The organism is Flavobacterium sp. LAR06 (assembly GCF_041946075.1).
GTDB lineage: Bacteria > Bacteroidota > Bacteroidia > Flavobacteriales > Flavobacteriaceae > Flavobacterium.
Genome location: NZ_JAUTYT010000016.1, coordinates 57,672 through 109,878, shown reverse-complemented (window position 1 = coordinate 109,878; position 52,207 = coordinate 57,672). Strand labels below are relative to the sequence as shown.

General features: G+C 35.6%; 26 protein-coding genes (1 of these 26 running past the window's edge). 5 read left to right on the top strand and 21 right to left on the bottom strand.

Annotated elements, in window-relative coordinates; genetic code table 11:
* The coding region (locus Q7C23_RS20290; protein ID WP_375034209.1) for a hypothetical protein at positions 1-292 on the top strand (292 nt) is incomplete at its 5' end.
* 224 nt (positions 293-516) lie between these two features.
* On the opposite strand, the gene Q7C23_RS20285 is transcribed toward Q7C23_RS20290, so the two are convergent.
* The 10 genes from Q7C23_RS20285 to Q7C23_RS20240 form a co-directional block, all read right to left on the bottom strand.
* A complete protein-coding gene (locus tag Q7C23_RS20285) occupies positions 517-1,422 on the bottom strand; it encodes a carbohydrate kinase family protein (protein WP_375034208.1) in 906 nt (301 codons plus the stop codon).
* 23 nt (positions 1,423-1,445) lie between these two features.
* Positions 1,446-3,002 carry a glycoside hydrolase domain-containing protein gene (locus tag Q7C23_RS20280; protein WP_375034207.1) on the bottom strand — a complete coding sequence of 519 codons (1,557 nt, stop codon included), beginning with the start codon at positions 3,000-3,002 and terminating at the stop codon, positions 1,446-1,448.
* A gap of 21 nt (positions 3,003-3,023) precedes the next feature.
* Complete coding sequence (locus Q7C23_RS20275) at positions 3,024-4,421, bottom strand: DUF4960 domain-containing protein (RefSeq protein WP_375034206.1); 1,398 nt, start codon at positions 4,419-4,421, stop codon at positions 3,024-3,026.
* Positions 4,422-4,441: 20 nt separating this feature from the next.
* Positions 4,442-6,133 carry a RagB/SusD family nutrient uptake outer membrane protein gene (locus tag Q7C23_RS20270; RefSeq protein ID WP_375034205.1) on the bottom strand — a complete coding sequence of 564 codons (1,692 nt, stop codon included), beginning with the start codon at positions 6,131-6,133 and terminating at the stop codon, positions 4,442-4,444.
* 21 nt (positions 6,134-6,154) lie between these two features.
* A complete protein-coding gene (locus tag Q7C23_RS20265) occupies positions 6,155-9,268 on the bottom strand; it encodes a SusC/RagA family TonB-linked outer membrane protein (protein ID WP_375034204.1) in 3,114 nt (1,037 codons plus the stop codon).
* A gap of 18 nt (positions 9,269-9,286) precedes the next feature.
* On the bottom strand, positions 9,287-10,894 hold the full coding sequence (locus Q7C23_RS20260; protein WP_375034203.1) for a glycoside hydrolase family 32 protein: 1,608 nt from the start codon (positions 10,892-10,894) through the stop codon (positions 9,287-9,289).
* Positions 10,857-12,215: a sugar porter family MFS transporter gene (locus Q7C23_RS20255; protein ID WP_375034202.1), complete on the bottom strand. Its 1,359-nt coding sequence runs from the start codon at positions 12,213-12,215 to the stop codon at positions 10,857-10,859. The genes Q7C23_RS20260 and Q7C23_RS20255 overlap by 38 nt, the downstream gene beginning before the upstream one ends.
* 227 nt (positions 12,216-12,442) lie before the next feature.
* Complete coding sequence (locus Q7C23_RS20250; protein WP_375034201.1) at positions 12,443-15,184, bottom strand: substrate-binding domain-containing protein; 2,742 nt, start codon at positions 15,182-15,184, stop codon at positions 12,443-12,445.
* Between the two features lie 405 nt (positions 15,185-15,589).
* Positions 15,590-17,518 (bottom strand): glycoside hydrolase family 97 catalytic domain-containing protein, encoded by a 1,929-nt coding sequence (locus tag Q7C23_RS20245; RefSeq protein ID WP_375034200.1) that lies wholly within the window; start codon positions 17,516-17,518, stop codon positions 15,590-15,592.
* Between the two features lie 24 nt (positions 17,519-17,542).
* Positions 17,543-18,568 carry an aldose epimerase family protein gene (locus tag Q7C23_RS20240; RefSeq protein ID WP_375034199.1) on the bottom strand — a complete coding sequence of 342 codons (1,026 nt, stop codon included), beginning with the start codon at positions 18,566-18,568 and terminating at the stop codon, positions 17,543-17,545.
* Positions 18,569-18,704: 136 nt separating this feature from the next.
* Between Q7C23_RS20240 and Q7C23_RS20235 the strand changes: the two genes are divergently transcribed.
* The 3 genes from Q7C23_RS20235 to Q7C23_RS20225 all read left to right on the top strand — a co-directional run bounded on the left by Q7C23_RS20235 (position 18,705) and on the right by Q7C23_RS20225 (position 24,481).
* Complete coding sequence (locus Q7C23_RS20235) at positions 18,705-19,613, top strand: AraC family transcriptional regulator (RefSeq protein WP_375034198.1); 909 nt, start codon at positions 18,705-18,707, stop codon at positions 19,611-19,613.
* Positions 19,614-19,741: 128 nt separating this feature from the next.
* On the top strand, positions 19,742-21,151 hold the full coding sequence (locus Q7C23_RS20230; protein WP_375034197.1) for a sugar porter family MFS transporter: 1,410 nt from the start codon (positions 19,742-19,744) through the stop codon (positions 21,149-21,151).
* 18 nt (positions 21,152-21,169) lie between these two features.
* The gene (locus Q7C23_RS20225; protein WP_375034196.1) at positions 21,170-24,481 is read left to right on the top strand and encodes a DUF5107 domain-containing protein; all 3,312 of its coding nucleotides are present in this window, start codon (positions 21,170-21,172) and stop codon (positions 24,479-24,481) included.
* A 239-nt stretch (positions 24,482-24,720) separates the two neighbouring features.
* On the opposite strand, the gene Q7C23_RS20220 is transcribed toward Q7C23_RS20225, so the two are convergent.
* From Q7C23_RS20220 to Q7C23_RS20185, 8 genes are all read right to left on the bottom strand, one after another.
* Positions 24,721-27,060 carry a glycoside hydrolase N-terminal domain-containing protein gene (locus tag Q7C23_RS20220; RefSeq protein WP_375034195.1) on the bottom strand — a complete coding sequence of 780 codons (2,340 nt, stop codon included), beginning with the start codon at positions 27,058-27,060 and terminating at the stop codon, positions 24,721-24,723.
* 397 nt (positions 27,061-27,457) lie between these two features.
* Positions 27,458-28,990, bottom strand: coding sequence for a RagB/SusD family nutrient uptake outer membrane protein (locus Q7C23_RS20215; RefSeq protein WP_375034194.1), 1,533 nt, complete (start codon positions 28,988-28,990; stop codon positions 27,458-27,460).
* 26 nt (positions 28,991-29,016) lie between these two features.
* Complete coding sequence (locus Q7C23_RS20210; protein ID WP_375034193.1) at positions 29,017-32,043, bottom strand: SusC/RagA family TonB-linked outer membrane protein; 3,027 nt, start codon at positions 32,041-32,043, stop codon at positions 29,017-29,019.
* 558 nt (positions 32,044-32,601) lie between these two features.
* On the bottom strand, positions 32,602-34,194 hold the full coding sequence (locus Q7C23_RS20205) for a solute:sodium symporter family transporter (protein ID WP_375034192.1): 1,593 nt from the start codon (positions 34,192-34,194) through the stop codon (positions 32,602-32,604).
* 3 nt (positions 34,195-34,197) lie between these two features.
* On the bottom strand, positions 34,198-35,214 hold the full coding sequence (locus Q7C23_RS20200) for a GntR family transcriptional regulator (RefSeq protein ID WP_375034191.1): 1,017 nt from the start codon (positions 35,212-35,214) through the stop codon (positions 34,198-34,200).
* Positions 35,215-35,285: 71 nt separating this feature from the next.
* Positions 35,286-37,490: an alpha-galactosidase gene (locus Q7C23_RS20195; protein WP_375034190.1), complete on the bottom strand. Its 2,205-nt coding sequence runs from the start codon at positions 37,488-37,490 to the stop codon at positions 35,286-35,288.
* Positions 37,491-37,510: 20 nt separating this feature from the next.
* Positions 37,511-39,463 (bottom strand): sialate O-acetylesterase, encoded by a 1,953-nt coding sequence (locus Q7C23_RS20190; RefSeq protein WP_375034189.1) that lies wholly within the window; start codon positions 39,461-39,463, stop codon positions 37,511-37,513.
* Between the two features lie 29 nt (positions 39,464-39,492).
* Positions 39,493-41,544: an alpha-galactosidase gene (locus Q7C23_RS20185; protein WP_375034188.1), complete on the bottom strand. Its 2,052-nt coding sequence runs from the start codon at positions 41,542-41,544 to the stop codon at positions 39,493-39,495.
* 487 nt (positions 41,545-42,031) lie between these two features.
* Here Q7C23_RS20185 and Q7C23_RS20180 point away from each other — a divergent pair, with 487 nt between their 5' ends.
* Positions 42,032-44,713: a T9SS type A sorting domain-containing protein gene (locus Q7C23_RS20180; protein WP_375034187.1), complete on the top strand. Its 2,682-nt coding sequence runs from the start codon at positions 42,032-42,034 to the stop codon at positions 44,711-44,713.
* Positions 44,714-44,794: 81 nt separating this feature from the next.
* On the opposite strand, the gene Q7C23_RS20175 is transcribed toward Q7C23_RS20180, so the two are convergent.
* From Q7C23_RS20175 to Q7C23_RS20165, 3 genes are all read right to left on the bottom strand, one after another.
* The gene (locus tag Q7C23_RS20175) at positions 44,795-47,746 is read right to left on the bottom strand and encodes an FAD-binding and (Fe-S)-binding domain-containing protein (protein ID WP_375034186.1); all 2,952 of its coding nucleotides are present in this window, start codon (positions 47,744-47,746) and stop codon (positions 44,795-44,797) included.
* Positions 47,747-47,837: 91 nt separating this feature from the next.
* The gene (locus tag Q7C23_RS20170; RefSeq protein WP_375034185.1) at positions 47,838-50,135 is read right to left on the bottom strand and encodes an aminotransferase class III-fold pyridoxal phosphate-dependent enzyme; all 2,298 of its coding nucleotides are present in this window, start codon (positions 50,133-50,135) and stop codon (positions 47,838-47,840) included.
* Positions 50,136-50,169: 34 nt separating this feature from the next.
* Positions 50,170-52,207, bottom strand: the 3' portion of a protein-coding gene (locus Q7C23_RS20165; RefSeq protein ID WP_375034184.1) for a beta-galactosidase. It continues 98 nt past the right edge of the window; only the last 2,038 of its 2,136 coding nucleotides appear in the window; the start codon falls outside the window, past its right edge; its stop codon occupies positions 50,170-50,172.

The window sequence follows — 52,207 nt, the reverse complement described above, 5'->3', positions numbered from 1 at the left end:
GCCGTCTTTATGGACTTCACATCACAATACATTCTTTCCTGAGAACTTTACAACAGATCGAATTATGCTCTTTTCTGGGATTTTGATTCTTCTACACCCCTTTTTCCTCTTTATCACAAACGCACCAGGATACAAAAATTGCTTTTTCCTGCTTTTTCTTATACTATATAGTAGTAACAATTCTTTTGAAAACGACTCTCTAGGAAAAATCCTTTTTGGTGGGGTTCAACTACAAAAGATTGGAAGGAACAGCGAGAAACAGCTTCTGATTAAAAAACTAATTCTTCTCTAAAGAATCCTTCTTATATATTATAGTAGAAATTCACACTTATTAATACATATACAATAAATTTCAGCTGAAGTTTAGTTTTTCCTGTTCATCATAATTGGGAACTAGAAAAGTTAGCTCTCTAAAATAGATCAGACGTTAATCTATACTAGATTAAGATAATAAAAAAATAACCCTTAAACATTCTCAGTTCAAGGGCATAATTTTAAAACATTTTTAAAGAAAGACTATACTTTTACATTTAACATTAAATTTTCAATCTTAGAATACGGTATTTCTGGATTAGCTCCTGGTGCTTCAGCAACTAATGCTCCAACTGCACAAGCAAAATTAATAGCGTATTGAGGTTCTTTACCTGTAAGTAAGGAAGTAATTAAAGCGGCCAAAAATGAATCGCCTGCTCCTACTGTATCAGCAACTTCAACAGGATAACCACCGTTTTCGTAAATTTGCCCATCCCACATTAGCAAAGCACCGTGCTTACCTCTGGTGACACACATTGCGGTAACTTTAGTTCTTTCTGAAATAAAACGCATATTTTCTTCTAAACTGATAGATGACGACTTCATTGTTGCTGTAATCTCTAATAACTCTTCATCATTGAACTTAATAAAATCGGAAGCATGCATTAATTGTTCCAGCATTTCATAAGAATAATGAGGTTTTCTTAAATTAACATCAAAAACCTTATAAGCATGGGTTTGCAACAATTCTTCCAAAGACGCTCTTGATATCTTATCTCTACAAACTAAACTTCCGTAAATTAAGACATCAGCGTCGGAAGCTATCTTTTTAGCGAAATCGTTCAATTCAATTTTATCCCAAGCTGAAGGATAAGCGATTTCATAACTTGCCGAACCACGTTCATTCAATGTTACATTTACTAAACCAGTAGGAAAATCTTCTGATTTAACAATAGTATCTGTTTCCAGTCCTAAGCTTTTTACCTGATTGATAATTGCTTCTCCGTCTTCATCATTTCCTACGCAGCTAATCATAGCGACCTCACAACCGAATGTTTTCATACGTAATGCTACATTTAGAGGTGCACCACCAATCTTTTTCTCTTTGTCGAAAACATCCCAAAGCACCTCTCCGTAGGCCACTGCCTTAAGGTTTTTTCCGTTATTCATTCTAAAATTATTTTATATTAATGTTATTCTGGTTGTGTAATTTGCAGATTAGAAAAGGTACTATTTTGTCCTTCAGCAATTAATCCCCATTTGTTTTGTTCTCTACCGTAAACACGATTCGTCAAAGCTGCTTTGCCGTTAATGTAAAGTACTACAACGCTTCCTTCTGTAATTATTTCAACATCATACTTCGTATTTGTCTGAAATTGAAATGGCATGCGGGTTACCTCTTGTGAAATAGAATTATAACCTATTATTTTACCTTTTGCTATATCGAAAACAATCTTATAATAACTTCCGCTATCATTGGTATGAAAAACAAATCCTGTTGTTCCGGCATTATTTGATAAAGTGACTTCTGCTTTTATTCTGGCTTTCTTACCTGCGGATTTAAAAGTTACCATTGCTTTTTCTGCTTCACCCGATAAACTATAACTTCCATTATTTGTTGTCACATTTGCCGTGATTATATCAACCTCAGCTGTACGGCTCTTTTTAGAAAATAAATCTTTAACTGATTGCGGTGCATGTGCCCCCAGAGTTCCATCACCATTTTGAACCAATTCATGGATGACCATATTGCCTGCCCAATCTTTATTTCCAAGATCATTTTCAGGGGTTTTACGGGCATTCCATCCAAAAACATATCTTTTATTTCCGTCAGAAGCTGTTTTACCGGCATAAAAATATTCTCCGTCGATCATGTCATTTTCTGGTGTTGTCCAAGGTCCGTTGATAGAGGTTGCCATTCTGTAATGTGTTCCTCTATTACCACTCCAATTTTCAGAGAAAAACAAATACCAATAATTGCCCATTTTAAAGATATCAGCACATTCCATCATTAAATAATTCTCCTGAGGTGTTGTCGTATAAATGGGAGCCTGAACATCCCATTTTCCTGACGCAGGATCCGCACTTGTAAAATGCAATAAAACTGCTTTTCTTCCCGGCTCCGTTTGTGTGCTCACCAACATTGAATACTTTTTTAACTCATCATTATAAAACACATGCGGATCCCTGAAATCATAATTATAATATCCGGCCGGTGCTGTAATTTTAAAAGAAGGGACTTTTGTCCAATTTTTCAAATCAGAACTTGTGGCGCATAAAACGCTTTCTCTGGCATTGGATTGTATAAAAGCCGGAGTTTCATTGTGTCCTGTATAATAAAAGTAATAAAGATTACCCACTTTTACAACTGATCCTGTGCCAATGGCAAAATCAGGATCTGTTGTTTTTCCGTATGGAATCATTTGTCCTTCGTAGGTAAAATGAGCCAAATCGGTGCTTAAGTATTCATGAATATCGTGGAAACCTTTTCCTGCAGGTTTATTTTGCGCATCATGAAGGAAATAAATGTGAAATTTTCCATTATCAAAAAATGGCATAATATCACCTGTATAACCCGCACTGTAATATGGGTCATTTGCGCCCATCCATTGTGATGGCGGAACAGGAAAAATGCTTGTTATCTCAGAATTTCCTCCTGAAATAGAACCTCCCACATACGTATCGTCCTGACTGCACGAAACAAGCGAAAAGAAAATGGAAGCGATTGTTATTATATTTCTATATTTCATTTTTGTTGATTTCAAGATAGATTACTTTTTAGCTAAATAATTGATACTGTTTTGTGTCAAAATCTTGATATTGTTTATAAATTCGTTAGCCTGACTTGGTACACCGCTGCTATTGGCTTCATTGTACCAATCATAAGCACCCATCGAAATTACGACCACATTTTTATTAGTTGCAGTATTTGGAAACTCTGCTATAGTTACTCTTCCGTCAAGATTATTGTCCCAGGCCTCACTCGCTAAATTGGTTCCTCCTGTTTGGCTTCTCCAGCCTTCACCATTACCATAACCTCCCCATTCTGGCAAAAACCACCAAGCTGTATGATTTAAACGGAAAGTTCCGCCTTGGAGTAGATTGGCTTTCCCTGTTTCATAAGTTGCTAATCCCTCGAAAATTGGATGGCCCTCATGACCAACAAATGACATTCCCCAGGAATTTGCATCTACAAATCCGTTTGGAGGAAAATCTCCAAAAACATTATTCGGTCCTTTTCCTGAAGGAACAATTCCCAAAGCATCTACATATTGAGAGGCAAAAGAGGTCAAAAGTAAATTCCCTCCGTTAGATCTGAAGTTCTTTAAAGCTGTTGTGACAGCAGGTTTGTAGACAATTGCTGGTAAATTGGCTGCTGAATCAAAATGCCACCAGATTACATCAACATCGCTTAAATCCGCACCGCTTTCAACGCTGTTAAATGAAATATATTTCGCTCCGCTAAAAGTAGAAAAGAACCAATCGGCAGCCGCAATTTCATCCATATTTGTAATTTCAGCTCTCGTTGCAGCGGTTCCTAAGAAAGCAACAACTAAACCAGTTACCGGAACTCCCACATTAGCAGTATAATTCACGCTTTTTCCATTAGAGGTTATTACAAAAGTCACTGGGTTTGTAAAATCAATTGTCTGACCAGATGCAGGCGAAATGGAAACACCTTCTGTTAATTCAATAATTGGCTTCAAGGCCGTCAAATTGGTTCCTTCTGGCAGCGTCATGGTAATGGTTTTGCTAACATCGTTTACAGTCGCCGCAGTTCCATTTATGGTAAAACTTTTAATTGGACTTAAAACTACCGTCGTTACGGTATAGTCTTTAAATAAATTACCATTTACAACTCTAAACTTTACCGGATTTGTAAAATTGACTGGCGCTGTTACATCAAGATTTGATGTTGCTCCGGCTTGTAGGACTATTTCAGGTTTTACCGCTGTAATGTCAGATCCATAAGGCATCGTAAGATTAATATTTCCTGTTTTCTGATCAATTTTACCAGCTACTCCATTTATTTTAAAAGAAGTAACATTAGAAGGTGAATTGACATCAAAACCGCCACTCTCAAAACTGTTTTCGCAGGCAGTAATTGTAAAAACTACTGCCAGAAAGAAAGACACTTTTGTCCAATTTTTATATATAAATTTTCTCATGTGAATGTTCTTAAAATAGATTAATAACCAGGATTTTGTTTGTATAATCCCTGACTGAAATTAATTTGTTTCAACGGGATTGGGCAATACTCTTCTTTACCTTCATCAAAAAAGGCATCCTGATAATAGGTACGTTTTGTTTTTTCTCCTGCATAAAAATCATTCAATACCTGATCTGTCACTCCCCAACGAACTAAATCAAAGAAACGGCTTCCTTCCATAGCCAATTCTAAACGACGTTCAAAGCGCATAGCCTTACGGGCAAAATCCTGTGTCCAGTTGCAATTCACTCCGTCAACATAAGTATTGATTTTAAAGTTGTTCACATACGGAAGTCTTCCCGTACTTTGAGCAGCTCTTTCTCTAATTTGATTGATTAATGGTAGAGCTTCTGCTTGTCTTCCTAATTCAATCAAAGCTTCGGCACGCATTAAAATCACATCAGCATAACGAATCTGGATTCTGTTTTTTGAATTCCCGTAAAAAGGATCAATATTCACTACACAACTGCAGCTTGGCGCCACGTTTTCTTTTAATGAAGCAAAATAGCCATACGTGCCAGGAGATCTTACCCAAGCCTCAACGTATAAAAATTCAGGATCATACTTATAAGGTAAACCAGGCATCGCAACGGTGTGATACAATCTTGGATCAACTGTATTTGCATCGATATTTTTATAATCAAAATCCTGATTGTTATAGGTGTCAAATTCTGGTAAACCATTTGTACCCGTTTTAAAGGCATTTACTAAATTTTGACTTGGTTTATGAAAATCGCAGCATCCCAATCCTTGAGGAGTTGACAGGACATCTGAAAAATTTAATCTCCCATATAAAGTTCCGTCATTGTCTGAAAATTGAATTGAGAAAATAGATTCCGCTCCGTTTTCATATGTTCCCGGTAAAAAGTTATTTGCAAAATCAGGCTCTAAGCTTGCTTTTCCTATTACATTGTCTGTTGCTGCAATTACTTCCTGTAAATGCTGTGCATTGGTTCCTGTAACTTTATAAGTTTCGTCTTGTGTGTATGCCTGATACAGACGGGTTTTTGCCAAATAAGCGTAGGCTGCTTTTTTAGTAGCGCGACCCACTTGTGGCTGCGTTTCTGGCAAACCATCAGCGGCAGTCTGAAAATCTTCAGCAATTTTATTCCAAAGTTCTTCGTTTGAAAGTGCTTTGTTCGAAATCGTTTTATAATCTTCTACCGGAATATCCTCTGTGATATAAGGAACATTTCGGAACATAATTTTCAGCATAAAATAGAAATGCCCTCTTAAAAAACGCATCTCGGCCATACGGGTTTTCTTTAGCGGATAATCTGCTTCAGAAATTTGTTCTAATGCTTTCAAAGCTTTATTAGCTCTGGAAACCCCAACATAACTGATGTACCAAAAAGAATCTAATTCACCAAAATCTGGTCTGATATTATTCGAAACTTCAAAAAAGTGAAAATCCTGAATATCATTAGTTCCACTTCCGCCTTTGTAAGCATCATCAGAACGTACATTTCCAAATGGCCATAAACTATAAGGCGAATCATAATGATCATTTCCTAACTGCGCATAAGCTGCATTCATAAATCCTTCTACTGATTCCGGAGTTACAATATCTTCTTCAGACAACACGCCACGGGGATCATTTTCCAGAAAATCGGAGCAGGAAGCAAATAGCCCCAGTACTAAAAACCCTGTTATATATAGTAATTTTTTCATGTTTTTTTATTTAATCTTTTATTATAAAGTAAAATTAAGCCCCACTGTAAAAGTCGTTGGCTGCGGGTATCCAGATACTGCATTTGCAGCATTTTCAGGGTCTACACCAGTAAAACTTTTAGCATCAATAATCAGTAAATTTTGTCCACTGACATACAATCTGAAACTTTCAAAATTCATTTTTTTCAATAAATCTTTTGGTAGGCTGTATCCAAATTGCAGAACACGCAGTTTAAGATAGTTTCCGTTTTCTACATAATAAGTTGAAAATCTCGATTCTGCATTTCTATCAACTGTGGTTAAAGCCGGAATAGTAGAATTTGGATTATCCAAAGACCAGGCGTTAAGCAAGCGGGTTCCTTTGTTTGAACCTACATCATCCACACTCCAGAAATCAGTCTGGTATTTGGAATTATTAATTACATCAACATCACTTGCTCCTTCCCAGAAAGTGGTAAAATCCCAATTTTTATATCCTAGTCCTAAATTAAATCCATACAATAGACCCGGGTTTGGATTTCCAATCCAGGTACGATCTTTATCTGTTATGGTTCCGTCTCCGTTTAAATCTTTATAACGAATTCTCCCCAGGCCTTTTCCTTCCTGATTGGCCGAGTTATCAACTTCGTCCTGACTTTTAAATAATCCATCGGTAACATAACCATACATAGAGTTAATCGGGCGACCTAAAATATTATCATTTAATCCGTCTCCTCCATAATTATTTTTTACCTCATCAGGTAATTGTGTGATTTTATTTTTGTTTGCCGAAATATTTCCAGAGATATCATATTTCAATCCAAATGATGTTTCATCGTGATATCCTAAAGAAACTTCCCATCCTTCGTTTTCCATTGATGCTCCATTTACCCAACGATTTCCACCTTCACCAATTACTCCTAAATAAGGAGGTAAAACCAGGATGTCTTCGGTTTTCTTGATATAATAATCAACAGAACCGCTTAATTTTTGTTTGAATAATCCGAAATCTAAACCAATGTTGGTTTGCGTAGTGGTTTCCCATTTTAAATCATCATTTCCAGATTGCGTTGCGATAAAACCAGAAGGAAGTAATCCGTTTCCGTTTCCTGCAATGTCATAAGCAGTTCCGTAAGAAGTTGCCCAGGTTGGACTTCCACCTGCATAACTAGCCAAATACAAACTGTAAACGGCAGTATTACTGATTTCCTGATTTCCGGTCTGCCCCCAGCCTGCACGTAATTTTAAGTCAGAAAAGACAGGTGCATTATTTTTAATGAAGTTTTCATTGCTAATTCTCCATCCTGCAGAAACGGCTGGAAAAGTTCCGAACTGATTGTTTTTACCAAAACGCGAAGAACCATCACGACGAATTGTAGCTGAAAGCAAATAACGATTGTCAAACTCATAGTCCGCTTTTCCAAAATACGAAAGCAATGAATATACTGTTGAAGTTCCGCTTGTAAATGATTCTCCTGTTCCTGCATCTGGATACATATAATCAGGAGTTTCAATCAAAAAGTCATTTTTACGCAAAGTTGTGTTGTCAAAAACGTCTTTATACATCTCAGTTCCTGCCATTAAATTCAGATTGCTTTTTCCGAAATTCAGGCTGTAAATTGCTGTATTGGTCCATGTCCATTTATCACTTACTGACTCATCAATAGTCACAGATGTCTGATCGTTTTGTAAATACCCAGACTTATAACTTCTTTGAAGAGTACGTTTTTTATAAAATCCATAATCAATACCAAAACTGCTTTTAATATGAAGATTTTTGATAATTTCTAAATCGGCATACATATTTCCGAAAAGACGTAAATAATCATAGTTATTGTCTTTATTATATTCTAAAAGACGAACAGGGTTTTGTCTGTCATTCATTCCGCCCACTGGTCCGCCCCAGCCTTTTCCGTCAACCGTATGTACCGGAATAATCGGCAATGCACGGAGTGCCGGATCTAAAACTCCAGGATCAGTAACTTCATTGGTACGATTGAAACTAAAGTTTTCTCCAATAACCAGTTTACCATCAAAATATTTATAGGAACCATTCATTCTGGCAGAGATTCTTTCAAAGTCGGTTGTTTTCACAACACCTTCACTTCCATAATATCCCAAAGAAAAAACATAGTTCCCTCTTTCTGATGCATTTGAAACAGATAAATCATAAGATTCAGCAATTCCTGTTTGCGAAATGGCATCGTACCAATCTGTATTGGATGCTTTCAGGGTTTGATCTGCATCTAAATATTCAGGAACCAAAACTTTGTTTAACTGTGGTTTATTATTGTTCACTTCCCAATCAAATTGGTAACGCAGGTTATTGTTGTTAGGATTTAATCCATCATTGATATTCGCCTGCCATAAAGCCTGACCAAATTGATTTGCATTTAGCACTTCCAGCTTTCTTGAATAATCAGAAGTAGAAGTGTATGTACTAAAATTGATTCTCATTTTACCTTCTTTCCCTTTCTTGGTAGTGATGATAATTACTCCATTTGAAGCGCGGGAACCATAAATACTTGCCGAAGAAGCATCTTTTAAAACCTGAATAGTTTCAATATCATTTGGATTTAATTCGTGCATTCCTGATTTAGTCGGCATTCCGTCAATTACATAAAGAGGATCGGTGTTGTTTAACGTTCCTACACCACGAATTACCACTTTTGTATTTCCTCCACTCGGAGATCCGTCAGAGGAAACTTTCACCCCTGCCACTCTTCCCTGTAACGCTTTAATTGGGTTTGGTTCTGGTTGTTTCATGACTTCCTTCATGTTTACAACCGCAACTGCTCCGGTAATATCTGTTTTCTTTTGTTTTGAATATCCAGTTACAACCACTTCATTTAGTTGATTGTTGTCTACTTTTAATATTACATTTAGTGTTTTTTGTCCTTTTACGGGAATTGATTGTGGTGCGTATCCGATAAAAGAAATAACAATTACGGCATCTGAATTAATATTTCCGAAAGAAAAATTTCCATCAAAATCAGTAACTGTACTGGTTTTTGTACCCGAAATAAGTACAGTAGCTCCCGGAAGCGGCATTCCGTCGTCGGACGAAATTACGGTTCCTTTAATTCCGCTTTCCTGTGCTGTCAAAATCAGCATTGGAAAGAAGAAAAATAGAAAATAAATAATTTTACTTTTCATGAGGTTAGTGGTTTTTAGTTAGTTTATATTTAATTGGTTAATTACGAGGTTGCTCAATTCAACTCCTTCATTTGAAGAAACCGACAGGGAAGTAAATGGCTGGTTTGTGAAAAAGATTTCAGTAATTACTTTTTCGCCATTGTTGTAAAATATCTCAATGGATGTTTTGTCTAAAATGATTTTAAAAGCACCTTCTTTTTGATTTCCATCTAAAGCCGCTTTGGTAATTGTGGAAGCGAATTTGTCTGAGAAATCGTTTTTCCCTGCCTTCGAACGATCCAGAAATAAATAATGATCTGAATTATTTAATCCGAAAGTCAACACTTCTCCCGCTGCGTTTGAAAGCGAAATCGTATAAGTATCCTGTTTTAAGTTTTTTAAATTAAAATTGACAATGGCCTGGGTTAAATCAATTTTTCCTGGTTCTAAAATTGAAAGCTTTCCTTTTCCATTTAGATTTTTTCCTTTAATTGTTTTAGAAACATATTTATTGATTTCTTTTACCGGATTGCTAATCAGACTATAGTCAGTTCCATTTTTAATTAACTGAATTTCTCGGGCAATTGTAGTAGCACTTCTCCATGTATTAGTTGGTACTTGTTGTGCATAATCCCAGTTGGACATCCATCCAATAAACAATCGTCTCCCGTCAGCGCTCGGAACATTATTCCAGGTTACACCGGCATAATTATCTTTTCCGTAATCAATCCAAACGGCTTTTTCTTTTTCTACTCTTTTTGCAAAATTGGAATCTAGCGTAAAGGTTGTCCCATCAAAATCTCCAATAAAATATTGTGTTCCGGAACCTCCGTTGGCTCCGCCCGGATTTAAACTCTGAATTAAAACCCATTTGGTTTCACTTGTGCCTTGCACTTTTATCTCAAAGAAATCGGGGCATTCCCAAACACCTCCGTGAGCTCCGATATTTTTTCCAAAATCAGACAAGTACTCCCAATTTTTTAAATCTCTTGATTTGTAAAACTGAGATCGATCCTGAGCAGCTAAAACCAATATCCATTGTTTATGCGTTTCATCCCAGGTCGCTTTTGGGTCACGAAAATCACGAATTCCAGGATTTTTCACGACAGGATTTCCTTCCTTAAATTTCTGCCATGTAAAACCATTGTCATTCGAATACGCAATATCCTGCTGTTCAACATCTATTTTATTTTCTTTTTCTTTGGTCATATCATGCAGCGTATAAATCGCCACAATAGGAGCCGTTTTACCAGTGCCTAAACCTGAAGAATTTTTTGTATCTACAACAGCACTTCCCGAAAAAATATACTTATCGTTGTCGGGATAAATAGCAATAGGCTGCTCTTCCCATTTAACCAAGTCTTTACTAATTGCGTGTCCCCAATGCATTGGTCCCCATTTATTTCCATCAGGATAATGCTGATAGAATAAATGATAATAACCGTTTGCGTAGAACATTCCGTTAGGATCATTCATCCACCCTTCTTTTGGCGTAAAATGAAAATTGGGACGGTACATTTTTTCTTCTGAAGGAGTTGAAACTGAAACAGAAGTATTTTGTGCAACAGCTGAATATGGTTTACAGCCTGCTATAGATATTAGTATAGCACTATAAAATGCCAGCGGTAGATGTTTCTTTGATTTCATTTTTTTTGATATTTTTCTTGGTTAGATTTTCACTTAAAACTTCTAAGGATATTCCTTTAGTTTCTGGCATTATAAAAATTACAAACAGTAACTGCAGCACCATCATTAATGTAAAAATTAAGAATACGACTTCTGGACCTATTTCTGAAAACAACATCGGGATTAAAGAGGGAATAATGGCCGCTAAAACCCAGTGTACTGAACTTCCAAAAGCCTGACCCGAGGCACGAATATGATTTGGAAAGATTTCTGAGATAAAAACCCAGATAACGGCGCCCTGCCCAATGGCGTGAGAGGCGATAAATAAGAAAAGAAAAATAGGTACTGATAATCCTCCCCAATTGAAATAAAACGAAGCAGAGACCAATCCTAAAGAAATAATATATCCAATAGAACCAATGTACATTAACAACTTTCTTCCTAATTTGTCAATTAATGCTACTCCGATTAAAGTAAAGATAAGATTTGTAATCCCGATTCCGATACTGCTTAATAAGGCTGTGTTTTGCCCTAAACCTGCCTCTTCAAAAATTCTTGGTGCGTAATATAAAAAGGCATTAATCCCCGAAAACTGATTGAAAAATGCGATTAAAAAAGCCAGTATTAAAGGAAAACGGTATTTTTTCATGAAGATGTTTTCGTGTTTGGTCACACCATTTTCTCTTGAATCATCCATAATATCTTTAAGATTTGCAGACGGATCTATTTGAAACAACACTTTACGTGCCTCTTCGTCACGGTTTTTAGATAATAACCATCTTGGGCTTTCTGGAATTGTAAGTATAAAAAGAATATAAATAAAGGATGGAATTGCCTGCACTCCTACCATCCAACGCCAGGCATTTTCTCCAATATCTTTTAAAAAGTAGTTAGATATAAAGGCAACTAGAATTCCCAGTACAATATTAAACTGATATAAAGCTACTAAGCGTCCGCGTTTGTCAGCAGGAGCAATTTCAGAAACATAGGCAGGAGCAGCAATAGTTGAAGCACCAACGCCTAAACCTCCAATAAATCTGAAAGCAGCAAATACAAATGGATCATTTGCAAAAGCAGCACCTACAGCTGAAATGAAATATAAAATCCCGATCCAGAATAGTGTTTTTTTACGCCCTATCTTATTGGTTGGAATTCCTCCAAAAATAGCACCTACAACAGTTCCCCAAAGTGCCATTGCCATAACAACAGATCCGTGAAAAGCATCGGACGAATGCCAAAGAAGCTGTAATTGTTTATCAGCTCCAGAAATAACTACGGTATCAAAACCGAATAGAAAACCTGCCAGTGCAGCAGTAACAGACCAAATCAATATCTTATTCATTGTAGATGTATTAAAAACTTGTTGCTAAGATATCCGCAAAAAAAACAACTTATTTTTAATGATGTTACAATTTAATTCTACAAATACTGATGTATTGACATTTAAACAGAAAAAGCTTTATTTACAAGGGTTTACAAAGTTTAAAATTTATTCACGAAAACCGTGTAGTTTCGATTTTGTTACATTAGGTTTAAAATTGATACCTAATTTGTATCAATTTTAAAACATTATCCATTGGAAGATTTGTATTCCTTTGGTGAAATTCCAAATTTATTCTTAAAAGCTGTAGAAAAATAATTTGGTGAAGAGAATCCAAGTGAGTACGCAATTTCAGAAATATTCATATTATTAGACTTTAAAAGTTCTGCAGCTTTCTCTAATTTTACATTATTAATATGATCACTGATATTAATTCCGATAATCGCTTTTACCTTTCGATACAACTGAACCCTTGAAACCCCAAGTTTATCAGCTAAATCCTCAACAGAAAATTTAGAATTTTCGACATTCACCTTAATAATATCATTCATTTTTGTAATAAAGGACTGTTCCTGATTACCAAATTTAGACTCAGGCTCAATGCGATAAATATTATTGGTATAATAATATCGAAGTTTTTCCCTGTTGAAAAGTAAACCCGAAATGGATTGTTTTAAAATAGAAAGACTAAAAGGCTTTGTAAGATATTGATCTACGCCACTTTGCAGTCCTTTCAAAACAGATTCCTTATTGCTTTGAGCTGTTAAAATAATGATTGGAATATGTGACGAACGCAAATCCTTTTTCAATTCTTTGCTAATTTCATAACCGTCTTTGTCTACCAGGTTAATGTCACAAATGATAATATCCGGAACAATTTCCATTGCTTTTTCAATAGCATCGCTTCCGTCTGAAGTATGGACTATATATTCACCGGATAATTTAGCTTTTAAAAATGTGACTAAATCGACATTGTCTTCTATAACTAAAAGCGTATGCTTTTCTGATTCAGAAACTACATTTGCTTCATTTAAATCGGTTTCTATATCTAAATTATCTGTTATTAAATTTGGAGTTATGTTTAGATTTTCGGCTTTATTAATCATTTCAGAAGGCTGTAAATGACTATTTCCTTTTAGTAGAGTAATCGCAAATTCACTTCCCTGTTTTGATTTAAGTTCGATTGTTCCCTGATGTAACAGCACAAATTCTTTGGAGAGATGAAGCCCAATTCCTGAACTGTTTTTATTATTGTTTGAGGCCCTGAAAAAGGGATTAAAAACATTCGACAATTCATTTTCCGGTATTCCAATTCCGGAATCTTTAAAACTAATTTTAACTGTATTATCCTGATTTTCTATAATCGAAATACTAATTTTTCCGTTATCGGGAGTAAATTTAAAAGCATTGGAAAGCAAATTGAAATACACTTTATCCATGAGTCCTCTGTCGATAAAGAGTTCCATGTTTTTGTTTTTGCAAATAAGCTGAAAATCGATATTTCTACGGGCAGCTTCACCTTTAAAATTAGTCATTACTTCATTGGAAAAATCATAGATTTTAGTATTTGAAGCTCTTAAGGTAAATTTTTGCTCTTCAATTTTTCTAAAATCCAATAATTGATTTATCAATCTAAGTAATCGATTTGAATTTTTATGTATTAGTTTTACTTCATCAATAAGTGCAGTACCTTTAATTTTTTCGTTTTCAATTAATGACTCTACATAACTCATAATAAGCGTTATGGGCGTCTTAAATTCATGCGAAAGTCCGGTAAAGAAATTCAATTTTGCTTCATTGCTTCTTTGGGCAATTTTAGCCATTTCCTGAATTTCATTATTCTGATCAATTACGGTTTGATTAATTCTCTCGAGTTGTTTTTTCTTTCTTGAAATGGAAATAGTTGAGTAAATACTATAGATGGTTAAACTCAAAATAATCACTAAGAAAAAACTAAGTAAACGAACCAGGTTATTCTGTGAGGCATATTCTCTTTCCTGTACATTTATTGCTCCTTGTTGTGATTCGATAACGGCTTGCTGCTGATCAACCTTATCCATTTGATTCTCGATAATTTCAGCGTTATTGTTATCTATAACAATTGTGTTTAAGATATTGTTTTTAGAAATCGATTCTTTGCTATACATTTTAAGAGCCAACTTCAAGGCTTCGTTTCCTCCAGTCGGATATAAAATCGTTCCGTCTAAAACACCACTTTTTACTAATTCTATACCACCATTCACGGTATTCAATCCATCAACTCCAATAAATTTTATTTTATTTTCTAACCCAACGGTTTTAGCCGTTTCCCAGGCGCTTAAAGCCATACGGTCATTGTGGGCAAAAATATATTCCACGTCAGGATTTTGTAAAAGGATTGCTTTTAGTGGTTCTTTAACTGATTCTCCCTCCCAATCACCCTGAATCGTATTTTCAATTTGGAAACGCTTGTTTTCATTAATGATTTGGTCAAACCCAAGTTTGCGCTCGTACGCAGGAGATGAGCCGCTTGCTCCCGTAATTTCAATAATTTTACCCGAACCTTTACTGTGCGAAATAATATATCGGGCAGCAATTCTGCCAATTTCAATATTGTCTGCTCCAAGATAGGCGGTATAGTTTTCCCCATCAATTTTTCTGTCCACAACAAGAACCGGAATCCCTGCTTTTATAGATTTTTCTACTACTGCGGTTAGAGGTTTTGATTGAATTGGAGACACAATAATAACATCTACTTTATTAGAGATGAATCTTTCAATATCTTCAATCTGCTTCCCGATATTGTTATTAGCATCACTAATTTTTAAATCCACTTCAGGTCGTAACGAAGCTTCAATCTTAATAGAGCTATTCATTTGCTTGCGCCAGTCGTCGGTAGTCATGGCCTGAGAAAACCCGACTTTGATTTTATCTCCTTGTTTTTGTTTACAGGAAGTTAAAATTAGGGATGCCAAAAAAAGCATCAAAATATATTTTACAAATTGACACATGGGATTTTGAGTTTAATGAAAATGAATTTCGAAACTATCTTCTTGAAATAACGGTTGTCAAAATAATTAGGAAGGATTATTTTTATGACAAGCAAGAAGGAAATCTATTTGAAAAAGTAAAATTAAACTTTTATTTAATGTGTACAAATTTGGTGTCATATATTTAATCAATACATGTTTACTTATCAAAAGGGTAAGATTAGTTTATTAGGTTTTGCGGTGTAGTATAACATCTTTACGCTTACAAACTGCAGAATAAAATTCCGCTTAATCTTAAAAAATGAATTATAAAATGTGGTTCAATAAAAAAGCCTTTAAACATAAGTGCTTAAAGGCTTTTATTTAAAATGTTTTTACAACTTTTTCGCAAAGCAGAAAAAACTGCACTTTTCAAGAAATCCTTAATTACTTTATAAACTGAATAATAAATCCTCCTTTAGACGCTATATCATAATGCCATTTTGAAGCTATCTGATTAGATTCTACCTTAAATTCCATTAATGCGTCTTTACCTTCGGAGATAATCCTGAATTTTGAAAAACCCTTACCATACTTTTTAAGATCGATTGAAACGGGTAATGCTGAATTGGTTCCATTTATTCCAACAATATAAGAAAGATTGTCTTTTTGGCGAAATAAAACTATTGATTTCCCTGGATCTGCAATTATATATTCTGTTTTATCCCAGGTTGCAGGCATCTCTTTTAATAAATCTTTAAGTTCATTAGGAAGCGAATTAAAAACCTCCTCTGAATCAGCAAAATGAATAACGCCAGATGTATATATCATAGCCATCGCCAACTCATGAACTGCTGTATTTAAACGCTTATATTTTCTAAAAGTCAGCGCAAATGGAGTATAATCAGTAGGTCCCGCAACATTTCTGGTAAATGGTAATACGGTATTTTGTTCTGCTGCTTTTTCAGGGAATCTTGGTTCATAAAAATAACTTTCAGTTCCTAAAACAGCTTCTGCCGTTACAAAATTTGGCCATGTTCTATGCCAGCCTCTTGGTGCTGTTGTGCCGTGCAGGTTTACCAGCAAGTGCTCTTTGGCAGCATCTTCAAAAACTCCCTGAAGGGCTCCCATAACCTCTTGTCGGTCTGAGCACCAAAAATCTATCTTAACACCTTTTACACCCATTTCAGCCAGCTCTTTAAACCTCTTTTTCCTTTTTTCCGCTTCAAAATATTCTGCCGAGTATCCCCAAACTAATGGCTTAACTCCTTTAGCTAAGGCATAATCAATAATTTTTCCTTCTTTATTGGCTTTCTCCCAACCTGCATCAAAAAGCGTATATCTAAAACCAAATGAAGCCGAAACATCAGTGAATTTATTATACATTTCAGGTGTAAAATCATCAGGATGTGACCACCATGACCAGGCAGCCTTTCCTGGCACAATCCATGAAGTATCTTCAATTTTAGAGGCCGGAGCCAAATCAGTAATTAAAGTCGATAATAATATATCACCTGCTTTATCGCCAATCATGATCACTCTCCACGGCATTGTCCACGGTAAATTTGATTCAGGATAAGCCTCTTTATCGGGCAAAGGCAGGGTAAATTTTTCATCTTTTTTAGCAAATGCTATGCTATATATTCCCTCTTTAGAATCCGGTTGTAAATGACATCCGGAAAATGATCCATCCGTTCCTGATTCTGCAATTAAAACCCAACTTTTAGCATTATTTACATTAAAAAGTGCAGGCATACACCAGCCAACTGATTCATTTCGTGCACCACTTATGGGGTCTCCTGACTTTACATTAATATAAAAATCTTCATAACCAGGCGTATAATCTCCCGCCTTATTATAGGGCTGAAGCCAACCTTTCGCATCTTGCTCAATATGAAATCCTGTAATTTCATTTTTAAGAACCTTTGTTTGGTTTTCCTTTTCAGCAAACTTATATCTAAAAGCTACACCTTCTTCTCCGGCAATTAAATCAATTGTCATTAAAGCACCTTTTTGATTCTTAAATGTTATGCTTTTACTTTCAAAAACATGGTTGACAACTTTATTATTGGCAACTTTAAGTTCATATTTTTCACGTTTTTCTTCGATAGGCGAAACTTTTACAACTGATAAACCAGATGTAAAATCATTATTTTCAAAAGTCAGGCCAAGCGGAGAATCTAAAATAATCGTTTTCTCCTTACGGGTAACTTTATACGACAGCTTTCCTGCTTCGGTTAAGGACAATGTAATTTTATTTAGATTATTCTTAGATTTCAGATCAAGTCTTTCATTTTGTGCTTTACAACTCCCCTGAACAAAAAATAGTGCAGGTATAAACAAACATAAAAATCGATTATTAAACATTTTTTTCATTTATAAAATTTTAGAGATTAGTTTTTAGTAGAGTATAGTGTCAAAAGCATACGTAATGGTTTCATTATAAACTTGTCCTGCCTCGAATATTGTATTGGGAAAATTTGCATGATTAGGGCTATCCGGATAATATTGGCATTCTAAACAAAGTCCGTCAAAAGGTTCATAAAATCTATAATGCTCCCCAATTATTGGGCTTTTTAAATAATCGCCAGTATACAATTGTACGCCAGGATATGAGGTGTAAACACGCATTAATCTTCCCGATTTTTCTTCGAACAATTCGCAGACAGCATTTTCGTTGGAAGAACTTCTATCAAAAACATAATAGATATTCAGTCCGTTATGCTGCATTACATCTTTTAGTTTATAATTAAAAAACAAGTATTTATCTGCCGGAATAATTTTTCCTGTCGGAATATACTCCGGAGTACTTTCAAGAATTTTAGCCGCCTGAATATTCAATTTGTGGTTGTCTATTGTTTCTGCACAAGCGGATAAATTAAAATAGGAATGATTGGTAAAATTTAAAGGAGATGGTTCATCGACTACAGCCCAAAATTCAATTTTAAGTTCGTTTTTATCTGTCCATTTATAAATGACTTTTATGCTTAAATTTCCTGGAAAACCTCCTTCTCCATTTTTACTTTCTAAAGTAAAAACTACCGAATCTTCGTTTACAATAAAATCAAATACTTTATTGTTAAATCCTGCTGAACCACTATGGTTATTATTTTTACCATCATTTTTATCCAAATGATATGTTTTACTTCCGATTGAAAATTCCGCATTATTGATTCTGTTGGCGAAACGTCCAACCGTTGCTCCAATATAAGATGCATCCTTTAGATAGCCTTCTAAAGTTTGGAATCCAAGTATTACATTTTCTTTATTTCCGTTTTTGTCCGGTACCATTATGGATTTTACTATGGCTCCATAATTAAGCAGTTCAATGTAGTTTCCATGAACATTTTTTATTCTAAATTTAAAAATTTCTTCTCCTTTATAAGAACCAAATGGTTCATATGTAATAGTATTTGAGGTGTTCATATTGTTTTATAAAAATGACAAAAACACTATCTGTATAATAGTATTTCAAATATACCCTTGATTCTTTTTATCAAAATGGACATTTTTTCCATAAACATGGATTAAATTACGATATTTGAAAAATAGATTCTAAAAAATGAAGAATTCATCACAAAAAGAAAAAACAAAAGTCAAAGAAGGTTTTTTAGGGCAACGCATGATTGTGATTCCTAAAAACATACTTTCGAGCATCAAAAAAAATGCACTTATATCAAGCTTGTATTTTACTGATATTGGTGTTTTCCCTAATGCAACTCATCATTCGATGAAACGCAAACACGGAAGTAAGCAGTATATTCTTATTTATTGTTATAAAGGTGAAGGCATTATTAGCAAAGAAAACAAAACCATAACACTGAAAGCTAATACCTTTTATATAATACCCCCGGAAGTGGCACATGATTATTATGCTTTGAAGCAAAACCCCTGGAGTATTTACTGGATTCATTTTACGGGGCCGCAAGCACCCAATTTTTATGACAAATTCATAACCGAACATCCTGATGCAGCCCCGCAATTATCACTCGAAGAAAGACGCATCGAACTTTTTGAAAATATACTCGATGTTATGGAAGACGGTTACAGTGCCAGTAATCTTGAATATGCGAATCTCTCTTTATGGCAATTGTTGAATGCTTTTTTATATGAGCGATTTTTTATCAAAAAAAGTAAGAAATTTTCAGAGGATAATACTATTGAGTCCGCGATTGACTATATGAAAAAGCATCTGGATATATCTTTAAAGATCAATGATGTTGCTGCTCATTTCAATTATTCATCATCTCACTTCTTCACCTTGTTTAAGAAGCAGACAGGGTATTCTCCGATACATTATTTCAACTATTTAAAAATGCAAAAAGCCTGTCAGTATCTAAGCTTCACTTCTATGAGTATAAAGGAAATAAGTTTTACATTGGGCTTTAATGACCCGTTGTATTTCTCTCGTTTGTTTAAAAAAATAATGAGTACTTCACCTATACAATACCGTACAGAATATAAGCAGTAACGCAATTGATTTCGTATTTTAACACAGCGCATCATAAAATCAGATTATAATCCATCTATTCAAAAAAAATATCCATAATTCGAAGGTTCCTATTCTGCTAATTTTACAAAAGCTATTAAAACCTTTTTATGAAAAATTATAATTATACCTTTTTACTATCAATTAGTCTTGTTGCAGCATTGGGTGGTTTACTCTTTGGTTACGACTGGGTTGTAATTGGTGGGGCAAAACCATTTTATGAGATTTATTTTGGTATTTCTGATTCTCCGGCTTTACAAGGCTGGGCTATGAGTAGTGCTCTTGTCGGCTGTGTTGTCGGTGCAGCCGTCGCGGGGAAACTGGCAGACACGTACGGAAGGCGTCCTATGTTAATTGCTGCGGCAGTATTATTCTCCGTATCAGCGATTGGAACGGGAGCTTCAGAAACCTTTACCACCTTTATTATTTGGAGAATTATTGGCGGAATCGGAATTGGAATTGCGTCAACAATTTCTCCCTTATATATTGCCGAAATCGCCCCACAGGAAACCCGCGGACTTTTTGTTTCAATCAACCAACTTACTGTAGTGATTGGTATTCTTGCCGCACAAATTACCAACATGCTGATTACCGAAGTTATTCCGGCTGGTTATTCTCATGCCGAAATTCTGGCTTCATGGAACGGACAAACGGGTTGGAGATGGATGTTTTGGGCGGGATTTTTCCCTGCAGTTCTATTCTTTATTCTAATGTTTTTAATTCCGGAAAGCCCGAGGTATTTGGCTAAAAAAGGAAATCATACTACTGCTGAAGATACATTGACCAAAATTGGTGGTTTGGCCTACGCCAAAGAAGCAATTGTAAAAATAAAAGAGACTTTTACACACGAAACCGAGAAAACAGATTTCAAAATGCTACTGGACAAAAAAGCTCTTCCGATATTAATTATCGGGATTGTTTTGGCTGCTTTCCAACAATGGTGCGGTATCAATATCATTTTTAACTATGCTCAGGAAATCTTTGTTTCAGCGGGTTACAGTATCAATGATTTATTCATGAATATCGTAATTACAGGTAGCATTAATCTTGTTTTTACTCTGGTTGCTATGGGAACTGTAGATAAACTTGGGCGTAAAAAACTAATGCTTTTTGGTTCGGGTGCACTTGCTGTAATTTATGCTTTATTGGGATATTTTTATTATACCAATGTTACTGGTTTTCCATTATTATTACTTGTATTGCTTGCGATTGCTATTTATGCAATGTCCCTTGCTCCTATTACTTGGGTAATTTTATCTGAAATTTTCCCTAACAGAATCAGAGGTGTTGCGATGTCTGTGGCCACATTTGCACTCTGGATTGCCTCCGCACTTTTAGTACAAACCTTTCCAATATTTAACGAATATCTGGGCACATCAGGAACTTTCTGGCTGTACGGCATTATCTGTGCCTTAGGATTTGTTTTTGTATTTAAAAAACTTCCTGAAACCAAAAACAAAAGTCTTGAAGAGATTGAAGAACTGATGGTTTCTGATAAAAAATCAAAGAATATTCAATAATCTAAATTTCATTACATCATGCAAAAAGTAAATGTTTGGAAGGAAAAAATAATCCTACCAACCTATGAGGTGGGCAAACCTGAAAAAAATCCCGTATTTATTGAAAAAAGAGTATATCAGGGAAGTAACGGATCTGTATACCCTTACCCGGTTATTGAAAAAATAGCAGACGAAAAAACAGACAAAGAATATCAGGCCGTTTATCTTGAAAATGAATTTGTTAAAATAATGATCTTACCAGAACTTGGCGGACGAGTTCATATGGCTTATGATAAAACGAAACAGCGCCATTTTGTATATTACAATCAGGTTGTAAAACCTGCCTTAGTAGGACTTACAGGACCATGGATTTCTGGTGGAATCGAGTTTAACTGGCCACAACACCACAGGCCAACCACTTTTGATCCAGTTGATTTCACAATTGAAGAACACGAAGATGGAAGCGCAACGGTTTGGTGCAGCGAAGTGGAGCGTATGTTCAGGACCAAAGGTATGGCAGGTTTCAGACTCTATCCTGACAAAGCTTATTTGGAAATTAAAGCACAATTGTACAACAGAACTTCTTTTCCTCAAACATTCTTGTGGTGGGCGAATCCTGCTGTGAAAGTAAATGACGATTACCAGTCGGTATTTCCTCCAGATGTAAATGCTGTTTTTGATCATGGCAAACGTGATGTTTCGTCTTTTCCAATTGCAAAAGGAACGTATTATAAAGTAGATTATTCGCCAGGTACTGATATTTCACGTTATAAAAATATTCCGGTTCCAACATCTTATATGGCCATTGCATCTAAATATAATTTTGTAGGCGGATATGAAAATGACTCAAAAGGCGGATTGCTTCACGTAGCCAATCATCATGTTTCTCCGGGAAAAAAACAATGGACCTGGGGACATGGCGATTTTGGTCGAGCATGGGATCGTAATTTAACCGATGAAGATGGCCCATATATTGAATTAATGTGTGGTGTTTATACGGATAATCAACCCGATTTTTCCTGGATAATGCCGGGTGAACAAAAGAATTTTACTCAGTATTTTATGCCCTATCGCGATTTAGGTATCGTAAAAAATGCAACTAAAAATGCAATGGTTAATTTAGAGAGTATTGATAACAAATTAGTGATCAAAGCTTATACAACTGGAGTTTATCCTAAAAGCACGGTTACTTTAAAAAACAATGATACCGTTATATTTCAAAAACAATATGATGCTTCGCCATACAATTCATTCGAAGAAACTATTGATTTTGGTAATGCGTCGTTGGAAGGATTATCGATTTCTGTAACAGATGCTGATGCTAAAGTTTTGGTTGACTGGATCTATGAAGGACAAAATGAAGATGAAATTCCAGAAGCTGCAAAACCTGCACTTGCTCCGGAAGATATTGAGAGTAACGAACAATTATTCTTAACAGCTCAGCATTTAGAGCAATACAGACACGCGACTTACAGTCCGATTCCGTATTACGAAGAAGCTATTAAACGTGATTCCGGTGACATTCGTTCGAATAACGCTATGGGATTATGGTTGATGCGAAGAGCGAAATTTACCGAAGCTGAGCCTTATTTTAGAGCGGCCATCAAAACATTGACGCAAAGAAACCCAAATCCGTATGAAGGTGAAGCTTATTTTAATCTTGGATTATGCCTTAAATACCAGAACAAGAATCAGGAAGCTTATGATGCTTTGTACAAATCAACATGGAATGCGGCCTGGCAAAATCAGGGCTATTTTTATGTAGCACAGCTTGACGCTTTAAATGGTGATTATGAACTGGCACTGGCACACATTAAAAAAGCCATTTCTAAAAACACTGAAGATCATAAAGCGCTGCACTTGCAAGTGGCTTTTCTTAGAAAATTAGGTCAACAAGAAAAAGCATTTCAATTTGCCAATACTTATCTAGAAAATGACTGTTTCAATTTTGGATTGCTTTACGAGAAATATCTGTTGAGCAATGACAATAAAGAACTGGAGTATTTCAATTCATTGATTAGAAACAATATTCACACTTATATAGAATATGCCTTAGATTATGCAGCAGCTGGGTTAAATAACGAAGCCATAAGTTTATTATCCGAAGGTCTTAAAGACGAAGCAACCTACCCGATTGCGTGGTATTATGCAGGCTCCTTTTATGAGAAGTTAAATGATTTCGGTCAAGCCGAAAAATGCTTCAAAATGGCATCTCAGGCAAAACCGGAGTATTGTTTTCCTAATCAGGTTGAAGCCGCATTAGTACTTACAAACGTGATTCAGAAGCAAAGAAACGATGCAAAAGCGCTATACTATCTGGGTAATTTCTGGTATGCTTCAAAGTTCTATGATGATGCGATTTCTTGCTGGGAACAATCTGTGGCACTGGATGATAGTTTTCCGACAGTACATCGTAACCTGGCTCTTGCGTATTACAATAAATTAAACAACGAACAAAAGGCGCTTTCCAGTTTAGAAAAAGCATTTTCACTGGACGTGACAGATTCGAGAATTCTAATGGAATTAGATCAATTGTACAAGCGCCTGAACAGGGATTTAGTATTTAGACTTGCTTTCTTAGAGAAACATTTGGAATTGGTAATTCAAAGAGACGATGTTTATCTGGAACGCGTTACTTTATATAACCTTTTAGGAAAGCATGATAAAGCGCTCACGCTATTAAAAAATCGTATTTTCCATCCATGGGAAGGCGGTGAAGGAAAAGTGAGCGGTCAATATCTGGTTGCTTTAACTGAAATTGCCAAACAACAAATTACTGCAGGTAATTATGATATTGCCATTGCGTTTTTGGAGCAGGCGCAAACGTATCCTGATAATTTAGGTGAAGGAAAATTGCCTGGTGCACAAGAAAATGATATTCATTATTGGCTTGGCGTAGCTTTTGAGAAAAAAAACAAATTAGAAGAAGCCATAAATTGGTGGAATAAAGCAACTCAGGGACTCGACGAACCAACGGCTGCCATTTTTTATAATGATCAGCAACCGGATAAAATTTTCTATCAAGGTTTGGCATTTTTAAAGTTAAACCAACAATCTGAGGCTGATAAACGTTTTGAAAAGCTGGTCGCTTACGCACAAAAACATCTAAACGATCATGTTACGATCGACTATTTTGCAGTATCACTTCCGGATCTTATGATTTGGGAAGATGACTTAGACAAACGCAACAAAATTCACTGTTTGTATATGCAGGGATTAGGGCTTTTTGGCTTGGATAAAAAAACTGAAGCTGAAGACGTTTTTGAAAGTGTTTTATCAGAAGAAAAGAGTCATTCAGGAGTTACGATTCACCTGTCTTTGTTGAAAAATGAAGAATCGGTTTTGATTTAAAAATAATGGTTAGTGGTTTAGTAGGAGACCCGACAGGCTAAAATCTGTCGGGTCTTTGTTTTTAATTACCCGGTCTGTCTTCCAATTTCGTTCCCCATTTCTTATTAGATTTTGGTCCCATGATAAATTCTAAAGTTCCACCAGTCTCATATCTGCCTGATGAATAAAAGTTTTAAAATCGCTTTTACCATTTAGTTTTGCGCTTTGGATATATTTTTTTTACCCGAGACATCTATAAACTATAAGTTAGAAGAAGTAATTTCTTTTAATTCGCCATTAACCTTAACCTTTACTTTTGTAGGTGTTGCAGATAATATATCATACTTCGTGATTTTACCTTTTTCCCATTTCATGTTTATGGTAAAATTCCCTTCGGCTTTAAGTCCTTTTACTTCACCTTCATTTAACCAGGCATCTGGCATTGCAGGCAATAATTCTATAAATCCAGCATGACTTTGAATTAACATTTCACCAATTCCGGCAGCTGCGCCAAAGTTTCCATCAATTTGAAATGGTGGCCCTGCAGAAAGTAAATTGGGATAAACTCCTCCTCCTGCTCCATAATTTATATTGGTTGCAAGTGTTGGTCTTAATATTGTTTTCAATAATTTATAAGCCCGGTTTCCTTCTTTTAAACGAGACCAAAACAACATTTTGTACGCTATAGACCAACTTGGACCATCATCGCCTCGTACTTCAAGTGTTTTCTTAGCTGCTTCTGCAAGATTTGGTGTGCTTTCAGGTGTAATTAAAGAGGCTGGATATAAGCCGTATAAATGAGATATGTGACGATGTTGCGCATCTGGTTCTTTGTATGGTTTTAACCATTCCTGAATTCTCCCGTCAGGCGAAACAACTCCTGCAGGAGATAATAATTTTAATCTTTTCTCCAGACTATTGCTCAAATCTGCATCTATTCCTAACTTTTGCGATGCTGCAATTACATTGTTAAATAATTCACGAACAATCTGATTATCGATTGTTGGTCCCATACAAACGTGAGCTTCCTGACCATTTGGCAAGAAAAACGAATTTTCAGGCGATACTGACGGCGATGTTACTAACCAGCCCGTTTCCGGGTCTTTCAGCAACATGCTATTATAAAACTGAGCTGCACCTTTTATAATCGGATAAATTTCTTTGAGATATTTTTCATCGTTTGTATATAAATAATGATTCCACAAATTGTTGCACAACCAGCCAGATCCAGCTTTTGCAATTCCCCATGAAGCGCTTTCACCCGGTTCTGTAAATCCCCAAACATTGGTAATTACATGTGCTACCCAGCCCTCAGCATTATAATAGGCTTTTGCAGTTTTTTCTCCGTAAGGAACCATTTCTTTAACCAAATCTTTGAGAGGCAGATTTAATTCTGATAAATTTCCGGTTTCTAATGCCCAGTGATTCATTTGCACATTCACATCAAGATGATAATCCCCATTCCAGGGTGTTTGAACCTGATGTGCCCACAATCCTTGCAAGTTTGGTGGTAATAAACCTATTCTTGTACTACTGATACTTAAATAACGCCCGTATTGGTAAAACAAAACCGGAAGTCCTGTATCTGCATCAGAATCTTTCATAAAAGCATCTAAACGCTCGTTTGTAGGCAATGTTTTTTTTGAAACTTTTCCAAAATTCAAATCCACACGATTAAATAACTTTTGGTAATTTTCAATATGCAATTTCTTCTGATCCTGATATTTCTTTTGCATCGCTGCATCTAAAATCTTATCTACTGAAGCTTCGAAGTTTTTATCTTTAAAATCTGTTCCGGCAGCAATAAACAATACTACTTCACTCGCATTTTTGATTTCAATTGCATTGTTACTGTATACTGCGTCACCGTCTTTTATTTGCACTTTTACTTTTGCTTCGTAACGCATTCCTTTTCCGTCGGTTCCATTGTTTAACTGACCCGACATTATAAGAGAATTATCACTACCATTTACAGTTTTAAAATGCTCCGGACGATCCAGTTGAACCGTAAAATTCAGCTTTCCTTTTTTATTTGAAGTCAATCTTATAAAAGCCACATCATCGCCAAAACCAGCAAAATACTCCCGTTTATATGTTACCTCGTCAATGCTAAATTTCGTTGATGCAACTGCCGTTTGAAGATCAAGATTTCTGGAATAATTTACAGGTTGCGATTTAGTTTTATAATCAAATTTCAACGTCATATTGCCTAAAACCTGATAGCACCCAAATTGTACATTTGCTCCATCCCCGCTTCCGGAACCCGGACCTGTACACACAAAATTCTCATTGATCAGTTTTTCGGCGTCACTGTTTTTATTTGCTAATAGCAATTCTCTAATCTGAGGTAAAAAAGTATAGGCTTTATAATTGTTGGCATCTTGTGGTGATCCGCTCCATAATGTGATGTCATTCAGGACCAATTTTTCAGTTGTTACTCCTCCATCAGGCATAATTCCTAAACGTCCGTTCCCTAATGGCAATGTTTCCTCCCATTGTGATGCCGGTTTTGTGTACCATAATTCTAACGGATTAGTTTGAGAATAGCCTAAAAAAGGCAACAGTACAAAAAGTAATGCTTTATATTTCTTGATATTCATATTGTGTTTTTTTAGTCTCTTAGATCGGTTATTAAACCTGTCGGGTTTAAATCGAAAATACCTTTTTTATCTATCATAAGAAACAGCTTTTACAACTGGCTTTTCTCCAGTTTTCAAGGCTGCTTCGTCGAATTCAATTACAATTTCTTTACTTTCTCCTTTTAGTAAAGTAATTATCACGCTCATTGCCGGTAAAATTTAAGTTCCTGACTTATCATTTAATACCTGAATATGAACTCCAATGAGAATGCCACTTTGGAATAAGTCTTTTCTAACAGAAAACTTACTTAGTACTGTTATTACCTAAATCCAAAATGGCATTTCAAAACAAAACTGTGATTAAACCAAATCACAAACCAAAAAAATAAAAAACTAGATTAAAAGTATTTTAAGGATATTAATAACCCGGATTCTGATCAGCATCGCTAATATCATCATTAAGCTTGATCTCTCCGATAGGAATAGGATAACGGTTATGAAATGCTGCAATTGTACCGTTTTGTTTTGCCCATTTGTTACGAGTACTTACTAATTCCACCAATTTTCCTGTACGAATAAGATCCATTCTTCTCCAGCCTTCAAAAGCTAATTCACGCATACGTTCGTCAAGAATTTGCTCTCTAAACTGAGATTGAGAAAGTCCGCTCCATTTCATTGCTTCAGGTAATGTTCCTCCAAAAGCTCTTGTACGAACCTGATTAACATATCCTTCAGCTTCTGTCGTGTTTCCTAATTCATTTAAACATTCTGCGTAGTTAAGTAATACATCCGAGTATCTGATATATGCTTTATTTTTGCCTGAATTCCAGAACGATTGTCTTCCGTCTACTCGAATATCTTCGTATTTTTTAATGTGTGGATCCAGTTCATCACCACCAAAACCAGCAGGAAGTGTTGGTTTAACACCCTTATAAGTAAAATCATAACGAATACTCGCCTCTTTACGTACATCACCTGCTTCCCATAATCCTCCATCAGTTTTATCTTTATAACAATACTGAGTAGGAAGTATAAGATCATAACCGCCAAAATAAGCATATTGGTCTATATTTGCCAAAACTCTTGAACCTGTTTGCCATTGTATCTGGTTATTATCAGGCCAGTTATTATTATACTGCCATTCATATAAGGATTCTTGAGAATTAGCATGATCTGAACTAAAAACATCTGCGTAATTAGAAAGTAAACTATACTTCCCAGAATTAATAACTTCTGCAAACCACTGTTTTGCTTTAGTATAATCACGGTATCCTGACGCTTCGGGAGCATATAAATATACTTTTCCCAAAAGTGCCTGAGCCACACCTTTTGCAGGAAATGAAGGATTGCTCTGTGTTACAGGAAGTTTTTGAATTGCTCTTTCTAAATCGGCAACTATATAAGAATAAACTAAATCCAGAGGCTGGCGTTTTAAACCAAATTCTGCCGATTTTGCTTTGTCATTAATAGGTATTTCTCCCCAATATTGTGTTAGCTCAAACATTAATGTTGCTCTTAAAAAACTAGCTTCGCCCATTAAAAGATCACGTTTTGCACTATCTTCTTCGCTATTGGTCCCTAATGCTCTAATGGATTGTGCTGCCACTTCAATTACTGGCCATCTGTCATTCCACAATTGCCCAATTGCCTGATTCTCCTGGCTTAGAAAACCATTGTATAGATCAAGTCCTGCCTGGTTTGCATCTCCGGTTACCTGCAAAGCCCCTTGTTGTGCTTCATCTGTACCGAGAGAAGTATAAAGCCCTGCACGGTCTTTTTGCATATTTCTCCAATTTGTTATAGCTCCTAAAAGAACAGGCTCTATTTTGCCTAAACTGCCATATGCCTGAGCAGCAGTAAGTGAACTTTTAGGCTCTTCATCTAAAAAATCTGAAGAACAGGAGGCTGATAATATTGCCAGGGCCATAAAGGCTATAATTTTTGCTTTCATAAAAATAATTTTTAAAATTAATTTGATTAAAGAGATAAATTTAATCCCATAACTACCATTCTAGATATTGGATAAGAATCTCCTCCTTCAGGATCATACCCTTTATATTTAGTTATAATAAACAGATTAGACCCCGTTAGATAAAACCTTACATTTTTAAGAAAAACACTTTCTGCAACTTTGTCTTGTAATGTATACGATATTGTAAGTGCATTTAATCTTAGGAATGAAGCATCTTGTATTGCCTTATCTGTCTCACCTAAAGTATATCTTCCACCTCCATAATAGGCTCTTGGTACATCTGTATTGGTATTGGTAGGAGTCCAACGATTTAAAAGGTCTGTATGTGCTGCACTCATCCCTCCTGAGTTCATATAACTTTCGTAGGTAGAACTTGGTCTCTCGCCTCCTATTGAATAAGCAAATACTGCGTTTAATCCAAAACCTTTATAATTAAGATCTGTAGAAAAACCACCATAATAATCAGGATTCAAATCGCCAACCACATACCTGTCCTTATCATTTATCACACCGTCGCCATTACGGTCTTTGATTTTAATATCCCCAGCCTGAACTGTTCGGCTTCCATAATTTACTCCACTAAGGTTTTCTCCCTGCTGTGCAATACCATCATATTGAAATACGTAAACTGTATTTACCGATTCACCTAAGAAAAAGTTCCCAGTACGCTGAATCTCATTGTTACTATAACCACCCAAGTTGTATATCTCTGTAGCATCTCCATAAAGTTTTGTAACCTTGTTTTTTGCAGATGATACGTTGGCAGAAACATTCCATTTTAAATCTTTGTTTTTAATAATGTCGCCGCTAAGCTCAAATTCAATACCCTTATTAGTTGTAGCACCAATATTATCAAGCTTATATTTATATCCTGACGAAACTGGCATATTGCGCAGCATTAAGAGATCATCATTATTTATATGAAAATAATTAGCACTTGCAGTTAGTCTGTTTTGAAAGAAACCAGCATCTAGTCCAATATTAAATTGTTTTTGCTTTTCCCATCTTAAATCAAAATTATCAATATAATTATCAGACACGTAAGTCCCTGAATTATTACTCACTTGTGCATTATATAATGCAAAATACCTGTAAGCATCTACATTTTGATTACCCACCATACCATAACCTACACGAAACTTAAGTTGATTTAATTTTTCAAATCCTGTAAGGAAATTTTCTTTAGCAATATCCCAACTTCCTGCTATTGAAGGAAAGGTTCCCCATTTGTTATTAGGGCCAAATTTAGAAGAACCATCTCTTCTTATTGTACCTGTAATATTATACTTGCCATCAAAAACATAGTTAGCTCTTGCAAAATACGATTGGTTTGAATAATCTGTAAAATTCGAGCCTAACTGCGCATTATCCTTTTGATATGCACCTGATAATGCCATATAGGTCAAATCGTCACTAACAAATCCGCGAGCTCTTACATCTGTACTATTACCTGAATTACTCATTACAGAAAATCCTCCCATTATGCTTACGTCATGCTTTGCAGCAAAAACTTTACTATAACTTACGGTATTATCCCACTGATAATTCAATTGTGAATATCTATAATGATGCGCTTCTCCATCCATAGAATTTCTAAGTGACTGTCCTGTGTAACTTGGTACATAATCAAAATTTGCCTGATCTGTAATATCTACAGAAAAGGTAGTTCTGATATCAAGTCCCTTTACCGGTTTGGCACTTAAAAAATTACTACTTGTAAGTCTATTACGCATACTTGAATTTATGATATCAAGACTTAGTATCGGATTATAAAGATTTTGATCAAATACTTCACCATATCGAAGATAAGTAGCTTTAGAGTCTATAGGTAGTAATGGATTTGCTCCCAATGCCACACCAAAGGCACTGCCCTCCTGATAATTACTCTCGCTTCTTGAAAAAGTAGTATTGGTACCAAACTGCAGCCATGATTTCAAATCCTGCGCAAGGTTAATTTTTCCATTATATCTTTTAAAATCAGAGTTTTTAAGAAGTCCCTCCTGATTAACATAATTGAAACTTACAAAATAAGTCCCCTTTTCTCCCCCTCCGCTGAAACTTAAATTATGATTCGTTTGAAAACCTGAACGCGTTACCTGATCTAGCCAATTGTAACTTTTACCCGTTCGGTAAGAATCCAATTCATAAGGCGCAAATACAGTCGAACCATCTGACTTAATTTGATTGATATAAGCAGTACGATCAGCAGCAGGATTCTCATCCATATAACGATTTGCATAAGCATCAACCCTTAGATCAAATAATTGCTGACCATTCATCAACGGAATAGTTCTTGCAAATTCAGATACACCTGTCCATGTATCATACTGTATTTTTGCTTCCCCTGATCTTGAACCTTTTTTTGTCGTAATTACTATTACGCCATTAGCTGCTCTTGAACCATACAGTGCAGTAGCAGAAGCATCTTTAAGAACTTCCAAACTCGCAATATCGTCAGGGTTAATATTTTCAAAATTGCTATCAGTAACTAAACCATCAATTACAAATATTGGGTTACCGCCAAAGTTTAGAGAATTATTTCCCCTAATTCTTATTGAACCTGTTTGACCAGGTACAGCACTTTGTTGTACATATACACCTGAGGCACGCCCTTGAAGCGCCTGAACTACATTTGGCGTAGGAACCTCTCTAAGTTTATCACCAGAAACACTGCTAACAGCACCGGTTAGATCTCCTTTTTTCATTGTGGCTCCAACTATTACAACTTCATTCAATTCCTGAGTATTTGGAGTCAAAGAGATATTAATTTCAGATTTATTTGCAACAACTGATTGCGTATTAAATCCTATGAAACTAAATTCCAAAGTTGATCCTGTCTTAACATTTGATAATTTGTAACTACCATCAATGTCAGTTACTGCTGAGTTTTGAGTGCCTTTTACTATAATAGTAGCGCCAGGCAATGGCAAATTTTCATTATCTGTAACTTTACCGGTGATAGTTTGGGAATAAAGTGTACTGGCACACATCATAACTACTAAGAAGCATAAGTATCTTATTGCGATTCTCATAATGATTTTGGTTTTTAGTTAATAAAATATTGAGTTAGTTTTTTTATTGAGCATTTAAAGATAAGAGAAACTTACTTGACTTATACTATACTATACTACAACATTACAAACATACAAATATTTTCATAACATCCAAATTTATGTTTTAAGAATTTGCTATTTTTTTGCGGGATTTATTTCGGCATTTGTATAAATAACAAAGTTTAAAAAGAAAAAGAGAAAAATAATAGAGAGAAAATCAAGAAATCTCAGACAAAAATAAGGCACATGTGTCTTAAAAAAGGGAAAATAAGTACGTTATAGGGATTCTTATAGTACAGGATTTATTTTTAAGCAACTCAAAAGAAAAACAGAAATAAACAGAAGAATTATCAGTCAAATCACTCTTAATAAATCTTCCGAAAAAGTTTGTTGGTCATTTCGGTAATAGATTGGGATACCATTGTAGGGATAAGTTTCGATGCATCTTTCGCCATTAAAATCGATAATTATTGAACATAAATAAAGACGTATAAACAGCGTCTGAAATTTAAAATCCTAGAACCTCAGCATCTTAAACTAAGCTATCCCCCATTTAGAGAATAAAATAAAAATACTCACCATCCCGATCAATAGTGCACCAAAGTACCAATAGCGATTCTTCCATGGTACTAATCCAACAGATTCAAGTTTGATTTCAGTATACTTATAATTTGGATAAAATTTTGAGGCGACCAACATACATATTGTAGTAAAAGCGAATAATATCGCCAGCATATGCAAATAATGCAGTTCAATTTCCAAAATATAATTAAAGATTACATAACTCAAAATAAAGAATGCCATTCCGATTTTAGCCGCTTGCGGTGGAACTTTTTTCGAAACAAAGCCAACTAATATAATGGTGAAAATAGGCAAACAAAACATTCCTCCGAGTTGTTGCAAATAAGTATAGAAGCCTGCTTTACTAAACATAATAAACGGAGCAGAAAACATTGCTAAAGCCGAAATAATAATTTCGAATTTGCGCCCGGTATAAACCAAATGTTTCTCTGTAACTTCTTTATTTCTTTTTTCCAACCAAGGCTTATATAGGTTTAATACAAACAGTGTACTACTACTGTTTAATCCCGCATTAAAAGTACTAATAGCAGCACCTAGCACAACAGCGGCTGTTAAACCAATTAGAATCGTTGGCAAAGTATCTTTTACAACCAGAGGAAAAACTTCTGCTGTGTTTTGAAGATTTTTATATAAATGCACACCTATCAGTCCGGGAATATTAATGATAAAAGGACATAACAATTTTCCTAAACAGGCCAATCCCATTCCTTTCTGACTGTGCGAAAGACTTTTTGCCGAAAGCGCCTGTTGTACAATAAACTGTTCCATTCCCCAATAATACAGATTCATGATAAACATACCGGTAAAAATAGTGCTTAATGGTATTTCGTCATTTGAACCTCCAATAGCGTTTAGATGTTCTTTATTCTGCGAAAGCATAATATTCAGTCCTTGCGACCAATCGCCATGACCTAAAAATTTGAATCCAAAATAGGGAAAAGCAATGCCAATCGTTAATAGTCCAATACTTAAAATGGTGTCACTTATAGAGATCGCTCTTAAACCTCCAAGAACGGAATAGGCACAACCCGTTAATCCTATTACCCAAACCATGATCCAGATATTTTGCCAATACGTTAATTGTAAAGGCTCCAGGAAATTGAACATTCCGGTAAGGGCAACAGCACCACCATATAGAACTGCGGGAAGCAAATTAACAATGTAACTGCATAAAAATACAATTGACACTAATCTTTTAGTCGACTGATCGTAACGCTTTCCTAAATAATCCGGAATTGTCATGGCTCCGGTACGAAAATAAATAGGCAAAAAGAACTCTGCGACCAACAACATCGCTAGCACAGAACTTACGCCCCATGCTATAACGCTCATATTATTGGTATAAATAGATTCGTTTTCGCCTATAAATTGATTGGCACTTATGTTGCTTAACAACAATGCTCCTCCTACTATGAAAAAATTATTGTTGTGATCTGCAAAAAAAAGTCCATTAGTGGTTTGTACCTTTTTCTTACGTGTCTTAATTGCCGAAATTAAGGCAATAAGACCTGTAATTAGCAAAAAACTAACAATTGATAAAACATTCATAAACTACAACGAATTTCTATCAATAAGAATTGTAGGGATGATTTCCTGTGTCTTTTTTCTATTCAAAACAAAATTTGCCGCTTTTTTCCCCATTTCCGCGAAATCTGTAGAAAATGTAGTAACTCCGTCAAAAATGATTTCTTTTACAATGTCATCGTTGTGAGAAATAAATCCGATGTCTTTACCAATCTTAAGTCCTTTGATTTTAGAGTCTTTCAACATTTCCCAAAGCTCGAGATTATGAATAGTAAAATATACTTTTCCTTTTTCCAGAGAACCTGATATGTATTCTTCTTTGATAACACCTTTGATGTTGTAATCTTTCATGAATCTTTTAAACGAATTTAAAATTTCATCAGGTTCTGCAGAGGATGGTTTAAAAAAGAAGATAATTTCATCGTACTTCTTGATTTTATCTTTTAGCTGTACAAAAGCATTGTAAGAAGAATCTCCAAACTCCTGCGCAACATAATTGTAATCTTCCTCTGTTTCTATGTAACGGTCTACCAGCAATACTCTGTTAGTTGGCAGCTGTGATAAAACAGCCGCTGTTTTATTACCAGGAATCGGAGCGATAACAAACATTCCGTATTTCCCTTTTATCGTTTGAATAATATTTTCAAAGGTGTCAAAATTATTGTGATGGAAAAAGATGTCCAGCTGCACATTTTTGCCAAGACCCTTTCTAAAATTCTCATAGAACGTTTCCTGAAAAATATCAAATGCAAATATCAACAGTGCCACTTTTAACTCCTGTTTTACATCATTTGTAGCAACAAAGTAACCCAATCTGTTTTTTGATTCAATAATGCCCCTATGAACAAGATCCTTGTAGGCTCTTGCAATGGTTTCTCTTGCAAAGCCCAATTCGCTAATAAAAGTATTTACCGATGGTAACAGATCGCCTTTTGTGACAACCTTTTCATCAATGGCATTAATTATTCCCTGAACCAATTGCTCATGTTTAGATAAGGAATTGATCGATTCGAGATTTTTTATCTGTTGAATAATTTGCTTCATAAAACGTTTTAATAGGTATTTATTTAGAAAATATATATTACAAATATATACTTAATGTTTGTAATTATATTTTAGCCTTTAGTGATTTTTAAAACAACGCTGCTATTTGATGCAGTAACGTTTGGATTAATTCCAACCTGCATTAAAAAATCGCCTGAATAAACGGCAGTTTCTACGACTGCTTTTTTATCCGGATAAACATTGATTTCTTCAACTTTATAATTTTGTCCTGACTGTAATCCTTTTAATTTAATTGGAAGATGTGTTCCGGCTTCATATCTGGAATTAACAGAATAAGTAAATACAACTGCTTCGTTTCCATTTTTATTAACAAACATCACTGATGCCGTATCATTACCCCAAGGATTTTGCAAACGGTACTGATCTCCCTGCCAGATTGTATTGGTTAGTGCATTATAGTTTTTTATAGCGTGCTGGGTAAAAGCTAAGTCTTTCTCATTTAAATCTTTAACTACAATGTCAAAACCTAACCTTCCCATCATGGCAACATCTGTACGATATTTTATAGGCTGTTTTCCCCAATCGGTAACGTGAGCAGCAATAGTTAAGGCTGGATAAAAGTACGAGTACTCCCATTGCATGTATACACGCTCTAAAGGATCTGTATTATCACTTGGCCAGAATTCAGTAAAGTATTTCAGAGCTCCATAATCAACTCTTCCCCCACCGCCAGAGCAAAGCATCATTGGCACTTTTGGATATTTTACACGAATACGTTCCAGAACTTTGTAAAGCCCGTTTACATAATCAGTATAAAAATTATTCTGTTTGTCTTTTAGATTACTAGAATACGCATTGTATATTACCGCATTACAATCCCATTTAATATAAGCTAATTCCGGGTTTTCGGTAAAAAGATTGTCAACAACTCCATAGACAAAATCCTGAACTTGTGGGTTTGATAAATCCAAAACTAACTGATTACGGAAATAATGTTCTGCTCTTCCTGGTTGTTTGATGATCCATTCCGGATGTTTTTTATACAAATCACTTGCAGGATTTACCATTTCCGGCTCAATCCAGATTCCAAATTTTACCTGATTGTCTTTAGCTGTTTTCACTAAAGTTCCGATTCCGTTTGGCAGTTTCTTTTTATTGACTTCCCAATCTCCCAAAGCCGCGTCGTCGTTGTTACGGGGATAGTTGTTTCCGAACCATCCATCATCCAATAAAAACATATCTACGCCTAATTTTTTACTATCAGCAATAAGTACTTTAAGCTTATCTTCGTCAAAATTAAAATAAGTAGCTTCCCAGTTGTTTAGCAATGTCATGCGGTTTCCTTTACCGTCTAATATTTTATAATTTCTTGACCAGTCGTGCAGATTGCGACTTGCATTTCCTTTTCCTTTAGACGATAATGTGTACCAAAATTTTGGTGTTGTAAACACTTCATTTTTAGGCAATGAATACGCTGAAGCAGCATTATTAATACCTGAAATAACACGAAGATTGTTTAAAGGATCTAATTCTAAATCTGTTCTAAAATTTCCTGACCATTCCAGTCCTGCAAACAAAACTTTCCCTTCATCTTCTGTTGCTGGTTTATCCAAAGAAACCATAAATACAGAGGGTTGAAATAAATTGGCACGAGAACCCAATTTGGTATCTAAAACTTTAATTCCGTGTGTCAGTTTTGTTTCTTCAGGCTGCATTTCTTTTGCCCAATCACCATGATATTGGTTTAGCCAAAAATTGCTGTATCCTTTTAAATATAAATTTGCCGAAGCGTATTTGTTCAAAGTAACATTTCCTTTTTCACTGTGCTGAATTGTCGTCCATTGTTCAATAACATCAGTGTCATAATATGCCTGAATAAACATATGGACCTCAACAGGATATACAGGATCTTTAAGAGTAATTTCGGTTTGAGAAATTCCTGTACTTACCGTCGTTGTTTTATGCGATACATACAATAAATCTAATGAAGTATTTCCGTCTGCATGTGTTACGGCAATTGCAGGTTCTAATAAGTTTTTAGATCCTGATGGCGTATAGGCCGCATTATAGATACCTGAATAATCTGTTCCCTGACGAAACTGACCCTGAATTTTTTCATATTCAAAATCATTTGCCAGTTTTTCCCCTAAATAGATAGTGTTTACTTCTTTCTTTGGAGTTACTTGTAAAACAAGTGCATTACTTTTTGTTTTTACTGAGATAATTTGTTGTGCTGCTATTGGACTGCAATAACTAGCCAGAATAAAAAATGCTATTGCAAAAGACTGCCTTAATGTTGTAAATTGTTTTTTCATTTTCTTAATATGTTATTTTCTTATTTCTTTTCATATGTAATACCTGGCCAAACATCTGTTCTAAAAGATGAAGCAGGCAAACCTGAGGCATTGGTTAAATTTCCGTCAGGATTATCAGCCCAATTGTAACGAACTGCAACAGGGTTTGGAACATCCTGAGCGTAAACTTCCACTTTACCATTGACTATTTTAGCATCCGCCCAATAAAATTTCTGATCAGATCCTGCGATCGAAAATCCTTTCAAAACACCATCTTTAGCTTTAATATTTTCATTAAAATTAAAATCTATTGTTACGGTATTGAACTTTATAGTATATGATTTATAAAGTGGTCCCAAATAGTCAATTTTGGTATTATACACTTTTGCCAAAGCGATATTTGCTAATCTCCCTCCAACATCCTGTTTGTTTTTTGGATGAATATCTTCTGCAATTCCAATATCTGTTGTTACTGCCATTCCGGTATTTGGCAATTTCAAAGTCAGAAACTGTGCTTCTCGTAATTCTGCCCAATCAGATGCTGCGGGTTGTTTTTTTCGCTCTTTATAATTGGCCAATTGAACAAAGAAAAATGGCAAATTTTTATCTTTAAATTTTGCTCTCCAATCGTTTATCAGCATTGGAAACAAAGTTTGATATTGATACGCTCTTTCGGCATTACTTTCTCCCTGGTACCAGATTACTCCCTTAATTTTATAATCTAACAAAGGCGCAATCATGGCATTATAAATAGCGCTTGGCCTGTTTTGTCCTTGTGCCAGATAGGGTTTTACAGGCAAATCTTTACTATCTGCACCTATAAGATATTTCCAGTTTCCTGCCAATAAAATTGATTCTTTTGCTGATTTCAAAGAGAAATTTTCGGCGCCATAAACACCTCCATTTCCAGCTCCGTCAAAAACTCTGATTGTGATTGTGTTTTCGCCTTTTTTCAAAAATTTTGATGGAATTGTATAATGGCGCTCTATGTTATAACCTTTCGTTTCGCCAATATAATTGCCATTTATCCAAATTGTATCATCGTCATCTGCATAATAATTCAGACTAAAGTCTATACTACTATCAGTTACTGTAAACTTTTTTCTAAACCAAACCACTCCGTCAAAATTGCCTAATCCGTTGCTGTCAAAAAACGAAGGCAATCGCATTGTTTTCCAGGAGGAATCATCAAAAGTAGGTGTTGCCCAAATCACTTTTCCTGTCTCAAATCCTTTATCTGCGCCTGTCAATTTCATTTCCCAATCCGCCATATCTGCATTATATTTTTGTAATAATGCTGCTGCATCGGTTTGTGATTTCATCGCCTGAATTTCATTATCAAAATCGTGAATGGTACTTAACGCTCCAGAACTTGTCCAGGCTTCAATTAACGTTCCTCCCCATGAAGAATGAATTAAACCTATCGGAATCTTTTTTTCATTATAAAGCTTTTTAGCAAAAAAATAAGCAGTTGCACTAAAATCAGCAATCGTTTTTGGACTGCAAACATTCCATCCTTCCTGTTGTACTTTTATTGTATTTAACGGTAAAGTACTTTCAATATGTTCTGCCTGCAATAATCGTATTTGCGGATAATTAGCGGTTTCTATTTCTTGCTTAAAATTATTAATTTTCCCCCAACCTTCCAGAGGCATTTCCATATTACTTTGACCAGAACACAACCAAACTTCACCAATTAAAACATTATTGAGCGTTTTGATTGTTCCGTCATTTATATTAATTGTGTAAGGCCCTCCATACACAGGAGTTTTTAAAACCACATTCCATTTGCCATTTGTAACTTCGGTTTTGTATGTTTTTTTATCCCACGATGTCATTATAGTTATAGATTTCCCATCGCTTTCTCCCCAAAACGGAACGGCACTTTTTTGCTGTAAAACCATATTATCTGTAAAAAACGAAGGTAATGATACCGTAGCATTCATAACATTTGACGATAGAATACAAAACGTCATTATGAGTATCGTTTTCATTAAAAGATGTTTTTTCATATTACTTCAATTTAACGATTTACAACTTTATACAAATGAGCATCTTTAGCACCAATAATTACATTTATTGTGTTGTTTTTTACTTCGGTATTTTCAGAAGTAAAAAGATCTTGCAATTTATAACTGCCATTTTTTACACCTAATCGTTCTAAAGGAAGCGTATAATTTTTGCTTTCCGTACCATAATTTAAAACTGCCAGATACCAATCATTTCCTATTTTTTGTTCAAAAACTTCAGTCGTTAATTTTCCTGTATTTCCTTCCAAAGGACGAAAAGCTACACCATGAGAAACAATTTGAAGCAGCTCTTTATTCTGAAGCCATTCCTTTGCACGTTTACTCCAAATTCCGTCTTTACTATAGTCGTCACCTGTAATAAGAGTCCCTGTAATGACTGCCGAAATTAATCTGGCACGGTTCTCTCCTTCCGTAACATCGGCAAAAACTACGTGATCAGCGTCTATATAATCGTACGAATAAGTTTGCCACCAACCGTAGTTTACGCTATTTAAGGTGTATTGTGTTTGCTCCATTGTTTTCCAGGCATCACAGGCGATACGACGAACATGTGCATAACGGGAAGTTGCCATATTTGGCGAAATCGCTGCATAAATAAGCATCTGTCCGTCGAGTGCGTTCACTAAATGCTCCATTCCCACTTTGTAAGCCTGCAGACCGGTGGTTATATTTTTATCGTAAAACGAAGTAGATTCCGCCGCGGCGTGACCTAAAAAGTCTATTTTAATCATTTTAAAACCACATGCTTTTAATTTATTGATTACATAATCAACCCTTTTCAATGTTCCGGGATGCGTAGGATCAATAGCACGCGCACCATCAAAATCAAAATAAGTGTTTCCGGTTTTGGTCCACATTTGACCAAAAGTGTAATCACTTCCTTCCGCTTTTCGATTTGGTCCGTCTTTCCAGCCCCAGTCGGTAAAAGGTGCCCAATATGCTCCGGGCTCTAGACCCTTACTTTTGCAATAATCTGCGAATTCTTTTAGTTTGCTGAAATCTCCGGTAAAACCTCCTTTTACCATATTATCCCAAAAAGAGTCAAGATCTATATAAGCAGTATTACCCACACGAAATTGCGGAATTGAATTGGCAAAGAAATCGGCTACTTTAGTCGTATTGTCGTAATTAATTTTTTCCATCAAAACACCCCAGCTATTCCAGCCTACAGGAGTTGGTTTATCCCAGGCAAAAACAAAAGGCTTTTCTATGATACGATTTGTTTTTCCATATTCTTCCATTCCGTCTCGCCAATCTGAATAATAACCCACGAAAAATTTTGGAGACAAAATTCTATCTCCTTTTACCGTACCATGTGCAATACTATCGCGTGTTGTTTCTTTTTCTGAATATCCGGCCCAAACAGAAAATAATGGCTGTTTGTTTTTATTGATTGTTCTTACTGCACTTTTCCAAACTGCGTGCTCAAGTGACCCTACTATAAAACCATTGCGTGAAGTATTATTGAATAAAATTCCAACTTCTGCACTGGTGTTATGTAAAATGGTATCTAATTTTTTTGAATTATAACTAATGAAAGCATCATTATCGTAAGGAACAAATACAGTTTGTAAATTTTCAATTTTATCAAAAGCAATTTCCCCTAAATCCAATGGCGAAATATAATTAGTTGCTATTTGTTGTCCGTTACCTAAAATTTCGATTTGAGTTATAAAATAAGATTTGTTATTATAAGTGTAAAAACTTTGAATGAGCGTTGGATTATTTTTATCCTTATAAGTAAATGTATATTTTAAACCTTTACCCAAATCATCACTAATAGATTGTTTTGCGAAAACAGCTTCACGATAAGAATCCACAGAAATAGTTTTACCATTAATTACAGCTGAAGCTTTAGCTCCTGAAAATATAGTTTTTTGAGATTGACTTACGGCAATTGTTTTTAGTTTGCTATCATATGTTATGATTCCGCTTTTACCAAAAGTCATTTTAATGCTCTTCTGAGCTAAGGCCGGTGTCAGGAAAAATACCGCTAACAAAAAGGACAAAAACAAAGTTTTGAATAGGAAAGAATTATGTTTCATTAAATAAATTTCATTGTTATTATACTATTCTATACTACAATGATACAAATTATAATTTATTTCGCAAGCACTTTGAAAAAATATTTCAGAAATAGTAGAATTGAATGCAGCAAAAAAGCAAATTATACAATTGATAAAAGTGCTACAACTACAAGCTAATACATTCAAAATAAAACACTTAAATTAAATCAATATACCATAGCCTTGACGAAAGCATTATTTGTTTGGTAATTATAAGTTTCATCCGTTTTTCAAATAATTTCGAAATTAGACCCACATATTTAACGTACTTATGAGACATTAGAACAAAAGAATCTTTCCGTTTTATTTTTTTATCTTAATTTTTTTTACAAGATATAGTAAGAATTTTATTTTTAATTCCATCCAAAAATAAAAAAACCTTTCTTTTTTAACAATATATTAATATTTTTCTTAATATTGTAGCACAGTATAGTATAGTACTGCATTTTAACTAAAATAAATTATTATGCAAGAAAAAATTACAAGAGGAATATTACCGATCAAAGAATTCTTTACACTTTTACTGCTATTAATAGCAATAAGTAGTTCAGCCCAGTCGTACGAGTTTGAAAATGGCACGCGTACTAATAGTGCTGACATTCAAAACTGCGACTCCTGTTCTGGCAAAATTGTCGGCAATTTAGGAGGCAATAGCAGTGTATCAACAAACGTGACCGTATCAACCACAGGCTGGTACAATCTTCAATTATTTTATTGCACTGGAGATCCCAGAACAATTCGCTTAACTGCTGGTTCGGCAACTACAATAGCTATCCCCTGTGATCCAAGTGGGGGATGGAGTACTGCTGCCTCTAAAAATTTAAGTATATATCTAAATAGCGGAACCACAACACTGCTTTGGGACAATACAATTTCATGGGCTCCAAATTTAGATAAGTTTGTTTTAACACCTATTAGTTCTTCTAATCTCCAAACGATTTCTTTTGGTACAAACAATAGCATCGTATACAATTTAAGTACCAAAACTTACAGCATAAAATTCAATGGAGCTACAACAATTACAAATGCATCTGCCTATGCTTATAGTGATCAGCAATACGTAAGCGGCAATTTTGCGACGGCAGCTTACACATCAGAACAATTTACAGATAATATTGGCAGCGGTACGAAACATATCTTCACGTTAAGTGGCAATTATACCCTTGGCATGCAGCAAATTTTTTATACTTACAGTAACAAAAATTATCTGGCTGTACAGGTTGTCCTAACCGGAAATGGCTCTAATTGTTATAAAATGTCCCCTTTAACAAGCTATCAGGTCACACCAAATTTTGGTACCGGAGATACCAGGGCTTTATTTGTACCCTATGACAACGATGCCTGGATTCGGTATAACGCTTACACTTTGAACTCGGCTGATTTCACTGCTTCTGAGGTGACAAACATCTACAATAATACTAATCGTAAAGGTTTAGTAATTGGTTCGCTTGAACATACAAAATGGAAAACTGGTATTACTGTAAATGGTAGCGGTGCATCGTCTGCCTATGTTTCGGTTATTGCAGGATGGACAAAGACAGAAGTAACGAGGGATACTCGCGGTCATGGATGGGTAAACGTGGGGCAAACGAGCTGTCCTTCGCCTAAGATAATGATAAATGCCGGTGATGACTGGCGAACAGGATTTGAAGAATTTGCACAGGCAAACGCCGCATTGCAGCCGAAATATATTTTTGACTGGACGGCACCTAAACCTATCGGATGGAATAGCTGGGGTGCGATGCAGACTACTATTAATTTAACTAAAGCTAAGGCAGTAGTAGATTATTTTCATGATGACTGCCCGGCATACAAAACCGAAGACAATACATTATTTATAGATCTTGATTCGTATTGGGACAACATGAGTGATGCCCAACTTGCTCAATTTGTTACATATGCAAAAAGCAAAGGATTTAAAGCTGGTATTTATTGGGCCCCTTTTGTTGACTGGGGCAAATACAACCGTCAGGTTGAAGGCAGTTCTTACAGTTATAACCAATGTTGGACCATGGTTAACGGAAGTCCTTTTGAGCTAGATGGTGCTTATGCCATGGATCCAACTAGTCCCGGAACTAAAGCCAGAATAAAATATTTTATAGACCGTTTTAAAGCTGCCGGATTCGAAATGGTGAAAATTGACTTTTTAACCCATGCCAGCATAGAAGCCGACAGTTTTGTGAATTATCAAGTTCATACAGGTATGGAAGCCTACCAGGAAGGTATGAAGTATTTAATTGATGAAATTAATGGAACAATGCTAGTTCAGGCTGCCATATCTCCTAATTTAGCGACAGGTCCGTTTGTACATGTCCGTCGTATTGCTTGTGATGCATACAGTACTATCAATGATACTGATTATACTTTAAACAGTACTACTTATGGCTGGTGGCAAAACCAAATATATGATTACCTGGATGCTGATCACGTTGTGTTTGGCAACTCTTCTATAGGGCAAAATCGTGCCAGATTGCTCAGTAGTGTAGTTACCGGAACTATTACAAGCGGCGATGATTTCTCCGTTGCAGGGACCTGGAAAGCTACAGCACAGAATCTTTTACAAAATGATGATGTTATGGACGCAGCCCGCAAAGAGATGCATTTTATTCCTTCTGATGGTAACACCGGAAACAATGCTGCTAACATTTTCTATGCAACACATAATGATATTACCTACGTCGCAGTATTTAATTATAGCAATGCAGCAACAACCAATACTATTAGTTTAAGCCGTATTGGTTTGGGTTCAGGAGCATACAATGTGAAAGAATTGTATTCTGGTACAACAAGTACCGTACAAGGTGCTTTGAGTGCACAACTGCCTCAGGCTGATGCTGCTTTGTATGCAATCTATAATGGCTCAATATTAAGCACTCCTGCATATAACTGGGGAATTGCCGCAACAAGCTATATTTTTCCTAACCCTGCATCTACAACTTTCAGGATAAAATTTGATAATGCAATTAGTGGACAGGTTGCTATTTCAATATATGATACAGCAGGCAAAGAAGTACGAAAAAATTCTATCAACGTTGAAGATATGATTAGTCCGGAAATACCAATAAGCGGTCTTGCACGTGGTGTATATATAGTAAAAGTTAAAACACCCGGCATTGCAATTCAAAACTTCAAACTTTTTAAACAATAAGTTAGATATGTCAAAAAAATCCAGATTTTCATTTTCGAAATGAAAATCTGGATTTTTTATTCTAAACAAAACTAAACAAAACTACTTTAAAGCCATAAAAAGTATCTCGACCGGATGTTGTGCTTTGCGTCCTGTGCCATCTGCAATTTGATGCCTGCAACTTGTTCCTGATGCAGAAATCAATGTCGCATCTTCCTCAGAACGGATGGTTGGAAACAAAACCAATTCTCCTATTTTCATAGAAATATCATAGTGTTCTTTCTCATAACCGAAGGATCCTGCCATACCGCAGCAGCCACTCGGAATATTCAGAACAGTATAATTCTTTGGTAACGTTAATATCTTTTTTAATGGAACTAATGAAGACAAAGCTTTCTGAAAACAATGTCCGTGCATACGAACACGTTCCTCTTTATCAGTAAAATTCTCTGAAGAAATTCGTCCTGCGTCAAGTTCTTTGGCTAAAAATTCTTCAATTAAAAAAGTTTTTGTTCCAAATGATTTTGCTTTGCCTTTTAAATTTCCACGACATAAATCAGGATATTCATCACGGAATGTTAATATTGCAGAAGGTTCTATTCCAATTAAAACACCATCTTCGGGGATCGCTTTCTCAAAATCCTGAGTGTTTTTTTCTGCAATTTCTCTTGCTTCTTTTAGCATTCCTTTTGAAAGATAGGTTCTTCCGCTTATACCAATTTTAGGAATTTCAACCTGATATCCCAAACGATTCATAAGCTTAACTGTTGTCTGACCAATTTCTACATCATAATAATTTAGGAACTCGTCATTATACAAATACACTTTACCATTTATAAAATCTCCTTCTTGCTGATGCTTCTGCATCCATTTAGCAAAAGTGGTTTTGTACATTAAAGGCAATTTTCTCTGTGTTGCAAAACCAGCTGATTTTTTAATGATATTCCCTAGCAAGCCTTTAGTAGATACATTATAAACCCAGGGAATCGAAGCAAACAAATGGTTTATTTTTGGCGTATTGCCAATTAATCGTGAGCGAAATTTCACTCCGTTTTTGTCATGATACTGTTGTAAAGTCTCCGCTTTTAGTTTTGCCATATCAACATTCGAAGGACATTCTGATTTACAGCCTTTACAACTTAAGCACAAATCAAGTACATCCAGAAGGTTTTTATCATCAAACTTATTTTCTTTTTTTGAGTTTGTGATGGTTTCTCTTAAAATGTTAGCTCTCGCACGAGTGGTATGTTTTTCATCACGCGTTGCCATATAACTCGGACACATTGTGCCGCCGCTTTTTTCTGTTTTTCTGCAATCTCCGGATCCGTTGCACATTTCGGCGGCGCGCAGAATTCCGTTATGTTCTGAGAAATCAAAATACGTTTCCGGCATTGGGGTGTCCTGACCTGCTGCGTATCTCAAACTAGAATCCATCGGTGGTGTATTCACAATTTTACCCGGATTAAAAACGTCCCAGGGATCCCAAACTTCTTTTATCTGAATAAACAATTGATAAATTTCTTCGCCTAACATCAACGGAATAAACTCTCCTCGAAGTCTTCCGTCTCCATGTTCGCCGCTTAATGAGCCTTTATATTTTTTTACTAAATGCGCTATGTCTGTTGCTATAGTTCTAAAGAGTGCTGTTCCTTCTTTGGTTTTTAAATCAATAATGGGACGAAGGTGTAATTCTCCTGTCGCAGCATGCGCATAATGCACACAGTTTAAATTTCTTTCTTTTAAAATTGCATTAAAATCTTCGATAAAATCTGGTAAATCATTAACGTCCACAGCAGTATCTTCAATCACCGCAACGGCTTTTGCATCACCAGGAATATTAGACAATAATCCCAACCCTGCTTTTCTCAATGTCCAGACTTTATTAGTATCATCACCGTACACAATCGGAAAATGATAGCCCAGATTTTTAGAACGCATCAACACTTCCATTTCTTTTGCAACAGTATCAATTTCTTCTTGTGAATCTCTTAAAAATTCAACCGCCAGTATTGCCTGTGGATCTCCTTTTACAAAAAAGCGATTCTTGCTTTGTTCAATATTTTCTTTGGTACATTCCAAGATATAATGGTCAATTAACTCAACACTATCCGGACTGAATTTCAAAGCTTCTATATTCGCTTTAAGCGATTCATTGATACTTTCAAAATGTACACATACTAAAGCTGCATAAGGTTTTAGCGCATCGACCAAATTCAATTTTATGGCAGTAGAAAAGAATAAAGTTCCCTCCGATCCTGCTATTAATTTACAAAAGTTGAATTTTTCTGTCGAATCACAAAAAGGCATAGCATCTGCCAATAAATCTAAAGCATAACCTGTATTTCTTCTCGGAATTGTTTTCTTCGGAAAATTACCTTCAAATAAAGTTCTGTTTGTCTGAGATGACAATATTTCCTTCGCCTGAACATAAATTGCTTGCTCTAACGGGCTCACAACAGTAATCCCATTGCATTTATCTTCAAACTCAGCATTGGTCAAAGAACCGAATGTGACTTCATTACCATCAGCCAAAAAACCTTTTATTTCCAGTAAATGCTCACGTGTCGATCCATAAATAACGGATCTTGCGCCACAGGCATTGTTTCCGACCATTCCACCAATCATACAGCGATTACTGGTTGAAGTTTCAGGGCCAAAAAACAATTTATATGATTTTAAATGAAGATTTAATTCATCACGGATTACTCCCGGCTCTACCCAAGCTGATTTAGTTTCCTGATCTACCGAAATGATTTTGGTAAATTCCTGCGAAATATCAACTATAATCCCGTTTCCAACTACCTGACCAGCAAGCGAAGTTCCTGCAGCACGAGGTATCACACTACTGCCATTCTCTCTTGCAAAAGCGATAATTTTCTGAATATCTTCTTTTGTTTTCGGAATTGCTACCGCCAAAGGCATTTCTTTATAAGCGCTGGCATCTGTTGCGTAGAGCAAACGCATGGTATGATCGTAAAATAATTTACCTTCTAATTGTTTTTCTAAACCTTCAAGATTAATAGAACTCTTGGAAAGGATATTATTATCATTCATTTTAATACTTTATTATATAAATTTCGCCACAAAGGCGCAAAGTCGCAAGGGTTTTGTTCTTAAACTTCGTGCCTTTGCTACGATATTTCTTTTACAATTCGCTTAAAGCGATATCTAATAATCTGACCATTTCATTCGCATTTTGTTTGCTGAATGTCATGGGTGGCTTTATTTTTAAAACGTTATGCAAAGGTCCATCGGTACTTAATAAATAGCCGTTTGCTTTCATTTTCTCCACTACGATATCTATTTCGGGAACGGCTGGTTCCATACTTATTCTGTCTTTTACCATTTCGGCACCAATGAACAATCCATGTCCGCGAACATCGCTAATGATTGGATATTTTGCCATTAAACCTTTAAGTCCGTTCATTAAATGATTTCCGGTTTCTAAGGCATGCTGCTGCATTTCTTCTTCCTGAATAACATCTAAAACTGCTAATCCTGTAGTCATTGAAACAGGATTACCTCCGAAGGTGTTAAAATACTCTAATCCGTTATTGAAAGCGTCAGCAATTTCTTCTGTTACAATTACAGCTGCTAATGGATGTCCATTACCAATTGGCTTTCCTAAAACCACAATATCCGGAACTACATTTTGCAATTCAAATCCCCAGAAATGATTTCCAATTCTTCCGAAACCAACCTGAACCTCATCAGCAATACAAACACCTCCGGCTGCTCTGACATAATCATAAGCCGTTTTTAAATAATTTTCCGGTAACGGAATCTGACCTCCAACTCCTAATAACGTTTCGCAGATAAATACAGCTGGCGCTTTATCTTCCTTTTTTAAGTCTTCAATAATTCTTTGTACATCAGCAGCATATTTCTCACCTGCTTTTGTGTCGCCATATTTATAAGGTCCTCGATATAAGTCCGGATTAATTGCTTTGTGTATCCAGGGCATTTGACCTGAACCACCTTTGCTGTCAAATTTATACGGACTCATTTCCATTGCCACCGTTGAAGTTCCGTGATAGGCGTGATCCAAAACAATAATATCTTTTTGTTTGGTAAAATGACGACTCATTCGAATTGCCAAATCATTAGCCTCACTACCCGAATTCACGAAGTAACAAACGCTCAATTTAGCTGGTAATGTAGCAGTTAATTTTTCTGCATATTCTGTTATGGCGTCGTTTAAATATCTTGTATTGGTATTTAAAGTTGCAATTTGCTTTTGCATTTTTCGAACTACAACCGGATGACAATGCCCAACATGAGAAGGGTTATTGACACAATCTACGAAGGTTCTTCCTTTGTCATCATACAAATATTGCAGAGCTCCTTTAACAATTTTTAATTTGTCTTTGTATCCGATACTCAAATTTCGACCAATTTTCTTTTTTCGAACTTCAAGTAAATCGCTGTAATCATCATTGTTTATTAATCCGGTAAAACCACAAGCTTTTCTAAAGGTATCCTGCGCTTTGATTGGATTGATTTCGATTAATTTATATAGCAAATTCCAAGCTGGCTTTTCGGTAATAAAATGATGTTCATTATTACTGTCTAATGATGCATTATAAGCCGATTGTGTTACGCTTATACAAAGTCTTCCTGCAATTAAATAGTATAATAAATCTAATTCCTGCTCCTGAAGGGCATATCTTTTATGATATCCTGCTACAATCGATGCAGCCACAGTCAACGGATCTTCCTCATCCAACATGGCATAAGTACAAGCTATCGCCAGATTATTGACTAATGCAGTAAAAACCATATCGCCAAAATCAATTAGACCACTAATACGATTGCCTTGTACTAATATATTATAATCATTGGCATCATTATGAATATAAGCATGTCTTAAACGATGAATTTCCGGTACCACTTCTGTGTCAAACTGTAACAGAAAATAACCTGCAATTCTTCTTTTTTCATGGTTCAGAATATGTTTTAGATTATCACCTGCTTCACTGGCACGGCTAATATCCCAAGTATAACTACGGTGCATTGCCGGATGAGAAAAATCCTGTAATGCATGATCCATACTACCCAAAAAAGAGCCCAAATTATAATGTAATTCACTTGTTTTTTCTTTTTCATCAACCCAAAAAGTACCTTCTAAAAAGTTTAGTATTCTTACATAATAGGTTTTAGAATCTCTTATTATTTTGGTTAGTTCTTCTCCTTGTTTATTGATGCTAAAATGCTGAAAACAATCTGAAATATCGCTTTTTTTAAGATGCTGGATGATGTTAATCTGCGCTTCCAGAAAGGGAAACGGATGACTCTCATTTGATACTTTTAGAATGTATTTTTGATTTTTTTCATTCGATAAAAGAAAATTTAATTCATCATACCCATTTAATGCTTTTACGGTTACATTTAGTCCGTAATGCTCTTTTACTAAACCCTGAATTGTTTCTTCTGAAAAAGTCATTGGTATTATATTAAATTATTTTTGTCTGTTTATTTTATTTCCAAATAATTGCCTGAGCCGGTTGCAAAGGATTTTGTCCCACCAATATTTTGCTTCCTTGAGGTACCGGTAAGTTTACAGGCTCATTTGTATAGTTTACGCCCACATAAAAACCATCACGCCATTCTATAAAAACTCCTTTAGGCAAATCTTCAATAGCTACTTTAGCACGAGAGTAAACAGTACGAACCACTTCTCTTTCTAAGGCACCGTCATTACTTTCGACACCAATATAGGTAATGGTTCCTTTTCCTAACTTTCTGGTAACAACAGCCGCTTTATCTTTGTAAAACTGATCATTGTAAGTTGCTAAAACTTCTGTTCCTTGCTTTGGAGTCAATACATCTGCCCAGGTATTCCATTTATAACTGTTATTTCCTGTTTTAATGGTACCGTTTACATCTGCAACTAACATGTCAAAAAAGTCGACACCTGCACCAATTAACGGAACAATTGGAGCGTTCCAGTTAGCTTCAAAAAAATGACCGTTTTTATCCTTCTGGCCTGTACGACACGATAGAATTAAATTCCCTCCGTTCTCAACATATTTTTGCCACTTCGCTACCAGTTTTTGATCTACTAGCTGATAAGCCGGTGCCACAATAAAAGCGTAATGATCAAAATTATCTCCTTCGGTTATAAAATCCATTGGCGCACCAGTTGATTTAATAGCTGAAGTATAAGTGTTTCTATGTTTCCAGGTGTTCCAAAATCTGGTTTGTTTTTGATTTTCTAAATCCCAAAGATTTTCATGACTCCATAAAAAACCTGTTTTTCTCTTTGCAATTTCCTCAGGCATTACCGCTTTCGGATCGTACTCTTTACGAAGCTTTTTCATGTCTTCGATCGATTGTACAAATTCTTTTCCACCCTGAGAAAGCGTAACACCATCTGTTCCTACTATTCCGTCGTGGTACATTTCGCTGCTTCCAAGGGGATGTCTGTATCGGTAAGTACAAGTAAAAGAACAACCGCCACCAAAAGCTTGTGAAAGCCACATATGTACTGTTCCCGGAAGTAATTGTGGATTGATACTGGCCCAATTTACTTGTCCCGGCTGCAATTCCATAACACCAGTAACGCCACTTATAGATCTGTAATAATCGTTTGCCTCTGAAATTTTACTTGGAGAACCCATTCTGAAACTATCTCCGCCTAAAGGATTTTGACCGCTTACAGGATACATTGTATAGGTGATGAAGTCCATTTTGTCTGCACTTCTTGGATCGGCATCATAAATTACATTGGTAAAATTTGTTGTAATCCATTGTTTTGGATCTGTGTATTTTCGAAGTATTTCGGCTTGTCTGTTTAAGTATTCTCCTTGTGCATCCGAAGTAAATCTCTTAAAATCTAAAACGGCATGCGGACTTAGTTTATCTTCAGAATACATTTCGGCATTTGGTAAAACAATTTGTTCGAAATTATTATATCTTGTACTCCAGAAATTCCCAACCCATTCGGTATTTAGCTTTTCTATTGTTCCGTATTTAGCTTTAAGCCAGGTTTGAAAAGCTTTACGGGCAGAAGGACTAAAATCGGCTGTTCCCAGTGGTTCATTGTCGATTTGCCATCCCATTATATTTTTATTCTTACCGTATCTTTTCCCTAATTCCGCTACAATCTTATCGGTAAATTCACGGTATTTTTCATTTGTAATAGACACATTGGCTCTATTTCCGTGTTCTCTGCGACGACCGTTTGCATCAACCAAGTAAATTTCAGGATATTTCTCTCCCATCCATGCCGGAGGAGTTGGCGTTGGCGTACAAAGAATAACTTTTAATCCTTCTTTTTCGGCTATAGCCAAAGCATCATCGAGCCATTTAAAATCATACTTTCCTTCTTCGGGTTCCATATAAGTCCATGCAAATTCAGCAAAATGAGTGAATTCAAATCCGAACTTTTTAATATTTTTTAAATCACGTTCCCATTGTTCTCTTGGCCATTGTTCCGGATAATAATAAACCCCAATTTGCATTAAATCTTGTTTCGGGAAAAACCGCTGCGGGTCTTTCTTCTCCGTAGCAGTC

Excerpts from the sequence above, each read along its gene's own strand:
- Q7C23_RS20285 (WP_375034208.1), bottom strand. The coding sequence starts at position 1,422 with ATGAATAACGGAAAAAACCTTAAGGCAGTGGCCTACGGAGAGGTGCTT.
- Q7C23_RS20280 (WP_375034207.1), bottom strand. The coding sequence starts at position 3,002 with ATGAAATATAGAAATATAATAACAATCGCTTCCATTTTCTTTTCGCTT.
- Q7C23_RS20275 (WP_375034206.1), bottom strand. The coding sequence starts at position 4,421 with ATGAGAAAATTTATATATAAAAATTGGACAAAAGTGTCTTTCTTTCTG.
- Q7C23_RS20270 (WP_375034205.1), bottom strand. The coding sequence starts at position 6,133 with ATGAAAAAATTACTATATATAACAGGGTTTTTAGTACTGGGGCTATTT.
- Q7C23_RS20265 (WP_375034204.1), bottom strand. The coding sequence starts at position 9,268 with ATGAAAAGTAAAATTATTTATTTTCTATTTTTCTTCTTTCCAATGCTG.
- Q7C23_RS20260 (WP_375034203.1), bottom strand. The coding sequence starts at position 10,894 with ATGAAATCAAAGAAACATCTACCGCTGGCATTTTATAGTGCTATACTA.
- Q7C23_RS20255 (WP_375034202.1), bottom strand. The coding sequence starts at position 12,215 with ATGAATAAGATATTGATTTGGTCTGTTACTGCTGCACTGGCAGGTTTT.
- Q7C23_RS20250 (WP_375034201.1), bottom strand. The coding sequence starts at position 15,184 with ATGTGTCAATTTGTAAAATATATTTTGATGCTTTTTTTGGCATCCCTA.
- Q7C23_RS20245 (WP_375034200.1), bottom strand. The coding sequence starts at position 17,518 with ATGAAAAAAATGTTTAATAATCGATTTTTATGTTTGTTTATACCTGCA.
- Q7C23_RS20240 (WP_375034199.1), bottom strand. The coding sequence starts at position 18,568 with ATGAACACCTCAAATACTATTACATATGAACCATTTGGTTCTTATAAA.
- Q7C23_RS20235 (WP_375034198.1), top strand. The coding sequence starts at position 18,705 with ATGAAGAATTCATCACAAAAAGAAAAAACAAAAGTCAAAGAAGGTTTT.
- Q7C23_RS20230 (WP_375034197.1), top strand. The coding sequence starts at position 19,742 with ATGAAAAATTATAATTATACCTTTTTACTATCAATTAGTCTTGTTGCA.
- Q7C23_RS20225 (WP_375034196.1), top strand. The coding sequence starts at position 21,170 with ATGCAAAAAGTAAATGTTTGGAAGGAAAAAATAATCCTACCAACCTAT.
- Q7C23_RS20220 (WP_375034195.1), bottom strand. The coding sequence starts at position 27,060 with ATGAATATCAAGAAATATAAAGCATTACTTTTTGTACTGTTGCCTTTT.
- Q7C23_RS20215 (WP_375034194.1), bottom strand. The coding sequence starts at position 28,990 with ATGAAAGCAAAAATTATAGCCTTTATGGCCCTGGCAATATTATCAGCC.
- Q7C23_RS20210 (WP_375034193.1), bottom strand. The coding sequence starts at position 32,043 with ATGAGAATCGCAATAAGATACTTATGCTTCTTAGTAGTTATGATGTGT.
- Q7C23_RS20205 (WP_375034192.1), bottom strand. The coding sequence starts at position 34,194 with ATGAATGTTTTATCAATTGTTAGTTTTTTGCTAATTACAGGTCTTATT.
- Q7C23_RS20200 (WP_375034191.1), bottom strand. The coding sequence starts at position 35,214 with ATGAAGCAAATTATTCAACAGATAAAAAATCTCGAATCGATCAATTCC.
- Q7C23_RS20195 (WP_375034190.1), bottom strand. The coding sequence starts at position 37,490 with ATGAAAAAACAATTTACAACATTAAGGCAGTCTTTTGCAATAGCATTT.
- Q7C23_RS20190 (WP_375034189.1), bottom strand. The coding sequence starts at position 39,463 with ATGAAAACGATACTCATAATGACGTTTTGTATTCTATCGTCAAATGTT.
- Q7C23_RS20185 (WP_375034188.1), bottom strand. The coding sequence starts at position 41,544 with ATGAAACATAATTCTTTCCTATTCAAAACTTTGTTTTTGTCCTTTTTG.
- Q7C23_RS20180 (WP_375034187.1), top strand. The coding sequence starts at position 42,032 with ATGCAAGAAAAAATTACAAGAGGAATATTACCGATCAAAGAATTCTTT.
- Q7C23_RS20175 (WP_375034186.1), bottom strand. The coding sequence starts at position 47,746 with ATGAATGATAATAATATCCTTTCCAAGAGTTCTATTAATCTTGAAGGT.
- Q7C23_RS20170 (WP_375034185.1), bottom strand. The coding sequence starts at position 50,135 with ATGACTTTTTCAGAAGAAACAATTCAGGGTTTAGTAAAAGAGCATTAC.